Genomic DNA, 41,731 nt, shown 5'->3' with positions numbered 1-41,731 from the left:
GTGAATTAAACTTCGTAATGAATTACGTGTTCACTCATGAGACTTGGTATTCATTTTTTGTCCGAAGACATTAAGAATCCATGTCACTTTGAGTGCCCACACAGATTGTCTGATAAATTGTTAAAGAGCAGTTGCAACGCGCTTTCAGCTCACCGTTGCGAGGTCCCGTATAATACGTTTTCCTCATTCAGAGTCAAGCCCTTATTTTGCTTTTCTCTGTCGGTTTTCAGCGCTGAACTTCATCGCCGAAACCCTGCTGACCCGGCGGCTTGCTTGCCGTTGTTCCGTGTCAGTGGAGGCGCATTATAGGGAGTTCTGAGACGTTGACAAGCCCTGTTTTCAAAAAATTATTCAACCGTCTCTTTTTTGTGCAAAACGCCGTTAAAGCGGTAATTTTTCCAGCGTCGAGAAGCCATAGCGATGCAAAACGGGTAAAAGTTGTTCCGTTTCTGCCGTCAACGCCATGCAGAATGCTTTATTCTCGTCGCTGGACTTCGCATCCGGCGCTTCATGCTCTAACAGCCAGGCGGTGCGACGGGCAATCGCCGCGCCGGAATCGATCAGCCGCGTGCCCTCGGGCAGGACGCGCTGCAGCTCCTCCTGTAAAAGAGGAAAGTGGGTGCAGCCCAGCACCACCGTATCCGGCGGCTCCTGCATCCGCAGCCACGGGCGCAGGATACGGCGCAGTTCTTCTAACGGCACAGGCTCGCCGTGCAGCTTCGCTTCCGCCAGCTCCACCAGCTCCGCCGACCCCAGCATTTCAATCCGACATTCATTGGCAAAGCGGTCGATCAGCTCACGGGTATAAGGACGCTTTACGGTGCCGCGCGTCGCCAGCAGGCCGACAATGCCGTTCGCCGTTAAGCGGGCGGCGGGCTTAATCGCCGGCACCACGCCGACAACGGGGAAGGCGAACTTTTCACGCAGAGCAGGCAGGGAGACGGTACTGGCGGTATTGCAGGCGATCACCGCCAGCGCCAGGGGATAACGCTGCTGGACAGCGGTGACGATTTCCACAACGCGCTCAACGATAAACGCCTCGCTCTTCTCGCCATAGGGGAAGGCAACGTTATCGAAAGCATAGATGTAATGCAGATTCGGCAGCAGCTGCCGAATCTCATTATAAACCGACAACCCACCGACGCCGGAATCAAACACCAGCACGGTGGGACGTGGATCAGAAGGTGTAGCTGCCAGACAAGGTGTATTCCCGTCCTGCAGATTGGTAGCCATAAACTGTCTCGTAATCTTTATCGAACAGGTTGGCTATTTTACCACGAACTGTCAGGTGTGAGGTGACGGGATACGATAAACCGACATCCCAGAGGCTCAACCCACCCATATTGACGGTACGCGAGTTGTCGTAATCATAATCGTAGCGCTTGCCGATGTAGTGATACGTCACATCCCACCCCAGATCGTAGACCTGGCCGTTCAGCTCGTATTTCACCTGCTGCTTCGCCCGGCGATAGAGGATCTTGTTAGTTTCATCATCGCGAGGGTCAACATACTGCAGCGTCAGATGGTGCTCCACCGGCCCTGTGGTGACATTCCCCGTCCACTCCAGCCCCTTGATCGTCGCAGACTTGACGTTGTAATAGGCGTTGTTGTCGTAATCGATGAGGTTTTGAATCTCATAGCGATACGCGGAGAGACGCCAGTCGACCGGCCCCGTCAACCCTTCGAGGCCCGCTTCCCACTGCTTCGACTCCTCTGGCTTCAGGTTCGGGTTAGAGGCGATGCCAAAACGTTCCGCGCCGTACTGCTGTCCGAGGGAGGGGGCGAGGAATCCTGTACCGTACGAGAGCGTTGTCCGATAACCCTCGATAAATTCCCAGCCTGCCGCCGTCTGCCAGGTACCGTGCCAGCCAAACTGCTCGTCATGATCCTCACGGCCGGAAGCTTCCAGCGTCACGCTGTCAATCTGCTGCTGGCCCGTCAGATAAAGACCGGTGGTATCGCGCTTATACACGTCGGTACTGGTCGTTCCGCTGGATTTCAGCTTCTCCTGTTTCCAGTCTACGCCACCGCTCACTGCGCCATGGCCCACCACAACATTATTTCCCCATTGGATATAGCGTTGTTCCATATCATCCAGGGTGGTGCCCGCGGCATAGCGGCCAGCGTCGCTGCTGTAGTTGTAATCTTTAATACGCTGATAGTTCGCAATCAGCTGGGAGGAGTAAATTCCGGAATGGTAGTGCAGACCGGTGTCCCAGGATTGGGTATAGGACTGATCTTCATCGTTTCCACCTGCGTAGCCCCAGTTACCCTGGTCATAGTCAGCATTGGCGGAATAACCATAGCCGCGGAAGAACCCCGAGAAGTTGTCATCGAACTGATGCTGTACCCCGCCCCATAGCATTTTATTGCGGTAGCCGTCGCGATCGCTGTCGCCGCTATAAGAGGAGTTCGGCTGGACGTTAAACCCTTTGGTGGTCTGATAGGCGCCGGCAGCGGTAACCAGCGTATCGCCAAACCGCTTGTTAAAGGCGCCATCGTAGGACTGATAGCCGTTCGTTCCCGCGCCGGCGTTGATCTGCGAACGCTCAGCATCGGTCATGGTGATGATGTTCACCACCCCGCCGATCGCCCCGGAGCCGTACACCGCGGAGCGCGGGCCGCGAATGTATTCCACCCGCTGGACCAGAGAGATAGGGATCTGACTGATATCCACGCCGTTGGAGATCCCCGGACGCGCCATCGGCACGCCGTCGATCAGCACCAGCACGTGGCGAGCCTCCGTCCCCCGAACATACAGCGAAGCGCTCTGCCCCATGCCGCCGTTGCGGGCAATATCGACGCCGGGAAGACGACGCATGACATCGTTTAAATCTTTGGACTGCCAGCGGTCTATGTCATCGCGCGTCACTATATCGGTCGGCGCCAGCACGGTATTGACCGGCTGTTGAAAACGGTTTGCTGTCACCACCAACGTGTCTGAATTGCTGTCCTGCGCCCAGCCGGAAAATGCCGTGACGGATAAGGCCGTCATCAGCGAAGCTTTTTTAATCATTGTAAAAGCATCCGAAACAGAAAAAGGATGCCGCAGGTTTTATCAGTTGCTCGCGACGATAAAACCCAGTGCGACGTATTCCGGCAGGTCTTCGGGCTTGGAGGCTGTTTCAAGAAATAATGACTTCCCACGGCTAACCGCAGTGTCTGCACCGAGTGCGCTCATTTCTCACCTTCCTTACCGCTGCGCGTCAGCCCCAGATTTCCACTGGGTTCCCTTTTAACTCACAGGACCGGTAGGCGAATGCTACAATCAGAAACATATAGATGTCCAGACTGCTAATTATATTTCCCGCGGCATTCGAGGCTGGACATCCCCGGCGCTTTCCCTACAATCCCCGCGTACTTATTTTATTCAGGATACATCATGACCCCCGAACACCTTCCTACCGAACAATACGAAGCGCAGCTGGCAGAAAAAGTCGTCCGTTTGCAAACCATGATGGCGCCTTTTGCCGCGCCGGTTCCGGAAGTGTTTCGTTCGCCGGTCAGCCACTACCGTATGCGCGCCGAGTTCCGTCTGTGGCACGATGGCGACGACCTGTACCATATTATTTTCGATCAGCAGACCCGGTCGCGGATTCGCGTTGACAGCTTCCCGGCCGCCAGCGCGCTCATCAATCAGCTGATGACCGCCATGCTGGAGGGCGTGCGCAACAATCCCGTGCTGCGCCATAAGCTGTTCCAGATTGACTATCTGACCACCCTCAGCAACCAGGCGGTCGTCTCGCTGCTGTATCATAAAAAGCTCGATGATGCCTGGCGTGAGCAAGCGGAGGCGCTGCGTGACGCCCTGCGAGCCCAGGGGCTCAATGTGCATCTGATTGGTCGGGCGACTAAAACTAAAATCGAGCTCGATCAGGATTATATAGATGAACGCCTGCCGGTTGGCGGTCGGGAGATGATCTACCGTCAGGTGGAAAACAGCTTTACCCAACCGAACGCGGCCATGAACATTCAGATGCTGGAGTGGGCGCTGGATGTCACCAAAGGGGCGACCGGCGACCTGCTGGAATTGTACTGCGGCAACGGTAACTTCTCGCTGGCGCTGGCGCGTAATTTCGATCGCGTACTGGCCACCGAAATCGCCAAACCGTCGGTGGCGGCGGCGCAGTACAACATCGCCGCCAACCATATCGACAACGTGCAGATTATCCGCATGGCGGCTGAAGAGTTTACTCAGGCGATGAACGGCGTGCGTGAGTTCAACCGGCTGCAGGGTATCGATCTGCAAAGCTATCAGTGCGAGACTATTTTCGTCGATCCGCCGCGTAGCGGGCTGGACAGTGAAACGGAGAAAATGGTGCAGGCCTATCCGCGCATACTGTACATTTCGTGCAACCCGGAAACGCTGTGCCGTAATCTGGAAACGCTAAGCCAGACGCACAACGTTACCCGGCTGGCGCTGTTCGACCAGTTCCCGTATACCCATCACATGGAGTGCGGCGTTCTGCTGACCCGGAAATAGGCCAAAAAAAACCGGCAACGTCATATTGCCGGTTTTTTATCACTGGCGGCTTATTCAGCGGCGGTATTTTTGCGGTTACGCATCTTGTAGCCAATCCAGAAGACCATCGCGACGGACAGAACGGCCGGGAAGAAGTTAGAGCCGATATCCGGGTACTCCGCACGCACGACGGTGCTGTACAACAGCACCCCGAGAATAAAAAAGGCGGCGGCCAGGCCCGGTAGCCCGACGGGCATACTGCGATTCTGATAGCGCTGATGCAGACAGTAGACCGTCAGCAGCAGGGATAAGATGGGGAAGACGGAAAACGGAACTATCGAACTGAACAGCGCCGCAAAGGCGCCATTAATAGATAACCCGGCAATCAGCGCCAGCAGCAGCGTACCTTTATCTTGAACTGAGTGTTTCATTGCTCGTCCTTCACGTTATTCGGAATGATGTGACATTTTTTCTTGTTCACGGCGATACCAGTAATACGCGCCTTTAGAGATCATTCTGAGCTGCAGTACCAACCGTTCTTCCAGCTGTCGGCGCTGTTCAGGGCCGACATCCAGCGCTTCCGCGCCAGCGCTAAAAACGATGGTGACCATAGCTTCAGCCTGCGCTTCGGTAAAGGCGCGCGGCATATGGTTTTCGAGTTCTAAATAGTCGGCGAGTTCCGCAATAAAATGCTGGATTTCGCGTGCGACGGCGGCGCGAAACGCCGCAGACGTTCCCGAGCGCTCGCGCAGCAGCAGGCGGAAAGCGTTCGGGTTGTTACCGATAAACTCCATAAAGGTCGAGACCGAGGTGCGGATCACGCTGCCGCCTTTGGCAATCCGCTGGCGCGCCTGGCGCATCAGCTGGCGCAGCATCAGTCCGCTCTCATCGACCATCGTCAGGCCTAACTCATCGACATCGCGAAAATGACGATAGAAGGACGTCGGCGCGATCCCTGCTTCCCGCGCCACTTCACGCAAGCTCAGGCTGGCGAAACTCCGCTCAGCGCTAAGTTGGCTGAATGCCGCTTCCACCAGCGAACGGCGGGTTTTTTCTTTTTGTTGTGCTCTTACGCCCATCACGATGTATGAATCCTTCCAATAGCCCTGCTGGCACTATACCAGAGATTAAAACTAATCGGTTTGCCCTGGATTGTGAATGATTGTTTACGAGCCGTTTCTGCTTTTATGCCGCAAAAAAGCACAACGATAATTGGGTTAAAGCGCAGCGAATGTTATCATCGTGTTTATTTTATGTATAAAACAGGTGAGTAATGCCATGTCACACTCTTGGGATTATGATGCAATAGTGATTGGTTCCGGTCCTGGCGGCGAAGGCGCCGCCATGGGACTGGTGAAACAGGGAGCACGCGTTGCCGTCATCGAGCGCTACCATAATGTCGGCGGCGGTTGCACCCACTGGGGCACCATCCCGTCGAAAGCCCTCCGCCATGCCGTCAGCCGTATTATCGAGTTTAACCAAAACCCCCTCTACAGCGACCACTCCCGCCTTCTTCGCTCTTCTTTCGCCGACATCCTTAACCATGCCGACAGCGTCATCAACCAGCAGACTCATATGCGCCAGGGATTCTATGAGCGCAACCACTGTGAAATTCTGCAGGGCAATGCCCACTTCGTTGATGAGCATACTCTGGCGCTGGAGTGCCATGACGGCACGGTCGAGACGGTGACCGCGGAGAAATTCGTTATCGCCTGCGGATCTCGCCCCTATCATCCGGCGGATGTCGATTTCCACCACCCGCGCATCTATGACAGCGATTCGATTCTCAGCCTGCAGCATGAGCCGCGCCATGTGATCATTTACGGCGCCGGGGTAATCGGTTGTGAATATGCGTCGATCTTCCGCGGCATGGAGGTGAAGGTCGATCTGATCAACACCCGCGATCGTCTGCTGGCCTTCCTCGATCAGGAGATGTCAGATTCGCTCTCCTATCACTTCTGGAACAGCGGCGTGGTCATTCGCCACAACGAGGAGTACGAAAAGATTGAAGGCGTTGATGACGGCGTCATCATGCATCTGAAATCCGGGAAAAAGCTCAAAGCGGACTGCCTGCTGTACGCCAACGGCCGCACCGGCAATACCGACACTCTGGCGCTGGAAAACATCGGACTGCAGACCGACAGTCGCGGCCAGCTGAAGGTCAACAGCATGTACCAGACCGCCCTTCCGCACATCTATGCGGTTGGGGATGTCATCGGCTATCCGAGCCTCGCCTCCGCGGCGTACGATCAAGGACGCATTGCCGCCCAGGCGCTGGTGAAAGGCGAAGCCTCAGCGCATCTGATTGAAGATATCCCGACCGGGATCTACACCATTCCGGAAATCAGCTCCGTCGGGAAAACCGAGCAGCAGCTGACGGCGATGAAAGTGCCGTATGAGGTGGGTCGCGCTCAGTTTAAACACCTGGCGCGGGCGCAAATCGTTGGCATGAGCGTGGGAACCCTGAAGATCCTGTTCCACCGGGAAACCAAGGAGATCCTCGGCATTCACTGCTTTGGCGAACGCGCAGCCGAAATCATTCACATCGGCCAGGCGATCATGGAGCAGAAAGGTGGTGGTAACACCATTGAGTACTTCGTCAACACCACCTTTAACTACCCGACCATGGCGGAAGCGTACCGGGTTGCCGCGCTGAACGGCTTAAACCGCCTGTTTTAACGCCTTGTCGAAATGGCCATCCATCGTGCCGCGGATGGCCTCCGCCAGATGTTCATAGCGGCTGCGCAGCGGTGAGCCCGGACGGTAAACCAGACCGATGGTGCGTCTTGGCTCTGGCTTAATGCACGGCAGGTAGACCACGCCATCGCGTTTTCTTTCTTGCGGCACTGCCAGCGCAGGCAGCAGGGTAATACCGCTGCCTGCCGCCACCATATTGCGCAGCGTTTCCAGGCTGGTCGCGCGGAAGTGGGTATCCTCATCCGCCCCCGCTTCAAAGCAGAAGCCCATCGCCTGATCGCGCAGGCAGTGGCCATCCTCCAGCATCAGCAGCTTTTCACCGGCCAGATCCGACATCGGCACCCGGTCGCGGTTTGCCCACGGATGATCTTCATAGATAGCCAGCATCATCGGCTCATCGAACAGCGGCACCTCGATAAAGGCCTCGCTCTCTTTGACCAGCGCCAGGATGGCGCAGTCGAGCTTACCGCTGTCGAGCTGAGCCAGCAGCTGATGGGTCTGCGCTTCGTGCAGATACATTTCCAGCTTCGGGAAGGTCTGATGCAGCATCGGAATGATGTGCGGTAGCAGGTACGGGCCAATTGTCGGGATCAAGCCGATATGCAGCGGCCCGGACATGGTTTCCCCTTGTTGGCTTGCCATCTCCTTGAGCACTTTTACTTCGCGTAACACGGTACGCGCCTGATCCACCAGCAACAGCCCCGCCTGGGTAAACAGAACCTTACGGCTGGTGCGCTCCAGCAGCATGACGCCAAGCTCATCCTCCAGCTTGCGGATCTGTCCGCTGAGCGTCGGTTGGCTCACATGGCATGAGTCAGCCGCCCGCCGGAAGTGGCGGTGTTCGGCGAGCGCTACCAGGTATTCAAGATCGCGAATATTCATTATTCATCCTCCATCGCCACGATAGTCCATGGCGATAGATAGCATAGCAACGAACGATTATCCCTATCAAGTTTTCTGTTCAATAATACGCCCATAAAGACGGTGAACCTGTGAAAACCACTGACCCGTCACACTGTTTCTCTACCCGAACAACTAAAGCCAACGTGAACTTTTGCGGACCTTGCGTCCGCTTTTTTTTTTGCATAAAAAACCCGGCGTCGCTGGACTCGGCCGGGTCAGGGAAGGCAGATATCTGTGGATTAGCTCAGACGGGCCTTCGCCTCGTCGATAGCCTGCGCCACCTGCTGCGGCGAGACGCCGCCTTTTGCCGCGCGTTTATCAAGGCAGGACTGCAGCGACAGGATCGGATAAACATCGTCCGCAATCACCGGGCTGAATTTCTGCAGGTCGGCCAGGGCCAGCGCTTCCAGCGGTTTCCCTTGCGCAATGGCTTCAACCACCGCTTCACCGACAATATGGTGCGCCTCGCGGAACGGTACGCCTTTCGCCACCAGATAATCCGCCAGCTCAGTGGCGTTGGCATAGCCCTGCTGCGCCGCTTCCGCACAGCGCGGACGTTTCACCTGGATGCCATCCAGCACCAGGGTCGCCATATGCAGGCAGTCGAGCCAGGTATCCAGAGCGTCGAAAAGTCCCTCTTTATCTTCCTGCATATCTTTGTTGTAGGCCAGCGGCAGCCCTTTCAGGGTCATCATCATGCCGGTCAGCGCGCCCTGCACGCGGCCGCATTTGCCACGGATAAGCTCCAGGGCGTCCGGGTTTTTCTTCTGCGGCATCAGCGAGGAGCCTGAGGTTACGCGGTCGGAAAGCTCGACGAAATTCGCTTCGCCAGAGTTAAAGAAAATCAGATCTTCCGCAAAGCGCGACAGATGGACCATGCCGATAGAGGCATCGGAAAGCAGCTCCAGAACATGGTCGCGGTCGGACACGCTGTCGAGGCTGTTGCGGGTGGCGGAGGCAAAGCCCAGCCAGCCGGCCAGCTGCTCGCGGTCGATTTCATACGCCGTTCCCGCCAGCGCGCCGCAGCCCAGCGGGCTAACGTCGAGGCGCTTCAGCGCGTCCTGCAGGCGGCTTTCATCGCGCGCCAGCATTTCGACATAGGCCAGACACCAGTGCGCGAACGTCACCGGTTGGGCGCGCTGCAGGTGGGTGTACCCCGGCATCACCGCGTCCTGGTTCTGCTGGGCCGTCTCCACCAGCGCGCTCTGCAGCTGGCGGTTCGCCGACAGCAGTTCGACAACGGTATCTTTGCACCACAGTTTAAGATCGGTAGCGACCTGGTCGTTACGGCTGCGGCCGGTATGCAGTTTCTTGCCCAACTGACCCACTTTGTCGATCAGTTTGCCTTCCACCCAGCTGTGAATATCTTCAGCATCGCTGGCGAGGATTTGCTGCGGATTGGCGCGCACCTCTTCCAGTAGCACGTTCAGCGCTTCTTCCAGCTGCTGTTGTTCATCGGCACTCAGAACGCCGACCGTTACCAGCGCTTTCGACCAGGCGACAGAGCCAACGATATCCTGCTCCGCCAGACGATAGTCGAAGCGCAACGAGTCGTTGAACTGTTTGAACCGTTGATCTGCTGCCTGTGTAAAACGCCCGCCCCAAAGTGCCATAACATGCTTCCTTTATTCGTTAGTTCCGCCGGTGGCGTTGTGCCTCCCCGGCCTACGGTCTTGTAAGCCCGGCAGACAACGCGCCGCCGGGCATGAAATCTTAAGCCAGAATACGTGTGCCGATAGGCGTGCCGTTAAACAACGCCGGCAGCTGCTCGGCGTGACGCCAGGAGGCGATATCCACCGGACGGCCCAGAGCACGCGCCGCGTCGAGGGCCGCATTCACTTTGACAATCATGCCGTCAGTGATAATCCCCTGCTCGATCAGCTGCTCCGCTTTCTCGGCGGTCATCTCGGCAATACGCTGCCCTTTACCGTCGAGGATACCGCTGACGTCAGACAGCAGGATCAGATCCGCCCCCAGGGTAGCCGCCAGCGCCGTCGCCGCCTGGTCAGCATTGACGTTCATCAGCTGGCCCTCGTCGGTCACGCCGATAGAGCTCACCACCGGCAGGTAACCGCCCGCCAGCAGGGTGTTGATCAGCGTCGGAGAGCCCGGCTGCGCCAGCCCGACATGGCCCAGCTCAGCATCCAGCTGTGTCACCTTCACGCTATCGCCATCGCCGAGGAACAGGCCGACAGAGGCCAGACCGTGCTTTTTCGCCCACGCCAGCAGCGTCTTGTTGGCGGTTCCCGCCAGCGCGCCGGTGATGATGTCGATTTGCTCAGCCGGCGTCACCCGCAGACCATTTTTCTTCTGCACCGGCAGATTGAGCTGCTTCATCAGCTCATCCACCACGCAGCCGCCGCCATGGACGATAATCAGCGGACGCTGGTGCGCTTCACGGTAATTGACCAGCGCGGTAAACAGACGCTCCAGCGCTTCTTCGCTATCGAGTAATACGCCGCCGAGTTTGATAATTAATGGGTTCATCATCACACCTTAAATAAGAGACTGCGTCTCAGCGAAGCCGAAACGAATATTCGCGCACTGCACCGCCTGCGCTGCGGCGCCTTTCAGCAGGTTATCTTCTGCCGCGACGACGATGAGATGGTCGTCCTGCACGGCAAAACCGATATCACAGAATGGCAGACCTTCGACGCTTTTCAATGCGGGCACGCCTTTATCATATAAACGTACCAGCGGTTTATCGGCGTAAGCCTGCTGGTAAACCGCCGCGATCTGCGCATGGCCAACGCCCGGCTTCAGGCGGCAGGTAATGGTTTCCAGAATGCCGCGCTTAAAATTACCCAGATGCGGGGTAAAAATCACCTTCGCTCCGAGGTGGCTGGCAATCTCCGGCTGATGACGATGGTTAAAGATGCCGTATGGCTGCAGGCTGACTTCACAGAAGCTGTTGCCGATCGCGGCTTTGCGTCCCGCGCCGCTCACCCCGCTGGTGGCGTTGATCACTGGCCACTGGTTGAGATCCAGCAGACTGGCATCAATCAGCGGCTTCAGCGACAGCTGCGCCGCCGTCGGGTAGCAGCCAGGCACCGCAATTAACTGCGCTCCTTTAAGCGCATCCGCGCTCCACTCCGCCAGACCATACACCGCCTGTTTGAGCAGGTCGGGATGCTGATGAGTGAAACCATAATATTTTTCGTAGAACGCCCCATCGTTAACGCGGAAGGCACCGGAGAGATCGAACACCACGCAGCCGGCGGCAAGGAACTGCGGCGCCAGATCGTGACTCACTTCGTGCGCGGTGGCGAGAAACACCACGTCCACGCCAGCGCTGAATTCGCTGATATCGGACATCGGCTGCAGCGGCATATCGACAATGCCTTTGAGCTGCGGATGCAGGTCGGAAATTAATTTTCCCGCATCATTGCTTTGCGCGGAGACCGTCAAAGCGGTTATGTTCATATGCGGATGACGATTGATATAGGTCACCAGTTCTGCGCCGGCATAACCACTGGCACCCACAATCAGCGTATTTAACATTGGAAGCGCATCTCCTTACATTCGATGGGTTTTCTTACGCTCAACGATATTGTATTTTTATTCACAATAAATGCATGAATATTGATACTATCACGACCCAAGGTGTGTCAACAATGAAAAACAATTTACCGCCCTTTATCGAGATTTACCGCGCGTTGATCGCCACACCGTCCATCAGCGCGACCGAAGAGGCTCTCGATCAGAGCAATGAGTCTTTAATCAATTTGCTGGCCGGCTGGTTCCGCGATCTCGGCTTTAATGTCGAGGTACAGCCGGTGCCGGATACGCGCCATAAATTCAACCTGCTGGCCAGCACCGGACACGGAGCCGGCGGCCTGCTTCTCGCCGGGCATACCGATACCGTGCCGTTCGATGACGGCCGCTGGACGCGCGATCCGTTCACCCTTACCGAACACGATAACAAGCTCTACGGCCTCGGCACGGCCGATATGAAAGGCTTCTTCGCCTTTATTCTCGACGCCCTGCGCGATGTCGACGTCACCACGCTGAAAAAACCGCTGTATATTCTGGCCACCGCCGACGAAGAGACCAGCATGGCCGGCGCGCGCTATTTTGCCGAAACCACCCGGCTGCGCCCCGACTGCGCCATCATCGGCGAGCCCACCTCCCTGCAGCCGATCCGCGCCCATAAAGGACATATGTCCAACGCGATCCGTATTCAGGGCCAGTCCGGCCACTCCAGCGATCCGGCGCGCGGGGTCAACGCGATCGAGCTGATGCACGACGCCATCGGTCGGATTATGCAGCTGCGCGATTTGCTAAAAGAGCGCTACCACTTCGAGGCGTTCACGGTCCCTTACCCGACCCTCAACCTCGGCGCCATCCATGGCGGCGATGCCTCAAACCGTATCTGCGCCTGCTGTGAACTGCATATGGACATCCGCCCGTTGCCGGGGATGACCCTCAACGACCTCAATGGTCTGCTGGACGAGGCGCTGGCCCCGGTCAGCGAACGCTGGCCGGGCCGCCTGACGGTCTCGGAGCTGCATCCGCCGATCCCCGGCTACGAGTGCCCGCCGGACCATAAGCTGGTGCAGGTGGTTGAGAAACTGCTTGGCGCCCAGACCGACGTGGTGAACTACTGTACCGAAGCGCCGTTTATCCAGACGCTGTGCCCAACGCTGGTTCTCGGCCCGGGCTCGATCAATCAGGCCCATCAGCCTGACGAGTTTCTGGAGACGCGCTTTATCAAGCCGACGCGGGAGCTGATTAGCCAGGTGGTTCACCACTTCTGCTGGCACTAAAATCGCCCTCTTTTTCCGCCCCGCTCTCCCGGGGCGGAACGGTGACGATCGTCACATTTCCATAAGCGATGCTTATCCAGCGCCCCCTGAGTTAAATTTCGCAAATTACGGGTATTTACTCGTTTGCTGAAGCGATTTCGCAGTAATTGACGTGGGGGTATTTACGTGGCTTTATAAAAGACGGGTTGCTTATCCGTTGCTCACGTTCCAGCGCAGCGGATATAACAAAATAAAATGAGATGGGGTGTCTGGGGTAACATGAACGAACAATATTCCGCATTGCGTAGTAATGTCAGTATGCTCGGCAAGGTGCTGGGCGATACCATCAAGGATGCATTGGGAGAAAATATTCTTGATCGTGTCGAAACTATCCGTAAGTTGTCCAAATCTTCACGCGCCGGCAACGAAGCTAACCGCCAGGAGCTGCTGACCACGCTGCAGAATTTGTCTAACGACGAACTGCTGCCGGTGGCCCGTGCCTTCAGCCAGTTCCTGAATCTGGCCAACACCGCTGAGCAGTACCACAGCATTTCGCCGAATGGCGAAGCGGCCAGCAATCCGGAAGTCATTGCGCGCACCCTGAGAAAGCTCAAAGACCAACCCAATCTCAACGAAGACACCATCAAAAAAGCGGTGGAATCTCTGTCCCTGGAGCTGGTGTTAACCGCCCACCCGACCGAGATCACCCGCCGGACGCTGATCCATAAAATGGTGGAAGTGAACAACTGCCTCAAGCAGCTGGATAACAAAGATATCGCGGACTACGAGCACCACCAGCTGATGCGCCGCCTGCGCCAGCTGATCGCCCAGTCCTGGCATACCGATGAAATTCGTAAGCACCGCCCTTCCCCGGTCGATGAAGCCAAATGGGGCTTCGCGGTGGTGGAAAATAGCCTGTGGGAAGGGGTGCCTAACTACCTGCGCGAGCTGAACGAACAGCTGGAAGCCAACCTCGGCTATCAGCTGCCGGTGGACTTTGTCCCGGTGCGTTTCACTTCGTGGATGGGCGGCGACCGCGACGGCAACCCGAACGTGACCGCCGATATCACCCGCCACGTGCTGCTGCTCAGCCGCTGGAAAGCGACCGATCTGTTCCTCAAAGATGTGCAGGTGCTGATCTCCGAGCTGTCGATGGTGGAGTGTACTGACGAATTGCGCGCCCTGGCCGGCGCCGAGGGCGCTCAGGAACCGTACCGTTACCTGATGAAAAAACTGCGCACTCAGCTGATGGAAACCCAGGCCTGGCTGGAAGCGCGTCTGAAAGGTCAGAAGCTGCCGAAACCGGCGGGACTGATCACTCAGAACGAGCAGCTGTGGGAGCCGCTATACGCCTGTTATAAATCGCTGCAGGCCTGCGGCATGGGCATTATCGCCAACGGCGAGCTGCTCGACACCCTGCGCCGCGTGAAGTCTTTCGGCGTACCGCTGGTGCGTATTGATATCCGTCAGGAAAGCACCCGCCACACCGAAGCGCTGGGCGAAATGACCCGTTACCTCGGGATCGGCGATTACGAAAGCTGGTCAGAAGCCGACAAACAGGCTTTCCTGATCCGCGAACTAAATTCCAAACGTCCGCTGCTGCCGCGCCAGTGGGAGCCAAGCGAAGAGACCCGCGAAGTTCTCGACACCTGTAGAGTGATCGCCGAGGCGCCGCGCGGATCGATCGCCGCCTACGTGATCTCGATGGCCAAAACGCCGTCCGACGTGCTGGCGGTTCATCTGCTGCTGAAGGAGGCCGGGATTGGCTTTGCCCTGCCGGTGGCCCCGCTGTTCGAAACGCTGGATGACCTGAACAACGCCAACGACGTCATGACCCAGCTGCTGAATATCGACTGGTACCGCGGCTTTATCCAGGGCAAACAGATGGTCATGATCGGCTACTCTGATTCCGCGAAAGACGCAGGCGTGATGGCCGCCTCCTGGGCGCAGTACCAGGCGCAGGACGCGTTGATCAAAACCTGTGAGAAAGCCGGGATCGAACTGACGCTGTTCCACGGTCGCGGCGGCTCCATTGGCCGCGGCGGCGCGCCGGCCCACGCCGCGCTCCTCTCACAGCCGCCGGGAAGCCTGAAGGGCGGCCTGCGCGTTACCGAGCAGGGTGAGATGATCCGCTTTAAGTACGGCCTGCCGGAAGTCACCATCAGCAGCCTGTCGCTCTATACCAGCGCGATCCTCGAAGCCAACCTGCTGCCGCCGCCGGAACCAAAACCGCAGTGGCGCGACATCATGGCCGAGCTGTCCGACGTGTCGTGCAAGATGTATCGCGGCTACGTGCGTGAAAACAAAGATTTCGTGCCTTATTTCCGCTCCGCCACTCCGGAGCAGGAGCTGGGCAAACTGCCGCTGGGTTCGCGTCCGGCAAAACGTCGTCCGACCGGCGGCGTCGAGTCGCTACGCGCCATTCCGTGGATCTTCGCCTGGACCCAGAACCGCCTGATGCTTCCAGCCTGGCTGGGCGCTGGCGCTGCGCTGCAGAAGGTGGTTGAAGGCGGAAAACAGAGTGAACTGGAAGCGATGTGTCGCGATTGGCCGTTCTTCTCCACCCGCCTCGGCATGCTGGAGATGGTTTACTCGAAGGCCGACCTGTGGCTGGCGGAGTACTACGATCAGCGCCTGGTGAAACCAGAGCTGTGGGCGCTGGGTACCGAGCTGCGCAAGCTGCTGGCTGCCGATATCAACGTCGTGCTGGCCATCGCCAACGACTCTCATCTGATGGCTGACCTGCCGTGGATCGCCGAGTCTATCCAGCTGCGTAATATCTATACCGACCCGCTGAACGTCCTGCAGGCGGAACTGCTGCACCGTTCGCGCCAGGCTGAAGAAGAGGGCAAAGACCCGGATCCGCGCGTTGAACAAGCGCTGATGGTCACCATCGCCGGCGTCGCCGCCGGTATGCGTAACACCGGCTAATCGCTATCTTTCCCCCGGCCGCCCGGCCGGGGGATTTTTCACCCGTTCTAGTGGTGCAGCATCTCATCAACGATCTGCTCTTTATGCAGCGCATACGGATAATAGGTCGGCCAGTTATCCATCTCTTTCAGCAACGCTTCCTGTGATTCATTGCCCATGAAAATATGGAAATGCTGCGATTTACGCGGGCCAATGATGTGGTCGCTGAACTGGACATATTTTGGCGCGCTGGCATCGCCCTGCTGGCACTCGAACAGATAACGTACGCCCTTCTTACCGGAGGCGTAATGCAGGATTTTGTAGCCTGAATAGCGGTATTTGCAGCTGTTGACGGTCTCGCCAATGTGGAACTCAATCACGTCATCTTCAATGCCAATCTGTTCCACATCGGTGGCGTAGCCCTTCTTATAATAGGCGCGATACTCCTCCACGCTCTTGCCGCCGGGCTTTTTCGCCTTCTGCTCCAGCACCGGATCGAGATCGCCGTTGAGCAGATACGGGTTCACCGACTGCCAGACGCCCTCCCAGTCGCTCAGCGCGCGGTCCTGCACATCTTTATCCGCAAAAATGCCTTCGCTGGCCTGACGCTCCACTTCGGTTAGCGCCGGCCCATGGCTATGGTTGCCGTGGGCGAACGCCTGGGCGCTGGCTAGCGCCATGCCGAGTCCCAAGGCCAGCAGGGGGATCTTTCTGGTCATTACTCTCTCCTGAGTTTGCTATCAATGGTGACAAATTGTTACGATATAACATATCGTAACTGAGAAGCAATAGCGACAGGCTGGCGCTTTTACCGCTGGAATAATGTCCGGTATGATGAAAAGGGTGATGCGCGGGGCGGAACAATGATGGACAACGATATCAATCAACTTATTGATGCATTGCTAAAAAAGCAGACCAGCCTCGGACGGGTTTATTTCGCCGGCGAGACGCGCTCGCCTGCTGAACCGGTGGTGCAGGTTGATTTTCCCCGTCTGAATATCCTCCTCGATGGGCAGCTGCGCGACCAGGCGCTCGGCGATAACGCCCCGCTCCTGGAGGCCCATGACGTGCTCTATATTCCTGGCGATAGCTGGAACTGCCCACAGTGGCAGGCGCCCTGCCTGCTGTTAAGCATCCTGTTCGCTAAGCAGCAGCTGGAGTGCTCGCTGCAGCGCTGGAATGGCAAGACGATCGCCGTTGTTGAAAAGCTACAGGCGCTGCGTCGCGGGCCGCGCGTCGGTTCCTTCCTGCTGCAGGCGCTCAACGAGATCCGGATGCAGCCGCAGGAGCAGCAAACCGCCCGCAGCATCGTCATCAGCCTGCTCAGCCACTGCCATGATCTTCTCGGCAGCCAGGCGCAAACCTCCTCGCGCAGCCAGGCGCTGTTCGAGGCAATCCGTCAGTACATCGAGGTCCATTACGCGGAGCCGCTGAGCCGGGAATCGGTCGCCCAGGCGTTCTATCTCTCTCCCAACTATCTTTCCCATCTGTTCCAGAAATGTGGGCCAATGGGCTTCAATGAATATCTAAACCACATTCGTCTCGAACAGGCCCGTATGCTGCTGAAGGGCCACGATATGAAAGTGAAAGACATTGCCCACGCCTGCGGCTTCGCCGACAGCAACTACTTCTGCCGCCTGTTCCGCAAAACCACGGAACGCTCGCCGTCTGAATACCGCCGCCAGTACCATAGCCAGCTGACGGAAAAATCGTCCGCGGCAAAGAACTAGATTTTTGTGTGTTAAACCTGACTTTTGTGCGCGCTATAGTTTCCTGCCATCCCAGCCAGCGTCGATAAATGTGATCTAAATCATCCTTAATCGCGATGCGTACATTTATCCAGTTTTTGGCAAATTTGTCATCTGGCGATCCTTCGAACGAAAGCCGTATGCTTACCTCAACGACAGCACCGAATTAAGCATTGAGGAAAACGCTATGGAACTCTATCTGGATACCGCCAACGTCGCCGAAGTGGAACGCCTGGCCCGCATCTACCCGCTGGCCGGGGTGACCACCAACCCGAGCATTATCGCCGCCGGTAAAACCCCGGTGTGGGATGTACTGCCGCGCCTGCAAAAAGCCGTTGGTCCGGAAGGGATTCTGTTCGCGCAGACCATGAGCCGCGATGCGCAGGGCATGGTGGCAGAAGCCAAACGCCTGAGCAACGCCGTGCCGGGCATCGTGGTCAAAATCCCGGTCACCGCCGAAGGCCTCGCCGCTATCAAGATGCTGAAGAAAGAAGGCATCCCGACCCTTGGCACCGCCGTCTACAGCGCTTCACAGGGTCTGCTGGCCGCGCTGGCTGGCGCAAAGTACGTCGCGCCTTACGTTAACCGCGTCGACGCTCAGGGCGGAGACGGCATCCGCATGGTGCAGGAACTGCAATCCCTGCTGGAAATGCATGCGCCCGAAAGCAAAGTGCTGGCGGCAAGCTTCAAAACGCCCCGTCAGGCGCTGGATTGCCTGCTGGCTGGCTGCGAAGCAATCACCCTTCCACTAGATGTAGCGCAACAAATGCTCGGCACCCCTGCGGTAGAGTCAGCTATAGAGAAGTTTGAACAGGACTGGAATAACGCCTTTGGCACGCTGAACCTGTAACCGGACCCGCGCGCCGCCTGCGGGCGGCATCACGGTCATCGAGGAGGAATCGAAATGGATCGCATTATTCAATCACCAGGCAAATACATCCAAGGCGCAGGCGCCATCAAGCGCCTTGGCGACTACCTGAAACCGCTGGCCGAACGCTGGCTGGTCGTTGGCGATAAATTCGTGCTGGGATTCGCGGAAGAAATGCTACGCAAAAGCCTGGCTGACGCCGGCCTGGCGGCGGAAATCGCGCCGTTTGGCGGTGAATGTTCGCATAATGAAATCAATCGCCTGCGCGATATCGCCGGCAGTGCGAAATGCACCGCCGTGCTGGGGATCGGCGGTGGTAAAACCCTGGATACCGCGAAAGCGCTGGCCCATTTTATGAAGGTGCCGGTGGCGATCGCCCCCACCATCGCCTCCACCGATGCGCCGTGCAGCGCGCTGTCGGTGATTTACACCGACGAAGGCGAGTTCGACAGCTATCTGATGCTGCCGCACAACCCTAACATGGTCATTGTCGATACGCAGATCGTTGCTGGCGCGCCGGCTCGCCTGCTGGCCGCCGGGATTGGCGATGCGCTGGCCACCTGGTTCGAAGCCCGCGCCTGCTCACGCAGCGGCGCCACCACCATGGCGGGCGGGAAATGCACCCAGGCGGCGCTGGCGCTGGCCGAGCTGTGCTACAACACCTTACTCGAAGAGGGTGAAAAAGCGATGCTGGCCGCCGAACAGCACGTGGTCACTCCGGCGCTGGAGCGGGTGGTGGAAGCCAACACCTATCTGAGCGGCGTCGGTTTTGAAAGCGGTGGCCTGGCGGCAGCCCACGCGATTCATAACGGCATGACGGCCATCCCTGACGCCCACCACTATTATCACGGTGAAAAAGTGGCGTTCGGCACCCTGACGCAGTTGGTGCTGGAAAACGCGCCGGTGGAAGAGATCGAGACTGTCGCCGCGCTGTGCCACAGCGTTGGGCTGCCGATCACGCTGGCGCAGCTGGATATCAAAGGCGACATCCCGACCAAAATGCGCCTGGTGGCGGAAGCCGCCTGCGCTGAAGGCGAAACCATCCACAATATGCCGGGCGGCGTCGACGCCGACCAGGTCTACGCCGCGCTGCTGGTCGCCGACCAATATGGCCAGCGCTTCCTGCAGGAATGGGAATAATCCAGAGCAAAACACCCGGCGTCAGCCGGGTGTTTTTTTATGTTTATCAGCCGGACGCGTCGCCCACTGACGGCGGAAACGGCAAGCACTCAGGCCGGACGCACGCCCAGCGTATGACAGATGGCGTAGCTCATTTCGGCGCGGTTAAGGGTGTAGAAGTGGAAATCTTTTACCCCTTCCCGACTTAAGATCTTCACCATGTCCATGGCGATATTCGCCCCCACCAGCTGCCGGGTTTCGGCGTCATTATCCAGCCCTTCGAACATTTTCGACATCCACACCGGGATACGAACGTTGGTCATATCCGCAAACTTTTTCGCCTGTTTAAAGTTGGAAACCGGCAGGATACCCGGAATAATTTCCACGTCGATGCCCGCCGAGACGCAGCGATCGCGAAAACGCAGGTAGCTTTCCACATCGAAGAAGAACTGGGTGATCGCGCGGTTGGCGCCTGCCTCGACTTTGCGTTTCAGGTTGAGCAAATCCGCCTGCGCGCTTTTCGCTTCCGGATGCACTTCCGGATACGCGGCGACGGAGATATCAAAATCCCCCACCTCTTTCAGCAGAGTGACCAGATCGGCGGCGTACATCTCCGGTTTACCGCTGCCCGGCGGCAGGTCGCCGCGCAGAGCGACGATATGGCGGATGCCGTTGTTCCAGTAATCCTGGGCGATAGTGCGCAGCTCATCGCGAGTAGCATCGATACAGGTCAGGTGCGGCGCCGCTTCCAGACCGGTTCGCTCTTTAATACCTTTGATGATGCTGTGGGTGCGATCGCGCTCGCCGGAGTTCGCGCCATAGGTCACCGAGACAAACTTCGGTTTCAGACTGCTCAGGCGATCGATGGATTTCCACAGGGTTTGCTCCATTTCACTGGTGCGCGGCGGAAAGAATTCAAAGGACACATTAATCTGGCCCTGGACTTCCGCCAGGCTCTGATTCAGGGCTTCCCGCTGATTGGCGTGAAAAAAGCTCATACCTTACCTCATCAATCGCATGTAATGGCTGTTGTATTGCGAACTTCTATACGTTTAGACGTCCAGATGTAAAAATGACGGAAAAGCGCCCGGGCGTCAATAGAAAAATCTGCGTAAAGAGTGAGGAAAAGGCTGCCAACATGAAAAAACTTCATCTACCGGCGCTTTGCCAGCCGAAAGAGCCCGCTCTGCGGTCAACATGGGGTAGAACGATATTCAGCATGAGACGAGCGAGTCGTCAGGTGATCATCCAGCAGTGAGAGCCATTGCTGCACGGCTCCTGCCTGGTGAGGCGCATAGATCACCCCAAGGCTTAACGGCATGCTGTCGCCTTCAGCGACAGGACAGAACACTACCCCCTGACGCTGGATCGCGGAAAAGGACGCCGGCAGGAGGATCATGCCTTCCCCACGCGCGATTCGCGCCAGCAGCACATCATGTTCGGCGGGCTCTTCCACATAAGCGGGGGTATAGCCAGCCCGGTCGAAAATGCGCCGCGTGTAGTCAAAGAAATCGGGGTTACGCTCGCGTTTAAACCAGAACAGCGGCCGATGATTGAGCGCGCTTAGCGTTAACGCTGGTATGACGGCTTCCGGCCAGGAGGCTGGCACTGCCGCGATGAGCGGCTCCTGATACGGCAATGGATGCAGGTGCAGCCCTTCAGTATTGAGCGGCAGCGCGACCAGCGCCGCATCGAGTTTGCCTTTGCGCACCTGCTGCGCCAGCGCCGGTGAGGCGTGGCGGGTGATATGCAACCCGCGGGTATGTTCGCTCAGCTCAGATTCAACAGCAGCGAAAATGCCTTGTTCGAAGGCGGTGGTCACGCCCAGACGCAGAGACGGCGGCGAGTGAACGGAGAGCTCACTCAATGCCGCCAGCGTGCGTTCCTGGAGCGCCAGCATGGGCCGAATGATCGCCAGCACCTCTCTGCCCGCGTCGGTAAGGATCAGGCCTTTGCTATGGCGCTGAAACAGCGTCACCCCCAGCTGCGCTTCCAGATAGCGCATATGGCGACTCAGCGGCGGCTGCGAGATAAATAACCGCTGCGCCGCCCGGCTGATGTTATTTTCCTCCGCCACCACGGCAAAGGCACGCAGCAGGCGGATATCAAGAGAATGTAATCGCGAAGTTGTCATACTGAAAAGGTATCACGAAAAGGGTATTACTCAAGTCCGGTAAACTTCCCTACCCTTCCTCTCAACGCATCATCACAGAGAGGAAAAAACGATGTCCAGCGAACGTTATACCACCGGTCAGGAAATGCTTCAGCGCGTGGACGGTAGCGGCGGGGAGGCCGTCGTCAACAGCCTGCGGGATATCGCCCCCGACTTCGCCCGCTATCTGATTGAGTTCCCCTTCGGCGATATTTACGCCCGGCCAGGGCTTGATTTGCGTAGCCGGGAAATCGCCACCATCGCCGCGCTCACCGCGCTGGGTAACGCCGAGCCGCAGCTGAAAGTGCATATTGCTGCGGGATTAAATGTCGGTCTGACGCAAGAGGAAATTACGGAAGTGATCATGCAGATGGCGGTCTACGCCGGATTCCCGGCGGCGCTAAACGGCCTGTTTGCCGCTAAAGCAGTTTTTGCGGCGCACTAACAAAAAAGACCAGGCCGCGCCTGGTCTTTTTCCCGGGACTACAGCAGCTGCGCCAGACGGTTAATATCCGACTGGATCGCCCCGGCGGTCACATCGCGCCCGGCGCCGGGCCCGCGGATCACCAGCGGATTATCGCGATACCAGCGGCTTTCGATAGCGAACACGTTATCGCACGGCAGCAGCGCCGCCAGCGGGTGCTCTTCGCGTACCGCTTCCACGCCGACGCGTGCTTTGCCGTTGGCATCAAAACGCGCCACGTAGCGGAGCACCAGCCCCATCTCGCGGGCCGCCTCCAGGCGCTGCAGCATCTGCTCGTTCAGCTCTTCGCCATTCTCAAAGAAGTGATCGACCGAACCCTCTTCACAGTGCGCCGGGACCAGTGATTCCACGCGCACCTGATCCGGCTCGATGTCGTAACCCGCTTCCCGCGCGAGGATCACCAGCTTGCGCATCACATCTTTACCGGACAGATCGACGCGCGGATCCGGCTCGGTCAGACCCTGCTGCCACGCCTGATCCACCAGGTCGGTGAACGGCACGGTGCCATCAAACTGCAGGAACAGCCAGGAGAGCGTTCCCGAGAAGATACCGCTCAGGCCGAGGATGGTATCGCCGCTGTCGATCAGGTCGCGCACCGTATGGTTCACCGGCAAGCCGGCGCCCACGGTGGCGTTATACAGCCAGTGGCGCCCTGTCTTCTCAAACGCGTCGTGGATCTGGCGATACTTATCGCTGCTGCTGGCCCCCGCCAGCTTGTTGGCGCTGATCACGTGGAAGCCATGGCTGGCGAAATCAAGATACTGGTCTGCCAGCCGCTCGCTGGCGGTGACGTCCAGCACCACTAAATCATCATACGGGTGCGCGCGCATCCACAGGAACAGCGACTCTTCATCTTGCTCCACCGCTTCATCGTTGAAGAAAGCCAGCGCCCGGCTGGCGTCCAGCCCGTCGTAGTTCAGCAGACTGCGTTTACTGTCGACCACGCCAGCGAGCACAAACTCAAAGCCGGTGCGCGCCGAGAGCGTGGTTTGTTCACGGGCGAACAGCTCCAGCCAGCGGGAACCGATGTTCCCTTTGCCGAACAGCATCAGGCCGATACGCTTTTCGGCACGAAACAAGGACTGGTGCAGCCCCTGGATCAGGCTTTCCGTCGGCCCGGCGCGCAGGACGGCCACCAGGCTGATCCCCTCTTCCGACTGCCAGGTGAACTCCACCGGCTGCCCTTTCAGCTGCTGCCAGAAACGGTGGCAGTGCAGTGGGTTGCGGGTGACGCCCGCGCCCACCATCGCCACCAGCGCCAGCTTCTGACGCAGACGCAGCTCGCCCGGCAGACCTGCCTCATCGAGCAGCTTCAGCGCGCTGTCGGCCACCTCGGAGGTATAGCAGAACTGCAGCAGTTTGCGGTCGGCATGGACGCCAACGGCTAACGGGCGCAGCTGGGCGCGTTTGAGCAGGGCGTCCAGCTCTTTATGCGCCAGTTTGAAATCGTGACCGGCCGGCACCTGAAACTCCACCAGGCAGACATCGTCATGGCTGGTGACAATCCGGGCGCCAGTACCGGAGGCCAGCACGCGCTCAATGCGCGTGGAACCCTGTTCCGGCGTATAGCTGCAGCGTAACTGCAGATCGATATCGCTGGCGGAAACCGGCTGTAGCGTGCGGGCATGGAGCACCGGCGCGGCCAGACGCGCCAGCTCGCTGGCTTCGTCCAGACGCAGCAGCGGCAGCAGACAGGCGTCTTTCACCTTGCGCGGATCCGCGCTGTACACCCCGGCGACATCGCTCCAGATAGTGACGCGGGAAGCGCCCGCCAGCGCGCCGATCTGGGTGGCAGAGTAGTCAGACCCGTTACGGCCCAGCAGGACGGTTTCACCGGCCTGGTTGCGGGAGATAAAGCCGGTCACCACCAGACGCTTGTTAGGATGCTGCGCCATCAGCTGCTGCAGCAGTGGATAGGATAACCCTTCATCCACCTGCGGCTGCGCGGCGCGTTCCGCGCGCAGGAACGCGCGCGCGTCCAGCCAGGCGGCTTCCATTCCCAGCTGGTTGAGAACCGCCGCCATCAGGCGCGCGGACCACACTTCCCCATGGCCGACCACTTCCGCATAGACCGCTTCGGAAACCCCGCCGTCCAGCAGACCAGCCAGACGCTCAAGGTCGTGGATAAAGGCGGCGATCAACGTATCCGCCGCCGCAGGTTCCACCAGACCGCCAATCAGCTCGGTGTGATAGCGGCGAAGCGACTGCTGAACCTGATGCGCAGCAAGGCGATCGCTCTGGCTAAGCTTAAGCCAGCTGATCAGCTGGTTGGTGGTGCTGCCAGCGGCGGAGACGACCATCATGTCCCCCGCCTGCGAATACTCCTTCATGATCCCCGCGACGCGCAGGTAACATTTCGCATCCGCTAAACTACTCCCACCAAATTTGTGCAGCTGACGACCCTTCGCCCCTGCCTGCGCAATCACACTCATCTTTATTCCTCGTTTGCTGCCCGGAAGCCATTTTCCAGGTCGGCAATTAAATCTTCACCATCTTCGATACCGGTCGAAATACGCAGGAGCGTTTCTGAAATTCCGGCGGCGGCACGCGCTTCAGGCGCCATGCCGGCATGCGTCATCGTTGCCGCATGGGAAATCAGGCTTTCAACGCCCCCCAGCGATTCCGCCAGTGTAAACAGCGACAGCCCGCTCAGGAAGCGGCGCAGCGTCTGCTCGTCACCGTCCAGCTCGAAGCTTAACATTGCGCCAAAACCTTTTTGCTGACGCGCCGCAATTTCATGCCCCTGGTTTTCCGGCAGCGACGGATGATACAGCTTTTTCACCAGCGGCTGGGTTTTCAGATACTCGACGATCGCCAGGGCATTACGTTGCGCCACTTCCATGCGTGGAGAAAGCGTCCGCAGCCCGCGCAACAGCAGATAGCTGTCGAAGGCGCTGCCGGTGACGCCAATGTTATTCGCCCACCATGCCAGTTCGGTGACAGTCGCCGGATCGTTGGCAATCACCACCCCGGCCACCACATCAGAGTGACCATTAAGGTATTTAGTACAGGAGTGCAACACCAGATCGGCGCCCAGCGCCAGCGGGTTTTGCAGCGCCGGACTCAGGAAGGTGTTATCGACCACGCTGATCGCCCCGGCTTCGCGCGCCAGACCACAGATTTTCGCAATATCCACCACCCGCAGCAATGGATTACTTGGGCTTTCGACCAGCACCAGCTTCGGTTTTTCCGCCAGCGCCGCCCGCAGCGCCTGCTCATCGTTTTGATCGACGAACTGAACGCGATAGCAGCCGCGCTTCGCCAGGCTATCGAACAGACGGTAGCTGCCGCCGTAGCAGTCGTGCGGCGCCACCAGCAGATCGCCAGGCTTAAGGAACACCGTCGTCACCAGCAGGATCGCCGACATACCGGTATTGGTCAGCACCGCGCCAGCGCCGCCCTCCAGCTCCGCTAAAGCGCGCTGCACCACATCACGCGTCGGGTTGCCGCGGCGTGAATAGTCGTGAGCACGAGGTTCATTAAAGTCGGTGAAGTTATAGGTACTGGAGAGGTGGATCGGCGGGACAACGCAACCGTACTGCTCGTCGTCATTTAAACCGCTACGCACTGCGATGGTGGCCTGTTTACGCGTCATGTTGGGAAGTTCCTGGGCTGAATCGGTGAAAAGTCAGGCTTCAGAGTAAACATTGTCACAATAGACGTCAATACATCTGGACATCTAAACTTCTTTGCGTATAGATTGAGCAAAGTGCAAATAGCCGTTAAAATTATATGCATTAGCGCACGTCGGCGGCGGCTTATCTCATGTCAGAAAGCCCGCGCATACGGTAAACTACGCGCGATTATAGCCCGGGCGGAATATTCTGGCCCTTCACTAATAAACAGAGGATTAAGGTATCTCATGGCTGAATGGAGCGGCGAATATATCAGCCCATACGCTGAGCACGGTAAGAAGAGTGAGCAAGTAAAGAAAATTACGGTTTCCATTCCTCTGAAGGTGTTAAAAATCCTCACCGATGAACGCACGCGTCGTCAGGTGAATAACCTGCGTCACGCGACCAACAGCGAACTGCTGTGCGAAGCGTTCCTGCATGCCTTTACCGGACAACCGTTGCCTAACGATGAAGACCTGCGTAAAGAGCGCAGCGATGAGATCCCGGAAGCGGCGAAAGCGATTATGCGTGAACTGGGTATCGACCCGGATACGTGGGAATACTGAGACGATAAAAAGGGCGGAAGCACGCTTCCGCCCTTTTTCTTTCCCGCCCAGGCAGGCGAGAGACACAAAAAAGCCGCCCTGAGGCGGCTTCTTCTGGCAACTTACTTGCTGCCCGGGATGCTGAAGCGCTTGTTGAAGCGGTCAACACGGCCACCGGTAGCAACATCACGCTGTTTGCCGGTGAAGAACGGGTGGCATTTGCCGCACACGTCGAGGTTCAGGTCGTGACCTACGGTGGAGCGGATTTTCATGACATTACCGCAAGAACAGGTAGCAGTAATTTCGTCGTAATTTGGGTGAATACCTTTTTTCATGGGAGAACCTCAGTTAAGGCCGCGTCGCTCTTCCAGCCCTAACGCCAGACACCACGCGATATTAGTAATTTCCCGTCGCCCTCTACGCTGTTGACAGCGTGAAGCACGCGGTAATGGTCAATCTTCAATGCGATATAAAGCGCATCAAAGGCGGCGAATCATACAGAATTTGACCAGCATATGCAAACTGATCCGCGCCGCCTTATCGTAATGTGTATACTATCCCGCCAGATTTCAAGTCAGGAAGATGACATGCCCGTCGCCCACGTTGCCCTACCCGTTCCGCTACCGCGCACTTTTGACTATCTGCTGCCTGAAGGCATGGCGGTCAAAGCGGGCTGTCGGGTGCGGGTGCCGTTCGGCAAACAGGAGCGGATCGGTATTGTCGCGGCGGTCAGCGAACGCAGCGAGCTGCCGCTGGACGAGCTAAAACCGGTCGCGGAAGCGCTGGACGACGAACCGGTCTTCTCCGGTACCATCTGGCGGCTGCTGATGTGGGCGGCTGAGTATTACCATCATCCGATTGGCGATGTGCTGTTCCATGCGCTGCCCATTCTGCTGCGCCAGGGCAAACCCGCCAGCGCGACGCCGCTGTGGTACTGGTTCGCCACCGAGCAGGGGCAGGCCGTCGACCTTAACGGTCTGAAACGCTCGCCGAAGCAGCAGCAGGCGCTGGCGGCGCTGCGCCAGGGAAAAATCTGGCGTCATCAGGTTGGCGAACTGGAATTTAATGAAGCGGCGCTGCAGGCGCTGCGCGGCAAAGGGCTGGCGGAGCTGGCCTGCGAAGCGCCCGCCCTCATCGACTGGCGCAGCGCGTATTCGGTTGCCGGCGAACGCCTGCGTCTTAATACCGAGCAAGCCACCGCCGTCGGGGCGATCCACAGCGCCGCCGATCGCTTCTCCGCCTGGCTGCTGGCGGGTATTACCGGCTCAGGGAAAACGGAAGTCTATTTGAGCGTGCTGGAGAATGTGCTGGCGCAGGGGCGCCAGGCGCTGGTGATGGTGCCGGAGATCGGTCTGACGCCGCAGACCATCGCCCGCTTCCGCCAGCGCTTTAACGCGCCGGTGGAAGTGCTGCACTCCGGACTCAATGACAGCGAACGTCTTTCGGCCTGGCTGAAGGCGAAAAACGGCGAAGCGGCCATTGTGATCGGCACCCGCTCCTCGCTGTTTACCCCGTTTAAAGACCTCGGCGTCATCGTTATCGACGAAGAGCATGACAGCTCCTACAAGCAGCAGGAGGGCTGGCGCTACCATGCCCGCGACCTGGCGGTATGGCGCGCCCACAGCGAACAGATCCCGATTATTCTCGGCTCGGCGACGCCGGCGCTGGAGACCCTGCATAACGTCCGCCAGGGCAAATACCGCCAGTTAACCTTAAGCAAACGCGCGGGCAATGCGCGCCCTGCCCAGCAGCACGTGCTCGATCTCAAAGGGCAACCGCTGCAGGCGGGTCTGTCTCCCGCGCTGATTAACCGTATGCGCCAGCATCTGCAGGCGGATAACCAGGTGATCCTGTTTCTTAACCGCCGCGGCTTTGCGCCAGCGCTGCTGTGCCACGACTGCGGCTGGATAGCGGAATGTCCGCGCTGCGACAGCTACTACACGTTGCACCAGGCGCAGCACCATCTGCGCTGCCACCATTGCGACAGTCAGCGCCCTATCCCGCGCCAATGTCCCTCCTGCGGCTCCACGCACCTGGTGCCGGTGGGTATCGGCACCGAACAGCTGGAGCAGGCCCTGGCGCCGCTGTTCCCTGACGTGCCTATCTCGCGTATCGACCGCGATACCACCAGCCGCAAAGGGGCGCTGGAGGAGCATCTCGCCGCCGTCCATCGCGGCGGGGCGCGTATTTTAATTGGCACCCAGATGCTGGCCAAAGGCCACCACTTCCCGGACGTCACCCTCGTCTCCCTGCTGGACGTCGACGGGGCGCTGTTTTCCGCGGATTTCCGCTCCGCCGAGCGTTTCGCTCAGCTCTATACCCAGGTCTCCGGGCGAGCGGGACGGGCAGGAAAACAGGGCGAAGTGATCCTGCAAACCCACCATCCTGAACACCCTCTGCTGCAGACCCTGCTGTATAAAGGCTACGACGCCTTCGCCGAACAGGCGCTGGCAGAGCGGCAGACAATGCAGCTACCGCCGTGGACCAGCCATGTGCTGATTCGTGCGGAAGACCATAACAACCAGCAGGCGCCGCTGTTTTTACAACAGCTGCGCAATCTGCTGCAGGCCAGTCCGCTGGCCGACGACAAGCTATGGGTGCTCGGTCCGGTTCCGGCGCTGGCGCCGAAGCGCGGCGGCCGCTGGCGGTGGCAGATATTGCTGCAGCATCCTTCGCGGGTACGCCTGCAGCATATCGTCAGCGGTACGCTGGCGCTGATCAATACGCTGCCGGAGGCGAAAAAAGTGAAGTGGGTGCTGGATGTCGATCCTATTGAAGGGTAAGCCTTCTCTTGCGAGCCGGATCGAAAAATTTAACAAGCATCACGTTTTTCATGAAAATTCTGTAACTCACTGCCGCGACTATCTGATAAAAATGATGCAGCAGTTAGCGCGCAAGGGAAATGCCAGCGCCATTCAGCGAGGAGAAACCAGGTGAAGCCCAAAAAACAAGTGGTTGCCGCCACCATGAAAGACGTCGCCTTAAAGGCAAACGTTTCCACGGCAACCGTGTCCCGAGCGTTGATGAACCCTGATAAGGTGTCGCAAGCCACCCGTAACCGGGTCGAGCAGGCGGCGCTGGAAGTCGGCTATTTACCGCAGTCGCTCGGACGCAATATGAAGCGCAACGAATCGCGGACGATCCTCGTGATCGTCCCGGATATCTGCGATCCCTTTTTTAGCGAAGTGATCCGCGGTATTGAAGTCACTGCCGCCGAGCACGGATATCTGGTGTTAATCGGCGATTGCGCCCACCAGAATCAGAAAGAAAAAACCTTTATCGACCTTATCATCACCAAGCAGATTGACGGCATGGTGCTGCTCAGCTCGCGCCTGCCGTTTGACGCCAGCGTGGAAGAGCAGCGTAATTTGCCGCCGATGGTCATGTCGAACGAGTTCGCGCCGGAGCTGGAGCTGCCCACCGTCCACATCGATAACCTGACGGCGGCTTTTAACGCGGTAAACTATCTTCACGAGCTGGGACACCAGCGTATCGGCTGCATCGCCGGCCCGGAAGATATGCCGCTGTGCCATTATCGCCTGCAGGGTTACGTGCAGGCGCTGCGCCGCAGCGGTATCACCGTTGATCCGCACTATATCGCTCGCGGCAACTTTACCTTCGAAGCTGGCGCCAATGCGCTGGAGCAGCTGCTGTCGCAGCCGGTACCGCCCACCGCGGTCTTTTGCCATAGCGATGTGATGGCGCTGGGCGCCTTATCGCTGGCGAAACGCCGCGGTCTGAAAGTGCCGGACGACCTGTCGATTGTCGGCTTCGATAACATCGCGTTGTCTGAATTTTGCGATCCGCCATTGACCACCGTGTCACAGCCGCGTTTTGATATCGGCCGTGAAGGAATGCTGCTATTACTTGAGCAAATGCAGGGTCATAACGTGAACAGCGGCTCGCGCCTGCTCGATTGCGAACTGATTGTTCGCGGCAGTACGCAAAAAATCAGACGATAACCATCAGGCTTTCGGGCCTGCTCTTCTGGTCAAAGGCCCGCCGCTTAAGTAACATGGCGGGCTGACGAACGAATATAAGACAGCGAAACGATAGTGGCACAACGAGATTATGTACGCCGCAGCCAACCGGCTTCTTCGCGGCGCAAAAAGAGCACTACCCGAAGCTCAAGGAATAAGCAAAGCAGCCTCCCGGCAATTTCACCGGCTATGGTGGCGATCGCGGCGGCTGTGCTGGTGGCCTTTATCGGTGGACTCTATTTCATTACGCACCATAAGAAAGAAGAAGCGGAAGCGATGCAAAATCGCCAGGCCGCCGGCAACGGCTTGCCGCCAAAACCGGAAGAGCGCTGGCGTTATATTAAAGAGCTGGAAAGCCGCCAGCCGGGCGTTCGCGCGCCGACCGAACCGACCGCCGGCGGCGAAGTGATGAAACCGGAGCAACTGACCGACGAACAGCGTCAGCTGCTGGCCCAGATGCAGGCCGATATGCGTCAACAGCCGACTCAGCTGACCGAAGTGCCGTGGAACGAACAAACGCCGGCCCAGCGCCAGCAGACGCTGCAGCGCCAGCGTTTAGCGCAGCAACAGCAGCAGGCGCAACAGCAACAGTGGGCGCAAACTCAGCAGCAGACCGTGCAGCAGCCGCCGCGCGTTCAGCAGCCGAAGCCGGTCCAGCAGCAACAGCCGAAGCAGACCGCGTCAAACCAGCAGCCGTACCAGGATCTGCTGCAGACGCCGGCGCACACTACGACTACGCAGCCGCGCGCGCAGGCCGCCGCGCCGGTGACTCGAGTGGAGGAAGCGCCGAAAACGACCGCCGAGAAAAAAGACGATCGTAGCTGGATGATCCAGTGCGGCTCCTTTAAAGGCGCCGAGCAGGCCGAAACCGTCCGCGCTCAGCTGGCTTTCGAAGGGTTTGCCTCGCACATCACCACCAACAACGGCTGGAACCGCGTGGTCATTGGCCCGCTGAAAGGCAAAGAAAGCGCCAACGAGATGATCACCCGCCTGAAGATGGCTGGACACGCGAACTGCATTCGTCTCGCCGCCAGGGGTTGAAACCCTCAAAATCCCCCCCATCTATAATTGCATTCGGCCCCGCGGACAGCGCGGGGCCCCTGTTCCGCTTTTGCAACCAAGGGGTCTGCTCGTGACTACAATTGTAAGTGTTCGCCGTAACGGCCATGTTGTTATTGCCGGTGATGGCCAGGCCACGCTGGGCAACACCGTAATGAAGGGCAACGTGAAAAAAGTGCGTCGTCTGTACAACGACAAAGTGATTGCCGGTTTCGCTGGCGGCACCGCCGACGCCTTCACGCTGTTCGAACTGTTTGAACGCAAACTGGAAATGCACCAGGGCCATCTGGTGAAGGCCGCCGTTGAGCTGGCTAAAGACTGGCGAACCGATCGGATGTTGCGCAAGCTGGAAGCGCTGCTGGCCGTCGCGGACGAAAACGCGTCGCTTATCATCACCGGTAACGGTGACGTGGTACAGCCGGAAAACGATTTGATTGCTATCGGCTCCGGCGGTCCTTACGCCCAGGCCGCGGCCCGCGCGCTGCTGGAAAACACCGATATGGGCGCGCGCGATATCGCCGAGAAAGCGTTGGATATTGCAGGCGATATTTGCATCTATACCAACCATTTCCACACCATCGAAGAATTACCTTCTAAAGCGTAAGGATCTCCCATGTCTGAAATGACCCCACGCGAAATTGTCAGCGAACTGGACAAACACATTATCGGCCAGGACGCCGCCAAGCGTTCTGTTGCTATCGCCCTGCGTAACCGCTGGCGCCGGATGCAGCTTAACGAAGAGCTGCGTCATGAAGTCACGCCGAAAAACATTCTGATGATCGGCCCAACCGGCGTCGGTAAAACCGAAATCGCTCGTCGTCTGGCGAAACTGGCCAACGCGCCGTTTATTAAAGTTGAAGCGACGAAGTTCACCGAAGTGGGCTATGTCGGTAAAGAAGTGGACTCTATCATCCGCGATCTGACCGATGCGGCGATCAAAATGGTTCGTATGCAGTCCATCGATAAGAACCGTTACCGCGCGGAAGAGCTGGCGGAAGAGCGCGTGCTTGACGTGCTGATCCCACCGGCGAAGAACAACTGGGGCCAGACTGAGCCGTCGCAGGAACCGTCTGCGGCGCGCCAGGCGTTCCGTAAGAAACTGCGTGAAGGCCAGCTGGACGATAAAGAGATTGAAATCGATCTCGCTGCGGCGCCGATGGGCGTTGAAATCATGTCCCCTCCGGGCATGGAAGAGATGACCAGCCAGCTGCAGTCCATGTTCCAGAACCTCGGCGGCCAGAAGCAGAAACCGCGTAAGCTGAAAATCAAAGACGCGATGAAGCTGCTGATTGAAGAAGAAGCGGCCAAACTGGTCAATCCGGAAGAGCTGAAGCAGGAAGCCATCGACGCTGTTGAGCAGCACGGTATCGTCTTTATCGACGAAATCGACAAAATCTGTAAGCGCGGCGGCAACACCTCCGGCCCGGACGTCTCCCGTGAAGGCGTACAGCGCGACCTGCTGCCGCTGGTGGAAGGCTGCACCGTCTCCACCAAGCACGGGATGGTCAAGACCGACCACATCCTGTTTATCGCCTCCGGCGCGTTCCAGGTGGCCAGCCCGTCCGATCTGATCCCGGAACTGCAGGGGCGTCTGCCGATCCGCGTTGAGCTGAAGGCTCTGACCACCCATGACTTCGAGCGCATCCTGACCGAACCGAACGCCTCCATCACCGTGCAGTACAAGGCGCTGATGGCGACCGAAGGGGTGAATATCGAATTCACCGAAGACGGTATCAAGCGTATCGCTCAGGCCGCATGGCAGGTAAACGAAACCACCGAGAACATCGGCGCGCGCCGTCTGCACACCGTGCTGGAGCGCCTGGTGGAAGATATCTCCTATGATGCCAGCGAGATGAACGGCCAGACCGTCACTATCGATGCCGAATATGTGAGTAAGCACCTGGATGTTCTGGTGGCAGATGAAGATCTGAGCCGTTTTATCCTATAATCCGGTGCAATGCATTTTCATCACTGTTGATGGGGGCTATCGCCCCCATTTTTATTGGCTAAAATAACTATGACTGATATCAGCCGTTCTCAGGCGTGGCTGGAAAGCCTGCGTCCTAAAACGTTACCGCTGGCGTTTGCCGCGATTATTGTTGGCACCGTCCTTGCCTGGGAGCAGGGGCATTTTGATCCCTGGGTCGCCCTGCTGGCGCTGATCACCGCCGGCTTGCTGCAAATTCTTTCCAACCTCGCCAATGACTACGGCGACGCGGTCAAGGGGAGTGATAAACCGGACCGCATCGGGCCGCTGCGCGGGATGCAGAAAGGGATGATTACCCCCCAGCAGATGAAACGCGCCTTGATTGTCACCGTCGCGCTGATCTGTCTGTTTGGTCTGGCGCTACTGTGCGTCGCCTGGCAGAGCGTCGGCGATTTCATCGGTTTCCTCGCGCTGGGTGGCCTGTCGATCGTGGCCGCCATCACCTACACAGTGGGCACCCGCCCGTATGGTTATATTGGCCTCGGTGATATTTCGGTACTCGTTTTCTTCGGCTGGCTGAGCGTCCTCGGCAGCTGGTATCTGCAAGCCCACAATGTGGAAGCGGCCATTTTTCTGCCGGCAACGGCCTGCGGTCTGCTGGCGACCGCCGTACTGAACATCAATAACCTGCGTGATATCGACAGCGACCGGCAGAACGGGAAGAACACCCTCGCCGTGCGCCTGGGGCCGGTCAATGCCCGCCGCTATCATGCCTGCCTGCTGCTCGGCGCCCTGCTGTGTCTGGCGCTGTTTAACCTGCTGGCGCTGCATTCTGCCTGGGGCTGGCTGTTTATTCTCGCCACGCCGCTGCTGGTCAAACAGGCGCGTTACGTCCTGCGCGAATCCGATCCGCTGGCGATGCGGCCGATGCTCGAAAAGACGGTCAAAGGGGCTTTACTGACCAACCTGCTGTTTGTTATCGGGATTATTGCCAGTAAGCTGGCGGCTTAACTGACAAATATCAATTAACAATTGATGATTTTGCCAACAATGCGATTCGCGGGATATACTAAAAACTCTCGCAGCAACTGAACGTTAAGCCTATGAAATACGATACTTCCGAGCTTTGTGACATCTACCAGGAAGATGTCAACGTCGTGGAACCGCTGTTCTCTAACTTTGGAGGACGGTCGTCGTTTGGTGGACAGATCATTACGGTAAAATGTTTCGAGGATAACGGGTTGCTCTACGATCTGCTCGAGCAGAATGGCCGTGGTCATATTCTCCTGATCGACGGCGGCGGCTCAGTACGACGCGCGTTAATTGACGCTGACCTGGCGCGTCTGGCCGTACAGAATGAATGGGAAGGGTTGGTGGTCTATGGCGCGGTGCGCCAGGTTGACGACCTTGAGGAACTGGATATCGGCATCCAGGCGCTGGCGGCCATTCCGGTCGGCGCGGCTGGCGAAGGCATCGGCGAAAGCGACGTGCGCGTCAATTTCGGCGGCGTGACCTTCTTCAGCGGCGACCATCTGTATGCCGATAACACCGGGATGATTCTGTCGGAAGACCCGCTGGATATCGAATAAACCTTGCGCCATAAAAAAGGCCTTCTCCATGAGAAGGCCTTTTGTTTATCCGGCGCGCAACTTAGTACAGTTTCTTCGCGCAATCCAGCCAGTCGTTCTTGAACGGACGCTTCATGTTCTCGATGGCATCGATGATGTCGTGGTGCACCAGCTTCTCGTTCTGGATGCCGACGCAACGGCCGCCATGGCCCTGCAGCAGCAGCTCAATCGCATAGGCGCCCATGCGGGAAGCCAGGATACGGTCGTAAGGGACCGGGGAACCGCCGCGCTGAATGTGGCCGAGGACGGTAGCACGGGTTTCACGGCCGGTCTCTTTCTCGATGTAGCTTGCCAGCTCGTCAACGTCGCACATGTGCTCGGTGATCGCCACGATAGCGTGTTTCTTCCCTTTCGCGATGCCGGCTTTGATTTCCGCTACCAGATCGTCACGGGTATATTCCACTTCCGGCACCATGATGAACTCACAGCCGCCGGCAATCGCCGCCGCCAGAGTCAGGTCGCCACAGTAACGGCCCATCACTTCCACCACGGAGATACGTTGGTGCGAAGAGGAGGTGTCGCGCAGACGGTCAATCGCTTCCACCACGGTGCTCAGAGCGGTGAAGAAGCCGATGGTGTAGTCAGTGCCTTTGATATCGTTGTCGATGGTGCCCGGCAGGCCGATGCACGGGAAGCCCATCTCGGTCAGGCGCATCGCCCCCATATAGGACCCGTCACCACCGATAACCACCAGCGCGTCCAGGCCACGCTTCTTCATGTTTTCGATAGCCACTGCGCGGATGTGTTCTTCGCGGAATTCCGGGAAGCGAGCGGAGCCCAGGAAGGTGCCGCCGCGGTTGATCATGTCGGAAACGCTGTAACGGTCGAGCTGAACCATACGGTCTTCGTACAAGCCGAGGTAACCGTCATAGATTCCAAAAACTTCCAGACCTTCCGTTAATGCCGCGCGCACAACGCCACGAATTGCTGCGTTCATGCCCGGCGCATCACCGCCACTTGTCAACACACCGATTTTCTTAATCATGACTACCTCTGAACTTAGGAAGCAAAAAATAATTCTGTTGCCTGAAGCGCTCCCTCACCAGGAGTGCACGACGCTAATGACAATAGTATATCAAACGCCTCAAGCTGAATTGATTCAGGTCAGACCAAACGGCGGTAATTTATACAAAAAATGCCGAGCTGACCCACATTTTTACATCGAGTTTACAGACTATAACCTAACGCTCAAAAAAGCCCTGCTGCGCCGCCGGCACCACAGAACTGGGATCCTGATGGATAATGACATCGGAACCCGGGAAACGGCGCAGAATCGCCTGCTCCACCTGGTCTGCAATCACGTGGGCTTGCACCAGCGGGAGGTTATCTTCCATTTCCAAATGAATCTGAATAAAGCGGGTCGGCCCTGACTGCCGCGTTCGTAGATCGTGCGCCCCGCGGATGCCGGGCCATGCGGTCACGATGGTGATAATGTCCTGACGCTCCTCGTCAGGCAAAGCGCGGTCGAGTAACGACTGAACCGCCTCATAGCCCATCCGCAGCGCGCTATATAAAATATAGATGCCAATTCCTAAGGCAAACAACGCATCGGCGCGATGCCAGCCGTACCAGGAGAGGCCCAGCGCCACCAGAATGGCGCCGTTCATCATAACATCAGACTGATAATGAAGCATATCCGCCCGCACCGCCTGGCTTTGGGTTTTTCGCACCACCCAGCGCTGGAAGGTCACCAGCGCCAGCGTGCTGAACAGGGCAATCAACGTGACGACAACCCCGACGCCGGCGGCCTGTAGCGGCTCCGGACGCACCAGGTGCTGAATACCGGTAAGAAACAGAAACAGCGCCGAGCCGGAGATAAACATGCTTTGCGCCAGCGCCGCCAGCGACTCCGCTTTGCCGTGGCCAAAGGTATGTTCTTCATCAGCAGGCTGCAGCGAATAGCGCACCACCAGCAGGTTGGTCAGCGAGGCGGCAATATCCACCAGCGAATCCACCAGCGCGGCCAGAATACTGACTGAACCGGTATACCACCACGCAAAAATTTTGATCAAAAGTAACGCGGAGGCCATCGCCGTCGCAGCGATAGCGGCGCGGCTGACCAACCGGCCATAAGATTGATTCATATAGGCTCCTTCTCCTGCACTGCGCTTAGTATAACCTGAACTGGTGACGCTCACGGGATAGGCGAAGAAGTTGATTTGCCGAAAAAAGGACAAAAAAAACCCCCACATCATGTGGGGGAAGACAGGGATGGTGTCTATGGCAAGGAAAACAGGGTTTGTTACTGGGGTTGCAGGGTGTTGCTACTACTCGAAAGCATCATCGCTGAGCCTTTCTGCGTCCTTGCAACCTCACGCAACTGATCCATACGTTGCTGGTGCTTAGCATTTAAAACCGCTTGCTGCTCTGGCGTAAGCAGGTGGTACATCTGGTTGCGGACCTTAGCCATCTCGACCTGGCGAGCAACCTGTTCCTGCGCCATCTTTTCTGCCTGAGCGCGCACAGCGTTTTCATCAAAATTTTCTGCGGTGACAAGGCGATGCATTGTCTCCATTTCGCTAACATTAACGGGGAGCCTGTCGTGGCGTGCCCGTTGCATAAGATCCCGTAACTGCTGACGTTGCTGCTCGGTTAAACTTATGCCGTCAAACATATGGCTCTGGCTACCGCGCTGTCCCCCTTCGTCTCCGGGGAGCCAGTTAACGCTGGTAACGACTTCAGCGGCCTGGCTATATGCACTTAGCGCCAGCGTTGAGGCCATGACGGCAGCGATAACATTGCGCATCACATACTCCCAAAACGTTTGTGTCGCGATTCAACGAGAGACAGTCTACGATTCAGGCTGCAAACATGCGTCAGGGGGTGTAAAACAACGTAAAGTCATGGATTAGCGGGCCTTGATGACGTAATTTCTGCCTCGGAGGTATTTAAACAATGAATAAAATCCTGTTAGTTGATGATGACCGGGAGCTCACCTCCCTGTTAAAAGAGCTGCTCGATATGGAAGGTTTTAACGTGCTGGTGGCCCATGATGGGGAACAGGCGCTGGCCCTTCTGGACGACAGCATTGATTTATTGCTGCTCGACGTAATGATGCCGAAGAAAAACGGTATCGATACGCTTAAAGAGCTGCGTCAGACACACCAGACTCCGGTTATCATGCTAACAGCGCGCGGGAGCGAGCTGGATCGCGTTCTCGGCCTCGAGCTGGGCGCAGATGACTATTTGCCTAAGCCGTTCAACGATCGCGAACTGGTGGCGCGTATACGCGCGATTCTGCGCCGTTCCCACTGGAGCGAACAGCAGCAGACGACCGAAGCCGGCTCGCCGACCCTGGAAGTGGATGCCTTAAGCCTCAATCCGGGCCGCCAGGAAGCCAATTTCGATGGCCAGACGCTGGAGCTCACCGGCACCGAGTTCACCCTGCTCTATCTGTTAGCGCAGCATCTCGGCCAGGTGGTGTCACGCGAACATTTAAGCCAGGAAGTGTTAGGCAAGCGCCTGACGCCGTTCGACCGCGCCATCGATATGCATATTTCCAACCTGCGGCGTAAGCTGCCGGAGCGCAAAGATGGCCATCCGTGGTTTAAAACGCTGCGTGGCCGCGGGTATCTGATGGTTTCCGCTTCATGATTGGAAGTTTGACTGCACGCATCTTCGCCATCTTCTGGCTCACGCTGGCGCTGGTGTTGATGCTGGTGCTGATGCTGCCCAAACTGGACTCCCGGCAGATGACCGAGCTGCTGGAAAGCGAGCAGCGTCAAGGCATCATGATCGAGCAGCACGTCGAGGCCGAGCTGGCCAACGATCCGCCAAACGACCTGATGTGGTGGCGTCGTCTGTTTCGCGCCATCGATAAATGGGCGCCTCCGGGTCAGCGCCTGCTGCTGGTCACCAGTGAAGGCCGCGTGATCGGCGCAGAACGCAACGAGATGCAGATCATTCGCAACTTTATCGGCCAGGCCGATAACGCCGATCATCCGCAGAAAAAACGCTATGGCCGCCTGGAAATGGTGGGCCCGTTCTCCGTCAGGGATGGGGAGGATAACTATCAGCTGTATCTGATCCGTCCCGCCAGCACCTCACAATCCGACTTTATCAACCTGCTGTTTGACCGGCCGCTGCTGCTGCTGATCGTCACAATGCTGGTTAGCGCCCCGCTGCTGCTGTGGCTGGCGTGGAGCCTGGCGAAACCGGCGCGTAAGCTGAAAAATGCCGCTGACGAGGTCGCCCAGGGCAACCTGCGGCAGCATCCGGAGCTGGAAGCCGGACCGCAGGAGTTTTTAGCCGCTGGCGCCAGCTTTAACCAGATGGTGACGGCCCTGGAGCGGATGATGACCAGCCAGCAACGGCTGCTGTCCGATATCTCGCACGAACTGCGCACGCCGCTCACGCGCCTGCAGCTGGGCACCGCCCTGCTGCGCCGCCGCAGCGGTGAGAGCAAAGAGCTGGAGCGTATCGAAACTGAAGCGCACCGGCTGGACAGCATGATCAACGACCTGCTGGTGATGTCGCGCAATCAGGCGAAAAACGCCCTGGTGAGCGAGACGGTCAAAGCCAATCAGCTGTGGGGCGAAGTGCTGGACAACGCGGCGTTTGAAGCCGAGCAGATGGGTAAATCGTTCACCGTTGAGTATCCGCCGGGTCCGTGGCCGCTGTACGGTAACCCCAATGCGCTGGAAAGCGCGCTGGAGAATATCGTCCGCAACGCCTTGCGCTACTCGCACACGAAGATTTCCGTCAGCTTCTCAGTGGATAAAGACGGGATTACGGTTAACGTCGATGACGACGGCCCGGGAGTCAGCCCGGAGGATCGCGAGCAGATTTTCCGGCCATTCTACCGGACCGACGAGGCGCGCGACCGCGAGTCCGGCGGCACCGGCCTGGGGCTGGCGATTGTCGAAACCGCTATTCAGCAGCACCGTGGCTGGGTGAAGGCCGACGACAGCCCGCTGGGCGGTCTGCGCTTAACCCTCTGGCTGCCGCTGTATAAACGGACCTGACGCTGACCCGGCCTGCGTTGCGCCGGGTTACCGCCAGGAACGGTCAGGTCGCCCGGGTAAGGCGCTTGCGCCGCTACCCGGGAGACGCTGCGGAAAGCGCCAATATGGGGGAATTATTTCCCCCACAATCGCCGTGAATTATCCTCGATCTTGCCGCTTAAACGGCGCTTCTGCATGGTTCGACTCCAGCTTACCGACAGGCCCGCTGCCGACAATAAGCGGTGGTACTGATCGTCATCAAACGGCATCTGCCAGGCAATCGCCCCGGCCTCATGGACGCTGACATCGCTCAGGCGAGAGACCAGTTCGAGCGGCGCATCGCTGGAGACTTGCCCCCCGGCGATCACCCGGTACAACCAGCCGGTCTTCCCGCTGTTTTGCATCAGCTGCGCCATATCACCGATCGCAAAATGAAAGTTGAGCTTGAAGCACGGAGAGCGCGGCTGGGTGACCTGGATCAGCGCCTCGCCCCAGCGAAAGATATCGCCAATGTAGACGTTTTGTTCGGTGAGGCCGGTGGTGGAGAGGTTTTCGCCGAACGCCGGGGCGCAGAACCGATCGGCCTGCTGGGGAAATTCACGGATCCAGTCGGCATAGTGTTCGCGCGGATAGTGACACAGCGCGCGGTCCGGCCCGCCGTGTATTTTCTTCTCTGCCTGCTCATCCCCTTCGAGACCGAGATCGCCGAGCTGCAACTCGCCGTCAACCTGGATTTTGCCGATCGCGCTGGGACGACTGCCCGTGTAGTCCCTGATTTTGCCGACAAAGACATTCACCGGATAATGCATGTCTGCTCTCCTTGCTACCGATATAAAAAAAGCGAGCCATCAGACTCGCTTCTCTCTTAGCACATTGCAACCTTATTTTTTGGCGGCAAAACGCGCTGCAGCTTCGTCCCAGTTCACCACGTCCCAGAAGGCTTTGATGTAGTCCGGGCGACGGTTCTGGAATTTCAGGTAGTAAGCGTGTTCCCACACGTCCAGACCCAGGATCGGGAAGCCGGAAGCGCCGGAAATGGCTTCGCCCATCAGCGGGGAATCCTGGTTTGCGGTGGAGACAACGGCCAGTTTGTCACCTTTCAGGACCAGCCACGCCCAGCCGGAACCGAAACGGGTCGCAGCGGCTTTTTCGAATTCCGCTTTGAAGTTGTCCACAGAGCCGAAATCGCGCTCGATAGCCGCTTTCAGGTCGCCCTGCAGGGTGGTACCGGTTTTCAGGCCTTTCCAGAACAGGCTGTGGTTCGCGTGGCCGCCGGCGTTGTTACGCAGTACGGTTTTTTTGTCAGCCGGCAGCTGATCCAGCTTGGTGATCAGCTCTTCAGCGGACAGGTTAGCGAACTCCGGCAGGCTTTCCAGCGCGGCGTTGGCATTGTTCACGTAGGTCTGGTGGTGTTTGGTGTGATGGATCTCCATCGTCTGCTTGTCGAAGTGCGGTTCCAGAGCATCGTAAGCGTACGGCAGGGATGGCAGGGTATAGCTCATAATCATCTCCATTATTGTCGAGCGGCTCAAGTGTTAACGCCGCGTAAGCAGTTTGTCCATTATAGTTAATTAAATGGTATTGAAAATGCTTATCAATGCCGTATTTTTCATATGGATATAACCAGAAGAAATACCCGTCGTTTTGTGATGTAGAACAACTAATTAAGCCCATGGTTGCCAGAGTTCGCCATCCTGTGGCAACGTCCTGAAGGCGGCCAAAGCGGCTAATTTTTACACTCATCGCATCGGAAGCCGCCGTCTCCGATAAAAAAAGATGAGGATAAAATCAATGAACCACGCGATTACGATGGGTATTTTTTGGCATTTGATAGGGGCCGCCAGTGCCGCCTGTTTCTATGCCCCGTTCAAGAAAGTAAAACACTGGTCGTGGGAAACCATGTGGTCGGTCGGGGGGATCGTCTCCTGGCTGATCCTGCCCTGGGCC

The 41,731-nt window shown here is 57.9% G+C and carries 38 protein-coding genes and 1 riboswitch (1 of these 39 running past the window's edge); of the genes, 19 read left to right on the top strand and 19 right to left on the bottom strand.

Going from position 1 to position 41,731, the window contains the following annotated elements:
• Positions 1 to 381 precede the first annotated feature (381 nt).
• Together murI and btuB are read right to left on the bottom strand one after the other, a co-directional pair.
• Positions 382 to 1,233, bottom strand: a complete 852-nt coding sequence (gene murI, locus ACOI6Z_RS24560; RefSeq protein WP_044520945.1) for a glutamate racemase — start codon at positions 1,231 to 1,233, stop codon at positions 382 to 384.
• The gene (gene btuB, locus ACOI6Z_RS24555) at positions 1,178 to 3,016 is read right to left on the bottom strand and encodes a TonB-dependent vitamin B12 receptor BtuB (RefSeq protein ID WP_032454489.1); all 1,839 of its coding nucleotides are present in this window, start codon (positions 3,014 to 3,016) and stop codon (positions 1,178 to 1,180) included. The genes murI and btuB overlap by 56 nt, the downstream gene beginning before the upstream one ends.
• A 64-nt stretch (positions 3,017 to 3,080) precedes the next feature.
• A riboswitch (cobalamin riboswitch) is annotated at positions 3,081 to 3,268 on the bottom strand.
• A gap of 114 nt (positions 3,269 to 3,382) precedes the next feature.
• On the opposite strand from btuB, the gene trmA reads away from it, so the two are divergent.
• Complete coding sequence (gene trmA, locus ACOI6Z_RS24550; protein WP_004203692.1) at positions 3,383 to 4,483, top strand: tRNA (uridine(54)-C5)-methyltransferase TrmA; 1,101 nt, start codon at positions 3,383 to 3,385, stop codon at positions 4,481 to 4,483.
• A 50-nt stretch (positions 4,484 to 4,533) separates the two neighbouring features.
• On the opposite strand, the gene ACOI6Z_RS24545 is transcribed toward trmA, so the two are convergent.
• The gene (locus tag ACOI6Z_RS24545; RefSeq protein WP_004203691.1) at positions 4,534 to 4,893 is read right to left on the bottom strand and encodes a YijD family membrane protein; all 360 of its coding nucleotides are present in this window, start codon (positions 4,891 to 4,893) and stop codon (positions 4,534 to 4,536) included.
• 15 nt (positions 4,894 to 4,908) lie between these two features.
• Positions 4,909 to 5,544 carry an HTH-type transcriptional repressor FabR gene (gene fabR / locus ACOI6Z_RS24540; RefSeq protein WP_004151856.1) on the bottom strand — a complete coding sequence of 212 codons (636 nt, stop codon included), beginning with the start codon at positions 5,542 to 5,544 and terminating at the stop codon, positions 4,909 to 4,911.
• A 196-nt stretch (positions 5,545 to 5,740) separates the two neighbouring features.
• Between fabR and sthA the strand changes: the two genes are divergently transcribed.
• Complete coding sequence (gene sthA, locus ACOI6Z_RS24535; protein ID WP_002883016.1) at positions 5,741 to 7,141, top strand: Si-specific NAD(P)(+) transhydrogenase; 1,401 nt, start codon at positions 5,741 to 5,743, stop codon at positions 7,139 to 7,141.
• On the opposite strand, the gene oxyR is transcribed toward sthA, so the two are convergent.
• From oxyR to argC, 4 genes are all read right to left on the bottom strand, one after another.
• The gene (gene oxyR / locus ACOI6Z_RS24530) at positions 7,124 to 8,041 is read right to left on the bottom strand and encodes a DNA-binding transcriptional regulator OxyR (RefSeq protein ID WP_002883015.1); all 918 of its coding nucleotides are present in this window, start codon (positions 8,039 to 8,041) and stop codon (positions 7,124 to 7,126) included. The two genes, sthA and oxyR, sit on opposite strands and share 18 nt — an antisense overlap.
• A 260-nt stretch (positions 8,042 to 8,301) precedes the next feature.
• Positions 8,302 to 9,675: an argininosuccinate lyase gene (gene argH, locus ACOI6Z_RS24525; RefSeq protein WP_044520936.1), complete on the bottom strand. Its 1,374-nt coding sequence runs from the start codon at positions 9,673 to 9,675 to the stop codon at positions 8,302 to 8,304.
• A 100-nt stretch (positions 9,676 to 9,775) separates the two neighbouring features.
• Positions 9,776 to 10,552 carry an acetylglutamate kinase gene (gene argB, locus ACOI6Z_RS24520; RefSeq protein ID WP_085955164.1) on the bottom strand — a complete coding sequence of 259 codons (777 nt, stop codon included), beginning with the start codon at positions 10,550 to 10,552 and terminating at the stop codon, positions 9,776 to 9,778.
• A 6-nt stretch (positions 10,553 to 10,558) separates the two neighbouring features.
• The gene (argC, locus tag ACOI6Z_RS24515; protein WP_064158480.1) at positions 10,559 to 11,563 is read right to left on the bottom strand and encodes an N-acetyl-gamma-glutamyl-phosphate reductase; all 1,005 of its coding nucleotides are present in this window, start codon (positions 11,561 to 11,563) and stop codon (positions 10,559 to 10,561) included.
• A gap of 113 nt (positions 11,564 to 11,676) precedes the next feature.
• Between argC and argE the strand changes: the two genes are divergently transcribed.
• Complete coding sequence (argE, locus tag ACOI6Z_RS24510; RefSeq protein WP_023291537.1) at positions 11,677 to 12,828, top strand: acetylornithine deacetylase; 1,152 nt, start codon at positions 11,677 to 11,679, stop codon at positions 12,826 to 12,828.
• Positions 12,829 to 13,086: 258 nt separating this feature from the next.
• On the top strand, positions 13,087 to 15,738 hold the full coding sequence (gene ppc / locus ACOI6Z_RS24505) for a phosphoenolpyruvate carboxylase (protein ID WP_023291536.1): 2,652 nt from the start codon (positions 13,087 to 13,089) through the stop codon (positions 15,736 to 15,738).
• A gap of 47 nt (positions 15,739 to 15,785) precedes the next feature.
• On the opposite strand, the gene zinT is transcribed toward ppc, so the two are convergent.
• Entirely contained in the window at positions 15,786 to 16,436 is a 651-nt protein-coding gene (zinT, locus tag ACOI6Z_RS24500; RefSeq protein WP_023291535.1) for a metal-binding protein ZinT, read from the bottom strand.
• A gap of 69 nt (positions 16,437 to 16,505) precedes the next feature.
• On the opposite strand from zinT, the gene ACOI6Z_RS24495 reads away from it, so the two are divergent.
• The 3 genes from ACOI6Z_RS24495 (at position 16,506) to gldA (ending at position 19,473) form a co-directional block, all read left to right on the top strand.
• Complete coding sequence (locus ACOI6Z_RS24495; protein WP_224256479.1) at positions 16,506 to 17,447, top strand: AraC family transcriptional regulator; 942 nt, start codon at positions 16,506 to 16,508, stop codon at positions 17,445 to 17,447.
• 205 nt (positions 17,448 to 17,652) lie between these two features.
• Positions 17,653 to 18,315: a fructose-6-phosphate aldolase gene (fsa, locus tag ACOI6Z_RS24490; protein WP_044520931.1), complete on the top strand. Its 663-nt coding sequence runs from the start codon at positions 17,653 to 17,655 to the stop codon at positions 18,313 to 18,315.
• A 54-nt stretch (positions 18,316 to 18,369) separates the two neighbouring features.
• A complete protein-coding gene (gene gldA / locus ACOI6Z_RS24485; protein WP_032454483.1) occupies positions 18,370 to 19,473 on the top strand; it encodes a bifunctional L-1,2-propanediol dehydrogenase/glycerol dehydrogenase in 1,104 nt (367 codons plus the stop codon).
• Positions 19,474 to 19,562: 89 nt separating this feature from the next.
• Here the strand turns inward: gldA and metF are convergent, their stop codons facing one another.
• Both metF and ACOI6Z_RS24475 read right to left on the bottom strand, forming a co-directional pair.
• Positions 19,563 to 20,450 (bottom strand): methylenetetrahydrofolate reductase, encoded by an 888-nt coding sequence (gene metF, locus ACOI6Z_RS24480; protein WP_023291532.1) that lies wholly within the window; start codon positions 20,448 to 20,450, stop codon positions 19,563 to 19,565.
• 194 nt (positions 20,451 to 20,644) lie between these two features.
• Entirely contained in the window at positions 20,645 to 21,586 is a 942-nt protein-coding gene (locus ACOI6Z_RS24475) for a LysR family transcriptional regulator (protein WP_064158481.1), read from the bottom strand.
• Positions 21,587 to 21,677: 91 nt separating this feature from the next.
• Between ACOI6Z_RS24475 and ACOI6Z_RS24470 the strand changes: the two genes are divergently transcribed.
• Entirely contained in the window at positions 21,678 to 22,049 is a 372-nt protein-coding gene (locus ACOI6Z_RS24470; protein WP_023291530.1) for a carboxymuconolactone decarboxylase family protein, read from the top strand.
• Between the two features lie 38 nt (positions 22,050 to 22,087).
• Here ACOI6Z_RS24470 and ACOI6Z_RS24465 read toward each other — a convergent pair whose 3' ends face one another.
• Both ACOI6Z_RS24465 and metB read right to left on the bottom strand, forming a co-directional pair.
• Positions 22,088 to 24,520, bottom strand: a complete 2,433-nt coding sequence (locus tag ACOI6Z_RS24465) for a bifunctional aspartate kinase/homoserine dehydrogenase II (RefSeq protein ID WP_044520927.1) — start codon at positions 24,518 to 24,520, stop codon at positions 22,088 to 22,090.
• 2 nt (positions 24,521 to 24,522) lie between these two features.
• Complete coding sequence (gene metB, locus ACOI6Z_RS24460) at positions 24,523 to 25,683, bottom strand: cystathionine gamma-synthase (RefSeq protein ID WP_004203678.1); 1,161 nt, start codon at positions 25,681 to 25,683, stop codon at positions 24,523 to 24,525.
• Positions 25,684 to 25,950: 267 nt separating this feature from the next.
• Between metB and metJ the strand changes: the two genes are divergently transcribed.
• Positions 25,951 to 26,268, top strand: coding sequence for a met regulon transcriptional regulator MetJ (gene metJ / locus ACOI6Z_RS24455; RefSeq protein ID WP_002882924.1), 318 nt, complete (start codon positions 25,951 to 25,953; stop codon positions 26,266 to 26,268).
• A gap of 101 nt (positions 26,269 to 26,369) precedes the next feature.
• Here metJ and rpmE read toward each other — a convergent pair whose 3' ends face one another.
• Entirely contained in the window at positions 26,370 to 26,582 is a 213-nt protein-coding gene (gene rpmE, locus ACOI6Z_RS24450; RefSeq protein WP_002882922.1) for a 50S ribosomal protein L31, read from the bottom strand.
• A gap of 252 nt (positions 26,583 to 26,834) precedes the next feature.
• On the opposite strand from rpmE, the gene priA reads away from it, so the two are divergent.
• From priA to rraA, 7 genes are all read left to right on the top strand, one after another.
• On the top strand, positions 26,835 to 29,030 hold the full coding sequence (gene priA, locus ACOI6Z_RS24445; RefSeq protein WP_064155670.1) for a primosomal protein N': 2,196 nt from the start codon (positions 26,835 to 26,837) through the stop codon (positions 29,028 to 29,030).
• Between the two features lie 150 nt (positions 29,031 to 29,180).
• Entirely contained in the window at positions 29,181 to 30,209 is a 1,029-nt protein-coding gene (gene cytR, locus ACOI6Z_RS24440) for a DNA-binding transcriptional regulator CytR (RefSeq protein ID WP_004203676.1), read from the top strand.
• 93 nt (positions 30,210 to 30,302) lie between these two features.
• On the top strand, positions 30,303 to 31,268 hold the full coding sequence (gene ftsN / locus ACOI6Z_RS24435; RefSeq protein WP_071997579.1) for a cell division protein FtsN: 966 nt from the start codon (positions 30,303 to 30,305) through the stop codon (positions 31,266 to 31,268).
• Between the two features lie 91 nt (positions 31,269 to 31,359).
• Positions 31,360 to 31,890: an ATP-dependent protease subunit HslV gene (hslV, locus tag ACOI6Z_RS24430; protein WP_002882918.1), complete on the top strand. Its 531-nt coding sequence runs from the start codon at positions 31,360 to 31,362 to the stop codon at positions 31,888 to 31,890.
• A 9-nt stretch (positions 31,891 to 31,899) separates the two neighbouring features.
• Positions 31,900 to 33,234, top strand: a complete 1,335-nt coding sequence (gene hslU, locus ACOI6Z_RS24425; protein ID WP_002882917.1) for an HslU--HslV peptidase ATPase subunit — start codon at positions 31,900 to 31,902, stop codon at positions 33,232 to 33,234.
• A 69-nt stretch (positions 33,235 to 33,303) separates the two neighbouring features.
• Positions 33,304 to 34,224 carry a 1,4-dihydroxy-2-naphthoate polyprenyltransferase gene (gene menA / locus ACOI6Z_RS24420; RefSeq protein WP_043521913.1) on the top strand — a complete coding sequence of 307 codons (921 nt, stop codon included), beginning with the start codon at positions 33,304 to 33,306 and terminating at the stop codon, positions 34,222 to 34,224.
• Positions 34,225 to 34,316: 92 nt separating this feature from the next.
• A complete protein-coding gene (rraA, locus tag ACOI6Z_RS24415) occupies positions 34,317 to 34,802 on the top strand; it encodes a ribonuclease E activity regulator RraA (RefSeq protein WP_002882913.1) in 486 nt (161 codons plus the stop codon).
• Positions 34,803 to 34,863: 61 nt separating this feature from the next.
• Here the strand turns inward: rraA and pfkA are convergent, their stop codons facing one another.
• From pfkA to cpxP, 3 genes are all read right to left on the bottom strand, one after another.
• Positions 34,864 to 35,826, bottom strand: coding sequence for a 6-phosphofructokinase (gene pfkA / locus ACOI6Z_RS24410; protein ID WP_002882911.1), 963 nt, complete (start codon positions 35,824 to 35,826; stop codon positions 34,864 to 34,866).
• A 196-nt stretch (positions 35,827 to 36,022) separates the two neighbouring features.
• Positions 36,023 to 36,925, bottom strand: coding sequence for a CDF family cation-efflux transporter FieF (gene fieF / locus ACOI6Z_RS24405; RefSeq protein ID WP_008807873.1), 903 nt, complete (start codon positions 36,923 to 36,925; stop codon positions 36,023 to 36,025).
• Positions 36,926 to 37,083: 158 nt separating this feature from the next.
• Positions 37,084 to 37,587, bottom strand: a complete 504-nt coding sequence (gene cpxP / locus ACOI6Z_RS24400) for a cell-envelope stress modulator CpxP (protein ID WP_023291526.1) — start codon at positions 37,585 to 37,587, stop codon at positions 37,084 to 37,086.
• 149 nt (positions 37,588 to 37,736) lie between these two features.
• Between cpxP and cpxR the strand changes: the two genes are divergently transcribed.
• Positions 37,737 to 38,435, top strand: a complete 699-nt coding sequence (cpxR, locus tag ACOI6Z_RS24395) for an envelope stress response regulator transcription factor CpxR (RefSeq protein WP_004203671.1) — start codon at positions 37,737 to 37,739, stop codon at positions 38,433 to 38,435.
• Positions 38,432 to 39,805 (top strand): envelope stress sensor histidine kinase CpxA, encoded by a 1,374-nt coding sequence (gene cpxA, locus ACOI6Z_RS24390; RefSeq protein ID WP_008807874.1) that lies wholly within the window; start codon positions 38,432 to 38,434, stop codon positions 39,803 to 39,805. The genes cpxR and cpxA overlap by 4 nt, the downstream gene beginning before the upstream one ends.
• A gap of 113 nt (positions 39,806 to 39,918) precedes the next feature.
• Here the strand turns inward: cpxA and yiiM are convergent, their stop codons facing one another.
• Entirely contained in the window at positions 39,919 to 40,593 is a 675-nt protein-coding gene (gene yiiM, locus ACOI6Z_RS24385) for a 6-hydroxyaminopurine reductase (protein ID WP_044520917.1), read from the bottom strand.
• A gap of 72 nt (positions 40,594 to 40,665) precedes the next feature.
• Positions 40,666 to 41,286 carry a superoxide dismutase [Mn] gene (sodA, locus tag ACOI6Z_RS24380; protein ID WP_004203668.1) on the bottom strand — a complete coding sequence of 207 codons (621 nt, stop codon included), beginning with the start codon at positions 41,284 to 41,286 and terminating at the stop codon, positions 40,666 to 40,668.
• A gap of 289 nt (positions 41,287 to 41,575) precedes the next feature.
• Here sodA and rhaT point away from each other — a divergent pair, with 289 nt between their 5' ends.
• Positions 41,576 to 41,731, top strand: the 5' portion of a protein-coding gene (rhaT, locus tag ACOI6Z_RS24375; protein ID WP_023291524.1) for an L-rhamnose/proton symporter RhaT. It continues 879 nt past the right edge of the window; 156 of the gene's 1,035 nt are visible here — the first part of the coding sequence; its start codon is at positions 41,576 to 41,578; its stop codon lies beyond the right edge, outside the window.

The sequence above is a fragment of the Klebsiella sp. C239 genome (genome assembly GCF_048822715.1).
GTDB classification, from domain to species: domain Bacteria; phylum Pseudomonadota; class Gammaproteobacteria; order Enterobacterales; family Enterobacteriaceae; genus Klebsiella; species Klebsiella quasipneumoniae.
This window is presented reverse-complemented; position numbering and strand designations above follow the sequence as displayed.

Bases quoted from the DNA above. Each gene is read 5' to 3' on its own strand.
- rraA (WP_002882913.1), top strand. From the start codon at position 34,317: ATGAAATACGATACTTCCGAGCTTTGTGACATCTACCAGGAAGATGTC.
- ACOI6Z_RS24475 (WP_064158481.1), bottom strand. From the start codon at position 21,586: ATGACAACTTCGCGATTACATTCTCTTGATATCCGCCTGCTGCGTGCC.
- sthA (WP_002883016.1), top strand. From the start codon at position 5,741: ATGTCACACTCTTGGGATTATGATGCAATAGTGATTGGTTCCGGTCCT.
- argH (WP_044520936.1), bottom strand. From the start codon at position 9,675: ATGGCACTTTGGGGCGGGCGTTTTACACAGGCAGCAGATCAACGGTTC.
- metB (WP_004203678.1), bottom strand. From the start codon at position 25,683: ATGACGCGTAAACAGGCCACCATCGCAGTGCGTAGCGGTTTAAATGAC.
- metF (WP_023291532.1), bottom strand. From the start codon at position 20,450: ATGAGCTTTTTTCACGCCAATCAGCGGGAAGCCCTGAATCAGAGCCTG.
- metJ (WP_002882924.1), top strand. From the start codon at position 25,951: ATGGCTGAATGGAGCGGCGAATATATCAGCCCATACGCTGAGCACGGT.
- fieF (WP_008807873.1), bottom strand. From the start codon at position 36,925: ATGAATCAATCTTATGGCCGGTTGGTCAGCCGCGCCGCTATCGCTGCG.
- ACOI6Z_RS24545 (WP_004203691.1), bottom strand. From the start codon at position 4,893: ATGAAACACTCAGTTCAAGATAAAGGTACGCTGCTGCTGGCGCTGATT.
- yiiM (WP_044520917.1), bottom strand. From the start codon at position 40,593: ATGCATTATCCGGTGAATGTCTTTGTCGGCAAAATCAGGGACTACACG.
- gldA (WP_032454483.1), top strand. From the start codon at position 18,370: ATGGATCGCATTATTCAATCACCAGGCAAATACATCCAAGGCGCAGGC.
- oxyR (WP_002883015.1), bottom strand. From the start codon at position 8,041: ATGAATATTCGCGATCTTGAATACCTGGTAGCGCTCGCCGAACACCGC.
- argE (WP_023291537.1), top strand. From the start codon at position 11,677: ATGAAAAACAATTTACCGCCCTTTATCGAGATTTACCGCGCGTTGATC.
- hslU (WP_002882917.1), top strand. From the start codon at position 31,900: ATGTCTGAAATGACCCCACGCGAAATTGTCAGCGAACTGGACAAACAC.
- murI (WP_044520945.1), bottom strand. From the start codon at position 1,233: ATGGCTACCAATCTGCAGGACGGGAATACACCTTGTCTGGCAGCTACA.
- ACOI6Z_RS24470 (WP_023291530.1), top strand. From the start codon at position 21,678: ATGTCCAGCGAACGTTATACCACCGGTCAGGAAATGCTTCAGCGCGTG.
- trmA (WP_004203692.1), top strand. From the start codon at position 3,383: ATGACCCCCGAACACCTTCCTACCGAACAATACGAAGCGCAGCTGGCA.
- rpmE (WP_002882922.1), bottom strand. From the start codon at position 26,582: ATGAAAAAAGGTATTCACCCAAATTACGACGAAATTACTGCTACCTGT.
- fsa (WP_044520931.1), top strand. From the start codon at position 17,653: ATGGAACTCTATCTGGATACCGCCAACGTCGCCGAAGTGGAACGCCTG.
- menA (WP_043521913.1), top strand. From the start codon at position 33,304: ATGACTGATATCAGCCGTTCTCAGGCGTGGCTGGAAAGCCTGCGTCCT.
- priA (WP_064155670.1), top strand. From the start codon at position 26,835: ATGCCCGTCGCCCACGTTGCCCTACCCGTTCCGCTACCGCGCACTTTT.
- cpxA (WP_008807874.1), top strand. From the start codon at position 38,432: ATGATTGGAAGTTTGACTGCACGCATCTTCGCCATCTTCTGGCTCACG.
- btuB (WP_032454489.1), bottom strand. From the start codon at position 3,016: ATGATTAAAAAAGCTTCGCTGATGACGGCCTTATCCGTCACGGCATTT.
- ppc (WP_023291536.1), top strand. From the start codon at position 13,087: ATGAACGAACAATATTCCGCATTGCGTAGTAATGTCAGTATGCTCGGC.
- ACOI6Z_RS24465 (WP_044520927.1), bottom strand. From the start codon at position 24,520: ATGAGTGTGATTGCGCAGGCAGGGGCGAAGGGTCGTCAGCTGCACAAA.
- sodA (WP_004203668.1), bottom strand. From the start codon at position 41,286: ATGAGCTATACCCTGCCATCCCTGCCGTACGCTTACGATGCTCTGGAA.
- argB (WP_085955164.1), bottom strand. From the start codon at position 10,552: ATGATGAACCCATTAATTATCAAACTCGGCGGCGTATTACTCGATAGC.
- cpxP (WP_023291526.1), bottom strand. From the start codon at position 37,587: ATGCGCAATGTTATCGCTGCCGTCATGGCCTCAACGCTGGCGCTAAGT.
- argC (WP_064158480.1), bottom strand. From the start codon at position 11,563: ATGTTAAATACGCTGATTGTGGGTGCCAGTGGTTATGCCGGCGCAGAA.
- cpxR (WP_004203671.1), top strand. From the start codon at position 37,737: ATGAATAAAATCCTGTTAGTTGATGATGACCGGGAGCTCACCTCCCTG.
- zinT (WP_023291535.1), bottom strand. From the start codon at position 16,436: ATGACCAGAAAGATCCCCCTGCTGGCCTTGGGACTCGGCATGGCGCTA.
- pfkA (WP_002882911.1), bottom strand. From the start codon at position 35,826: ATGATTAAGAAAATCGGTGTGTTGACAAGTGGCGGTGATGCGCCGGGC.